The sequence below is a fragment of the Mesorhizobium sp. M0243 genome (assembly GCF_040321775.1).
Taxonomy (GTDB): Bacteria; Pseudomonadota; Alphaproteobacteria; order Rhizobiales; family Rhizobiaceae; genus Mesorhizobium.
The window spans coordinates 1-48,574 of record NZ_JAMYSF010000038.1; the positions used below are offsets into that span (position 1 = coordinate 1).

General features: G+C 63.1%; 48 protein-coding genes. 30 read left to right on the forward strand and 18 right to left on the reverse strand.

Features of this window, described 5'->3' with window-relative positions:
* The first annotated feature begins 179 nt into the window (after positions 1–179).
* The 8 genes from NKJ11_RS30640 to NKJ11_RS30675 all read left to right on the forward strand — a co-directional run bounded on the left by NKJ11_RS30640 (position 180) and on the right by NKJ11_RS30675 (position 8,022).
* Positions 180–683 (forward strand): RrF2 family transcriptional regulator, encoded by a 504-nt coding sequence (locus NKJ11_RS30640; RefSeq protein WP_023813203.1) that lies wholly within the window; start codon positions 180–182, stop codon positions 681–683.
* A 43-nt stretch (positions 684–726) separates the two neighbouring features.
* Positions 727–1,185 (forward strand): carboxymuconolactone decarboxylase family protein, encoded by a 459-nt coding sequence (locus NKJ11_RS30645; protein WP_352794955.1) that lies wholly within the window; start codon positions 727–729, stop codon positions 1,183–1,185.
* A 62-nt stretch (positions 1,186–1,247) separates the two neighbouring features.
* Positions 1,248–1,625, forward strand: a complete 378-nt coding sequence (locus tag NKJ11_RS30650) for a DoxX family protein (RefSeq protein WP_352794956.1) — start codon at positions 1,248–1,250, stop codon at positions 1,623–1,625.
* 114 nt (positions 1,626–1,739) lie between these two features.
* Positions 1,740–2,801, forward strand: a complete 1,062-nt coding sequence (locus NKJ11_RS30655; RefSeq protein ID WP_352794957.1) for a glycosyltransferase family 4 protein — start codon at positions 1,740–1,742, stop codon at positions 2,799–2,801.
* 50 nt (positions 2,802–2,851) lie between these two features.
* Entirely contained in the window at positions 2,852–5,014 is a 2,163-nt protein-coding gene (locus NKJ11_RS30660) for an amylo-alpha-1,6-glucosidase (protein WP_352794958.1), read from the forward strand.
* Between the two features lie 141 nt (positions 5,015–5,155).
* Complete coding sequence (locus NKJ11_RS30665; protein ID WP_352794959.1) at positions 5,156–6,934, forward strand: alpha,alpha-trehalose-phosphate synthase (UDP-forming); 1,779 nt, start codon at positions 5,156–5,158, stop codon at positions 6,932–6,934.
* Between the two features lie 17 nt (positions 6,935–6,951).
* Entirely contained in the window at positions 6,952–7,713 is a 762-nt protein-coding gene (gene otsB, locus NKJ11_RS30670) for a trehalose-phosphatase (RefSeq protein ID WP_502900187.1), read from the forward strand.
* 60 nt (positions 7,714–7,773) lie between these two features.
* Entirely contained in the window at positions 7,774–8,022 is a 249-nt protein-coding gene (locus NKJ11_RS30675; protein ID WP_352722505.1) for a hypothetical protein, read from the forward strand.
* 10 nt (positions 8,023–8,032) lie between these two features.
* Here the strand turns inward: NKJ11_RS30675 and NKJ11_RS30680 are convergent, their stop codons facing one another.
* A complete protein-coding gene (locus tag NKJ11_RS30680; protein ID WP_352794960.1) occupies positions 8,033–8,755 on the reverse strand; it encodes an SDR family oxidoreductase in 723 nt (240 codons plus the stop codon).
* Positions 8,755–9,597, reverse strand: coding sequence for an SDR family NAD(P)-dependent oxidoreductase (locus tag NKJ11_RS30685; protein ID WP_352794961.1), 843 nt, complete (start codon positions 9,595–9,597; stop codon positions 8,755–8,757). The genes NKJ11_RS30680 and NKJ11_RS30685 overlap by 1 nt, the downstream gene beginning before the upstream one ends.
* A 103-nt stretch (positions 9,598–9,700) precedes the next feature.
* Here NKJ11_RS30685 and NKJ11_RS30690 point away from each other — a divergent pair, with 103 nt between their 5' ends.
* The gene (locus NKJ11_RS30690) at positions 9,701–10,588 is read left to right on the forward strand and encodes a helix-turn-helix transcriptional regulator (RefSeq protein WP_352794962.1); all 888 of its coding nucleotides are present in this window, start codon (positions 9,701–9,703) and stop codon (positions 10,586–10,588) included.
* Positions 10,589–10,592: 4 nt separating this feature from the next.
* On the opposite strand, the gene NKJ11_RS30695 is transcribed toward NKJ11_RS30690, so the two are convergent.
* On the reverse strand, positions 10,593–11,222 hold the full coding sequence (locus tag NKJ11_RS30695; RefSeq protein WP_502905825.1) for a TetR family transcriptional regulator C-terminal domain-containing protein: 630 nt from the start codon (positions 11,220–11,222) through the stop codon (positions 10,593–10,595).
* Between the two features lie 232 nt (positions 11,223–11,454).
* Between NKJ11_RS30695 and aptA the strand changes: the two genes are divergently transcribed.
* Entirely contained in the window at positions 11,455–12,783 is a 1,329-nt protein-coding gene (gene aptA / locus NKJ11_RS30700) for an omega-aminotransferase AptA (protein WP_352794964.1), read from the forward strand.
* A 110-nt stretch (positions 12,784–12,893) separates the two neighbouring features.
* Here aptA and NKJ11_RS30705 read toward each other — a convergent pair whose 3' ends face one another.
* A complete protein-coding gene (locus tag NKJ11_RS30705; RefSeq protein WP_013530908.1) occupies positions 12,894–13,532 on the reverse strand; it encodes a TetR/AcrR family transcriptional regulator in 639 nt (212 codons plus the stop codon).
* 121 nt (positions 13,533–13,653) lie between these two features.
* On the opposite strand from NKJ11_RS30705, the gene NKJ11_RS30710 reads away from it, so the two are divergent.
* The 3 genes from NKJ11_RS30710 to NKJ11_RS30720 all read left to right on the forward strand — a co-directional run bounded on the left by NKJ11_RS30710 (position 13,654) and on the right by NKJ11_RS30720 (position 16,791).
* Positions 13,654–14,904, forward strand: coding sequence for a Zn-dependent hydrolase (locus tag NKJ11_RS30710; protein ID WP_352794965.1), 1,251 nt, complete (start codon positions 13,654–13,656; stop codon positions 14,902–14,904).
* A 61-nt stretch (positions 14,905–14,965) separates the two neighbouring features.
* Positions 14,966–16,417, forward strand: coding sequence for a dihydropyrimidinase (hydA, locus tag NKJ11_RS30715; protein WP_023813189.1), 1,452 nt, complete (start codon positions 14,966–14,968; stop codon positions 16,415–16,417).
* 2 nt (positions 16,418–16,419) lie between these two features.
* Positions 16,420–16,791, forward strand: coding sequence for a hypothetical protein (locus NKJ11_RS30720; protein ID WP_023813188.1), 372 nt, complete (start codon positions 16,420–16,422; stop codon positions 16,789–16,791).
* Between the two features lie 35 nt (positions 16,792–16,826).
* Here NKJ11_RS30720 and NKJ11_RS30725 read toward each other — a convergent pair whose 3' ends face one another.
* Positions 16,827–17,231: a cupin domain-containing protein gene (locus NKJ11_RS30725; RefSeq protein ID WP_127296050.1), complete on the reverse strand. Its 405-nt coding sequence runs from the start codon at positions 17,229–17,231 to the stop codon at positions 16,827–16,829.
* 127 nt (positions 17,232–17,358) lie between these two features.
* On the opposite strand from NKJ11_RS30725, the gene NKJ11_RS30730 reads away from it, so the two are divergent.
* The 4 genes from NKJ11_RS30730 to NKJ11_RS30745 all read left to right on the forward strand — a co-directional run bounded on the left by NKJ11_RS30730 (position 17,359) and on the right by NKJ11_RS30745 (position 21,559).
* Positions 17,359–18,150, forward strand: a complete 792-nt coding sequence (locus tag NKJ11_RS30730; RefSeq protein ID WP_127272369.1) for an ABC transporter ATP-binding protein — start codon at positions 17,359–17,361, stop codon at positions 18,148–18,150.
* A 367-nt stretch (positions 18,151–18,517) separates the two neighbouring features.
* Complete coding sequence (locus NKJ11_RS30735; protein ID WP_023813184.1) at positions 18,518–19,396, forward strand: ABC transporter permease; 879 nt, start codon at positions 18,518–18,520, stop codon at positions 19,394–19,396.
* Complete coding sequence (locus NKJ11_RS30740) at positions 19,393–20,547, forward strand: ABC transporter permease (RefSeq protein ID WP_352794966.1); 1,155 nt, start codon at positions 19,393–19,395, stop codon at positions 20,545–20,547. The genes NKJ11_RS30735 and NKJ11_RS30740 overlap by 4 nt, the downstream gene beginning before the upstream one ends.
* A gap of 40 nt (positions 20,548–20,587) precedes the next feature.
* Positions 20,588–21,559: an ABC transporter substrate-binding protein gene (locus NKJ11_RS30745; RefSeq protein ID WP_352794967.1), complete on the forward strand. Its 972-nt coding sequence runs from the start codon at positions 20,588–20,590 to the stop codon at positions 21,557–21,559.
* Positions 21,560–21,609: 50 nt separating this feature from the next.
* Here the strand turns inward: NKJ11_RS30745 and NKJ11_RS30750 are convergent, their stop codons facing one another.
* Positions 21,610–22,068 carry an Lrp/AsnC family transcriptional regulator gene (locus NKJ11_RS30750; protein WP_352794968.1) on the reverse strand — a complete coding sequence of 153 codons (459 nt, stop codon included), beginning with the start codon at positions 22,066–22,068 and terminating at the stop codon, positions 21,610–21,612.
* A gap of 124 nt (positions 22,069–22,192) precedes the next feature.
* Here NKJ11_RS30750 and NKJ11_RS30755 point away from each other — a divergent pair, with 124 nt between their 5' ends.
* A complete protein-coding gene (locus NKJ11_RS30755) occupies positions 22,193–23,476 on the forward strand; it encodes a cystathionine gamma-synthase family protein (protein WP_128303459.1) in 1,284 nt (427 codons plus the stop codon).
* A gap of 147 nt (positions 23,477–23,623) precedes the next feature.
* A complete protein-coding gene (locus tag NKJ11_RS30760; protein ID WP_352758743.1) occupies positions 23,624–24,067 on the forward strand; it encodes a CHRD domain-containing protein in 444 nt (147 codons plus the stop codon).
* Positions 24,068–24,119: 52 nt separating this feature from the next.
* Here NKJ11_RS30760 and NKJ11_RS30765 read toward each other — a convergent pair whose 3' ends face one another.
* From NKJ11_RS30765 to NKJ11_RS30775, 3 genes are all read right to left on the reverse strand, one after another.
* Positions 24,120–25,769 (reverse strand): thiamine pyrophosphate-binding protein, encoded by a 1,650-nt coding sequence (locus NKJ11_RS30765; protein ID WP_352794969.1) that lies wholly within the window; start codon positions 25,767–25,769, stop codon positions 24,120–24,122.
* Entirely contained in the window at positions 25,766–26,941 is a 1,176-nt protein-coding gene (locus NKJ11_RS30770) for a CaiB/BaiF CoA transferase family protein (protein ID WP_352794970.1), read from the reverse strand. Before NKJ11_RS30770 ends, NKJ11_RS30765 begins: the two co-directional genes overlap by 4 nt.
* 99 nt (positions 26,942–27,040) lie before the next feature.
* Positions 27,041–27,973, reverse strand: coding sequence for an alpha/beta fold hydrolase (locus tag NKJ11_RS30775; protein ID WP_352794971.1), 933 nt, complete (start codon positions 27,971–27,973; stop codon positions 27,041–27,043).
* Between the two features lie 182 nt (positions 27,974–28,155).
* On the opposite strand from NKJ11_RS30775, the gene NKJ11_RS30780 reads away from it, so the two are divergent.
* Both NKJ11_RS30780 and NKJ11_RS30785 read left to right on the forward strand, forming a co-directional pair.
* Positions 28,156–29,163 (forward strand): ribonuclease T2 family protein, encoded by a 1,008-nt coding sequence (locus NKJ11_RS30780; RefSeq protein WP_023813176.1) that lies wholly within the window; start codon positions 28,156–28,158, stop codon positions 29,161–29,163.
* A gap of 80 nt (positions 29,164–29,243) precedes the next feature.
* On the forward strand, positions 29,244–29,855 hold the full coding sequence (locus NKJ11_RS30785) for a hypothetical protein (protein ID WP_352794972.1): 612 nt from the start codon (positions 29,244–29,246) through the stop codon (positions 29,853–29,855).
* Between the two features lie 4 nt (positions 29,856–29,859).
* Here NKJ11_RS30785 and NKJ11_RS30790 read toward each other — a convergent pair whose 3' ends face one another.
* Positions 29,860–31,146, reverse strand: a complete 1,287-nt coding sequence (locus NKJ11_RS30790) for a GGDEF domain-containing protein (RefSeq protein WP_352794977.1) — start codon at positions 31,144–31,146, stop codon at positions 29,860–29,862.
* Positions 31,147–31,420: 274 nt separating this feature from the next.
* Between NKJ11_RS30790 and ettA the strand changes: the two genes are divergently transcribed.
* The 3 genes from ettA (at position 31,421) to NKJ11_RS30805 (ending at position 35,191) form a co-directional block, all read left to right on the forward strand.
* Positions 31,421–33,070, forward strand: coding sequence for an energy-dependent translational throttle protein EttA (gene ettA, locus NKJ11_RS30795; RefSeq protein ID WP_013530923.1), 1,650 nt, complete (start codon positions 31,421–31,423; stop codon positions 33,068–33,070).
* Positions 33,071–33,116: 46 nt separating this feature from the next.
* Complete coding sequence (tam, locus tag NKJ11_RS30800) at positions 33,117–33,884, forward strand: trans-aconitate 2-methyltransferase (RefSeq protein WP_352794973.1); 768 nt, start codon at positions 33,117–33,119, stop codon at positions 33,882–33,884.
* 185 nt (positions 33,885–34,069) lie between these two features.
* Positions 34,070–35,191 (forward strand): beta-ketoacyl-ACP synthase III, encoded by a 1,122-nt coding sequence (locus NKJ11_RS30805; RefSeq protein WP_023813172.1) that lies wholly within the window; start codon positions 34,070–34,072, stop codon positions 35,189–35,191.
* Positions 35,192–35,204: 13 nt separating this feature from the next.
* Here the strand turns inward: NKJ11_RS30805 and NKJ11_RS30810 are convergent, their stop codons facing one another.
* A complete protein-coding gene (locus NKJ11_RS30810) occupies positions 35,205–35,384 on the reverse strand; it encodes a hypothetical protein (protein WP_245486120.1) in 180 nt (59 codons plus the stop codon).
* A 261-nt stretch (positions 35,385–35,645) separates the two neighbouring features.
* Between NKJ11_RS30810 and NKJ11_RS30815 the strand changes: the two genes are divergently transcribed.
* Positions 35,646–36,263, forward strand: a complete 618-nt coding sequence (locus NKJ11_RS30815) for an MOSC domain-containing protein (RefSeq protein WP_128303468.1) — start codon at positions 35,646–35,648, stop codon at positions 36,261–36,263.
* A 46-nt stretch (positions 36,264–36,309) separates the two neighbouring features.
* Here NKJ11_RS30815 and NKJ11_RS30820 read toward each other — a convergent pair whose 3' ends face one another.
* Entirely contained in the window at positions 36,310–37,149 is an 840-nt protein-coding gene (locus NKJ11_RS30820) for an SDR family oxidoreductase (protein WP_352794974.1), read from the reverse strand.
* Positions 37,150–37,281: 132 nt separating this feature from the next.
* Positions 37,282–38,244, reverse strand: a complete 963-nt coding sequence (locus NKJ11_RS30825; protein ID WP_352794975.1) for a D-amino acid aminotransferase — start codon at positions 38,242–38,244, stop codon at positions 37,282–37,284.
* A 150-nt stretch (positions 38,245–38,394) separates the two neighbouring features.
* On the opposite strand from NKJ11_RS30825, the gene NKJ11_RS30830 reads away from it, so the two are divergent.
* Positions 38,395–38,898, forward strand: coding sequence for a hypothetical protein (locus NKJ11_RS30830; RefSeq protein WP_352630886.1), 504 nt, complete (start codon positions 38,395–38,397; stop codon positions 38,896–38,898).
* Positions 38,899–38,904: 6 nt separating this feature from the next.
* Here NKJ11_RS30830 and NKJ11_RS30835 read toward each other — a convergent pair whose 3' ends face one another.
* Positions 38,905–39,219: a DUF2293 domain-containing protein gene (locus tag NKJ11_RS30835; protein ID WP_127260329.1), complete on the reverse strand. Its 315-nt coding sequence runs from the start codon at positions 39,217–39,219 to the stop codon at positions 38,905–38,907.
* A complete protein-coding gene (tsaA, locus tag NKJ11_RS30840) occupies positions 39,216–39,755 on the reverse strand; it encodes a tRNA (N6-threonylcarbamoyladenosine(37)-N6)-methyltransferase TrmO (RefSeq protein ID WP_352630885.1) in 540 nt (179 codons plus the stop codon). The genes NKJ11_RS30835 and tsaA overlap by 4 nt, the downstream gene beginning before the upstream one ends.
* A gap of 122 nt (positions 39,756–39,877) precedes the next feature.
* Here tsaA and NKJ11_RS30845 point away from each other — a divergent pair, with 122 nt between their 5' ends.
* Positions 39,878–40,900: an ArsR/SmtB family transcription factor gene (locus tag NKJ11_RS30845; RefSeq protein ID WP_128303474.1), complete on the forward strand. Its 1,023-nt coding sequence runs from the start codon at positions 39,878–39,880 to the stop codon at positions 40,898–40,900.
* A complete protein-coding gene (gene metF, locus NKJ11_RS30850; protein ID WP_352442219.1) occupies positions 40,897–41,814 on the forward strand; it encodes a methylenetetrahydrofolate reductase [NAD(P)H] in 918 nt (305 codons plus the stop codon). The genes NKJ11_RS30845 and metF overlap by 4 nt, the downstream gene beginning before the upstream one ends.
* Positions 41,815–42,285: 471 nt before the next feature.
* Here the strand turns inward: metF and NKJ11_RS30855 are convergent, their stop codons facing one another.
* Positions 42,286–43,203 (reverse strand): DMT family transporter, encoded by a 918-nt coding sequence (locus NKJ11_RS30855; RefSeq protein WP_352551765.1) that lies wholly within the window; start codon positions 43,201–43,203, stop codon positions 42,286–42,288.
* A gap of 209 nt (positions 43,204–43,412) precedes the next feature.
* Here NKJ11_RS30855 and NKJ11_RS30860 point away from each other — a divergent pair, with 209 nt between their 5' ends.
* Complete coding sequence (locus tag NKJ11_RS30860) at positions 43,413–44,633, forward strand: alanine racemase (protein ID WP_013530936.1); 1,221 nt, start codon at positions 43,413–43,415, stop codon at positions 44,631–44,633.
* A 130-nt stretch (positions 44,634–44,763) separates the two neighbouring features.
* Here the strand turns inward: NKJ11_RS30860 and NKJ11_RS30865 are convergent, their stop codons facing one another.
* On the reverse strand, positions 44,764–45,945 hold the full coding sequence (locus NKJ11_RS30865; protein ID WP_128303477.1) for a lytic murein transglycosylase: 1,182 nt from the start codon (positions 45,943–45,945) through the stop codon (positions 44,764–44,766).
* 123 nt (positions 45,946–46,068) lie between these two features.
* Positions 46,069–46,869: a glycoside hydrolase family 25 protein gene (locus NKJ11_RS30870; protein WP_352794976.1), complete on the reverse strand. Its 801-nt coding sequence runs from the start codon at positions 46,867–46,869 to the stop codon at positions 46,069–46,071.
* A gap of 229 nt (positions 46,870–47,098) precedes the next feature.
* Here NKJ11_RS30870 and NKJ11_RS30875 point away from each other — a divergent pair, with 229 nt between their 5' ends.
* A complete protein-coding gene (locus NKJ11_RS30875; RefSeq protein WP_352630882.1) occupies positions 47,099–48,478 on the forward strand; it encodes a serine hydrolase domain-containing protein in 1,380 nt (459 codons plus the stop codon).
* Positions 48,479–48,574 lie beyond the last annotated feature (96 nt).

Genomic DNA, 48,574 nt, shown 5'->3' on the forward strand with positions numbered 1-48,574 from the left:
AAAACACGGGGGCGATCATGCCCCCGTGTCGTCAAAAAGCTACCAGCCAAATATCCTGTCAGAACACTGAAGGTGCCTAAGTGAACTGCATTAGCGCTTTCGAGCGCCGTTTTTAATTTTCCTATTGCAGATAATAATTATCCACGATAGTATATATCCATGATAAAGGAGCCGATCCAATGAAGCTGGGCGAGGGCGTTGAGGCAGCTATCCATTGCGCTGCCACGCTGGCCAGTGTGGAGGGGAACAGCACCATGCCTGGCGCCGCTCTGGCCGAGTCCTTTGGCCTGTCGCCTAGCTATCTGCTGAAGCATCTCAACATGCTGAGCGCGGCGCGCATCCTGGAATCGGTGCCCGGGCCTGCCGGTGGCTATCGGCTGGCGCGGCCGGCCGAGCGCATCACGCTGCTCGACATCGTGCTGGCCATCGAAGGGCGCGAGCCGGCTTTCCGTTGCGGCGAGATCCGCCAGCGCGGTCCGGTGAAGCTCGATGCTTCGGCCTATGTCAAACCCTGCGGCATCAACGCCGCGATGCTGAAGGCCGAGCGTGCCTATCGCGCCGCGCTCGCCGAGACCAAGCTGTCCGATATCGTGGCCACCTATGCGGCAGAAGGCGATCCCAGGTCGCTTGCTGCGAGCTGCGCCTTCGTCGAGCGCCACCAGCGGCCGCAGAAATCCAGTTAACCCCGTAGACCCAAACCCAAAGCAGATTTGAAAGGACAGGAAGATGAAACAGAGGCTGCAATTTTTCGCCAAGGCGCCGGAGATCATGAAGGCTGTGTCGGCGCTCAACAAGGCGGTGGACGAATGCGGGCTCGAGGTGAGCCTGCTGCACCTGGTCAAGCTCAGGGCATCGCAGATCAATGGCTGCTCGTTCTGCGTCGAGATGCATAGCCGCGAGGCGAGGCGCGACGGCGAGACCGAGCAGCGGCTCTATCTGGTTTCAGCCTGGAAGGAATCGCCGCTGTTTTCCCTGCGCGAACGCGCTGCCCTGGCCTGGACCGAAGCCGTCACCTTGATCGCCAGCAATGGCGTGCCGGACGAACTCTATGCAAAGACGCTCGAGCATTTCTCGGAAGAGGAACTGGTCAAGCTTTCCGTTGCGCTCGGCATGATCAACACCTGGAACCGGCTGTGCATCCCGTTCCAGGCCATTCACCCGGTGCCGGCGGCGAAGGCCGCCTGATTGTCCGGTTATGTTGGGAGCGCCGTCGAAAGGCGGCGCTCCACTTTCAAAGGGAGCGTTTGATGCCTGCCGATTTGCCTTCGACCTTGTTGTTTCTCGCTCGCCTGTTGCTCGGCGGCGCCTTCGTCTTCGCCGGCCTGCGCAACATCCAGAACGCGGCCTTCCTGACCCAGCTGATGGCCGCGCGCGGCGTGCCGCAGGCAAGATGGGCGCTGTGGCTCGGCATCGTGCTTCAGATCGCCGCCGGCGTGCTGGTCATCGCAGGATTGTGGACGGCACTCGCGGCCGCGGTGCTGCTGGTGTTCCTGATCGTCGCCACGCCGATGTTTCACAATTTTTGGGACCATCAGGGCCAGGATCGTGCGTCCCGCATCAACGGCTTCGTCGGCAATGTCGCGCTGAGCGGTGGCTTTCTGACCCTGATCGCGCAATCCGTTTGACGCACAGTTCCATGCCGACTGCGGCCTCTGGTGCCCACGGCTCGATCATAAAATCGGAACCAATCGAGGCGTTGACGCATTTCACACCTGCATGCCCAGCATCCAGGATGGAATATGAAAATCGCCCATGTCGCGCCGCTTTATGAATCGGTGCCGCCAAGGCTCTATGGCGGCACCGAGCGCATCGTCTCGTATCTGACCGAAGCGCTGGTTGATCTGGGCCATGAGGTGACGCTGTTCGCCAGCGGCGACAGCCAGACTTCCGCGACGCTGGTACCCAGCCGGGAACGCGCGCTGCGCCTCGATCCGCGTCCGCTTAAATCCGAGATCGCGGCGCATCTGTCGATGCTTTCGCAGGTGAGGGACCGGGCGTCGGAGTTCGACGTCATCCACTTCCACCTCAGCCATTTCCTGCACTTTTCCTTCTTCGAGGATCTCGTCGACCGCACGGTGACGACACCGCATGGCAGGCTGGATTATGTCGACCTGGCGCCGGCCTATGAACGGTTTCCGCGTTTTCCCCTGATTTCCATTTCGCACAGCCAGAAGGCTGGCCTTGCCAACGCCAACTGGTTGGCGACGATCCATCACGGATTGCCGACCACTCTCTACGAACCGACTTTTGAGACGACGGCGGAAGAACCCTACCTTGCCTTCCTCGGCCGGTTCTCACGCGACAAGCGCCCGGACCGCGCCATCGAGATCGCCTTGCGTTCGGGGCTCAAGCTCAAGCTCGCGGCAAAGATCGGCGACGACGACCGCGCCTATTTCCACGAGGTGGTCGAACCGTTGATCGATGGCGATCGCATCGTCTATGTCGGCGAGATCGAGGAGGACCAGAAGGCGGAATTTCTCGGCAAGGCGGCCGGCCTGCTGTTCCCGATCGACTGGCCGGAGCCGTTCGGCCTTGTCGCCATCGAGGCCATGGCCTGCGGCACGCCGGTCATCGGCTGGAATTGCGGCGCGCTGCCCGAAATCATCGATCAAGGCGTCACCGGTTTCATCGCTGACACGGTGGACGGCGCGGTCGCCGCGGTGCCCGACTTGCTGCAACTCGACAGGCGAAAGGTGAGGGCCGTTTTCGAAAAGCGGTTCTCCGCTCGAAGAATGGCTGGCGATTATCTGGCCGCCTATGCGGGCCTGATCGGCGTCCCGAGCGCGGCGAAGGCGTCTTGAGCAACGACGTGCTCGAGCCACGACAACGAAACAACAGGGATCTTTGACGAATGGCCCAACTCGATGAGCGCCAGCTCGATCCCGCGGTTGCGCTTGCATCGCTCGACGCCACCGCCCCTCGCGAGCCGCATCGGTTGTTTGCCCTCAAGCAGGGCGATTGCTTCGCGGTTGCCGACGCCTATGGCGACATACGCGGAGCCGGCGACGGTTTCTTTCGCGACGACACACGGGTTCTTTCCGAGTTCCGGCTGACCGTCGGCGGCAGGCAGACATCGCTGCTCGGCGCCTCGCTCAGCCAGGACAATGTGCTGTTCACCACCAATTTGACCAATCTGCCGATACAGAGCGCCGGTGGACGCGACATCCCGCAGGGAGCCATTCACATCGAACGCGTCAGGCTGCTTTGGCAGGACAGGCTGTTCGAACGCATCACCCTTTCCAATTACAGCCGGGAACACTCGACGATCAGCGTTTCCCTGCACTATTCCGCCGATTTCCGCGACATGTTCGAAGTGCGCGGCTCGACACGGCTGAAGCGCGGGCTGGCCCATGCCGCCGAAACAGACGCGACGTCCGTGCTGCTGCGCTATGACGGGCTCGACGGCCTGGCCCGCCTCTCTGCGATATCGTTCTCGCAGGCGCCGGACCAACTGACAGCCACCCGTGCCGATTTCCTGATCGCCGTGACCAAGCGCAGCAGGAAGGTGCTTTATGTCGAGGTCGGTCCCGAGGTGGCCGATAAGCCCGACCGCGACCGGTTTCGCGCCGCTGCTGCCCGCGCCCGCTTTGGCATGCGGGCCAAACGTCGCCATGGCGCGACGGTGCGCAGCTCGGGCCGCGTCTTCAACGACTGGGTCGAGCGCGCCCGCGCCGATGTCGCGCTGCTGACCACCGAACTGGCGACCGGCCCCTATCCCTATGCCGGCATCCCCTGGTTCTCGACGGCGTTCGGTCGTGACGGCGTCATCTCGGCACTGCAGATGCTGTGGCTCAATCCGGGCCTGGCGCGGGGCGTGTTGGCCTTTCTGGCCCAGCACCAGGCGACCGAGACATCGCCGTTCAGCGATTCGCAGCCGGGCAAGATCATGCACGAGACCCGCAAGGGCGAAATGGTGGCGCTGCGGGAGCTCCCCTTCGGCCGCTACTACGGTGGCGTCGATACGACACCGCTCTACATCTATCTTGCTTGCGCCTACGCCGATCGTACCGGTGACATGGCGTTCATCGACGGCCTGTGGCCGTCACTGTGCGCCGCGGCCGAATGGACGGAGGAGGCAGGCCGGGAGACCGGATTCGTGACTTACCAGCGAGCGGCCGAGTCCGGCCTCGCCAACCAGGGATGGAAGGACAGTTTCGATTCGGTCTTCCATGCCGATGGCCGCATTCCCAAGGGCCCGATCGCGCTGGTCGAAGTGCAAGGCTATGTCTTTGCCGCTTTCCGGGGGCTGGCCAAGCTTGCCCGCCGCCGTGGCGAAGACGACAAAGCCGATCACTGGGAGGACCGCGCCGAGGCGATGCGGGTGGCGGTGGAACGCGATTTCTGGCTTGACGATCTCGGCTTCTACGCCCTCGCGATCGACGGTGCCGGCGAGCCCTGCAAGGTGCGGACCTCGAATGCTGGGCATCTGCTCTTTGTCGGGTTGCCTGAGCCGGCGCGGGCGCAGATGGTCGCCGACCAGCTGCTTTCCGCCTCCTTCCATTCCGGCTGGGGGCTGAGGACGCTTGCCGACGATGCGGTGTTCTTCAACCCGATGTCGTACCACAATGGCTCGATCTGGCCGCACGACACCGCCATCTGCGGTGCCGGCCTGGCACGCTATGGCGAGCGTGAAAGCGTGGTTCGCCTGATGAGCGGCACATTCGAATCCGCGGTCCATTTCAACATGCGGCTGCCCGAACTGTTCTGCGGTTTTACACGCGCGCCGGGCGAAGCACCCATCGCCTATCCTGTCGCCTGCCTGCCGCAAGCGTGGTCGGCGGGCTCGGCCTTCATGCTGATGCAGGCCTGCCTTGGCTTGGAGATCGACGGCTGGGATGGTGAGATTCGCGTTAGCCGTCCCAGGCTGCCGATCGGCATCGACACGCTGACACTGCGGCACCTGGGCGTCGGCGACCGGGTGGTCGATCTCACCTTCCAGCGCGTCGGCGACCGGGTCGTCGCTTTCCTTGCCGACCGCCATGAAGGGCTGGTGCCGCTCATCGTAAGGACATGATCCGAACAAAATTGGCGGAACCGATCCGAGCTTTGTGCGTTGCAAAAATACGGGTCCGAACGCCGACCCCGTGGTCGGCGGACCTTTTCAAACGGGAAACACGAAAAAACGGTCGCCGACGGCCGGGTGAGTTGACATTCAATGACAAACTACGGTGCGGAACTGCTCTGGGTTCTGATCTTCGCGAGCCTCGGTTTTTCCGCTCTTGCCGTATTCCTCTCCCTATCGCGGCAGCGCCGCAGTCACCCTCCGGCGGTTGCCCATACAGCGGGCGAAGACGTGGCCGCGGAGGCGGCGCGCAAGGTGATACGTGAGTTCGAAAAGAACGGCCAATCGGCCGATGCGGCGCTGGTGACGTGGTCGCCCGAGACATTGCGCAAGATCCTCGCCGACGATCTGCCCGATGCGCAGGTCATCGTGGTGTCGAACCGCGAACCCTATATCCACAACATCAGGGATGATGGCGTCGAATTGTTGGTGCCGGCCAGCGGGCTGGTGTCCGCGCTCGAGCCGATCACCCGCGCCTGTGGCGGCACCTGGATCGCCTATGGCGGCGGAACGGCGGACCGCCTCACCGTCGACGACCACGACCGGGTACAGGTGCCTCCCGGCCATCCGTCCTATACGCTGCGCCGGGTCTGGCTGACGGAGGAAGAACATCAGGGTTATTATCTCGGTTTCGCCAATGAGGGGCTCTGGCCGCTTTGCCACATCGCCTTCACCCGACCGATTTTTCGCGCCTCCGACTGGGCTGCCTATGAAGCCGTTAACCGGAAGTTTGCCGATACGGTGGTTGCCGAAGCGCGTAACGAGCGGCCGATCGTGCTGGTCCAGGATTACCACTTCGCGCTGCTGCCGCGCATGATCCGCGAGCGCCTGCCGGAGGCGATCGTCATCACCTTCTGGCACATCCCATGGCCGAACTCGGAGGTGTACAGCATCTGCCCTTGGCGTGAACGCATCCTCGAGGGGCTGCTCGGCAGCTCTATCATCGGTTTCCACACCCAGTTCCACGCCAACAATTTCACCGAAAGCGTAGATCGCTTCCTGGAAAGCCGCATCGAGCGCGCCGATGCGGCGATCTCCTACGGTGGTCAGACGACGCTGGTGCACGCCTATCCCATCTCGATAGAATGGCCGGCGGACCTGTTGGCAAAATTGCCTCATGTCGATGACTGCCGCGCCCGCCTGCGCAATAGGTTCGGACTGAAAGCGGATGTGAAGCTGGCGGTGGGGGTCGAACGTCTCGATTACACGAAGGGCATTCTGGATCGGTTTCAGGCGCTGGACGAATTGTTCAAGCGATACCCTGAATGGATCGGAAAACTGGTTTTCCTGCAGGTCGCGGCCCCCAGCCGTGGCACGCTGCCGGCTTACAAGCTGCTCCACGACGAATGCCACCGCTATGCCGAGGAGCTCAACCAACGCTATGGCAGCGAGGGTTACAGGCCGGTGGTCATGGTGGCCGAGCATCACTCACAGGAACAGGTCTACGAGATCTATCGCGCCGCCGACATATGCATGGTCACCAGCCTGCATGACGGCATGAACCTGGTCGCCAAGGAGTTCGTCGCGGCGCGCGACGACGAACAGGGCGTCTTGATGCTCAGCACCTTCGCCGGCGCCTCGCGCGAATTGCTGGAGGCGCTGATCGTCAACCCTTACGACGCCGCCATGATGAGCGAAGCGCTGCTGCAGGCGCTGATCATGACTTCAGACGAACAGCGCGAGCGCATGCGGCCCATGCGCGAGACGATCCGCAACAACAATGTCTATCGCTGGGCCGGCAGCATGCTTCTGGATGCAGCGCGCTTGCGCAAGCGCGGTGACCTCGACCGGGTAACCGGTGTCGGTGAGCGGCCGCCTAGCGTCGACAATGTCGTGTCCATGTTCGAGCGCAAACGGGTAGTCATGTCATGAACGAGGTCCTGCAAAAGATGATCAGCGAAAGCCCGCAAAAGCCGCAGGCCGTCATGCCGAAACCGCAGACTGTGCTGACCGGCGAATGGGCGTTGTTCCTCGACATCGACGGCACCCTGCTGGAACATGCCGAGCACCCGGACGCCGTCTCGGTCAGCGACGAGCTCCGCTCCTTGCTGCAAGGCCTGGACCGCAAGCTGAACGGGGCGTTGGCGTTCATCACGGGCCGGTCCGTTGCGGCTGTCGACCATCTGTTTCAGCCTTTGAAACTGCGCGCGGCCGGGCTCTATGGACTGGAGCACCGGCTTCTGCCGGGCGACGACGTCGAAGTCGCGGAGGAGCCGGCGGATATCGCGGCCCTTGCCGACGAGATCGAGGCCGAGCTCGGTCGTGGGGCCTATATCGAGCGTAAGGGAAGGGTGCTGGCCATCCACACGCGCGCCGCCCCCCATCTGCTTCCCCGCGCGACGCAGCTTGTCGAGCAGGCGCTGGCCACGCTGCCAAAGGGCTACCGGGTGGTTGCCGGCAACGCCGGCGTGGAATTGCTGCCGCTGGAGGCCGCCAAGGGCGCCGCGATCCGGCGTTTCATGGAGATCGCGCCATTCACGGGCCGTCGCCCGGTCTTCCTGGGCGACGACACGTCGGACGAAAACGGCTTCGAAACCGTCAATGATGCGGGCGGCATATCGATACGGGTCAAGCCACCGGCGCACACCACCGCGCAGTACGGGCTGGTCGGCGTCGCCGAGACGCTGGCCTGGCTGAGAGGTCAACTTTAGGTCCAGCCGGCGCAACCGCGATCGCGCGTCCTGGAAAGGACAAGGAAAGGAACGGTTTCGATGGGACGCTTTGCACAATTGGTTCGAGAGATCACCCCGAACTGGCTGCACTCTCGCTCCTCCCGCGATGAGATTGCCGACGTTTCACCGTCCGACGCGGATTTCAGCTGGCAAGAGGCAATCGACAACAAGATGTATGGGGCGGATACATCTGACTATTCCCATGTGCCGGAAAAGCCTGTTTCGGCAAAACCGGCAGACGACAGGCCTGCGGACGAGGACGACCGCGTTCCAAAGAAGGCCAATTAACGGTCCTGTCCTATGCCGCAAATCGCAGGCCGCCGTCGCAGGTCAATATCTGACCGGTCATGAAGCCGTTGGAGACGAGGAAGGCTATTGCCGCGGCGACGTCTTCGGCGCGGCCGATGCGGCCGACCGGGGTCCTGCCTGCGTAATCGGCAAACAGCGCCTGCCTCTGCTCCTCGGCCAGAAAATCCCACCAGGGCGTGTCGATGACGCCGGGCGCCACGACATTGACGCGCAGCGGCTTCAGTTCCACCGCCAGAATCGGCACCACGGTCAACAGCATGCCGTTGATGGCAGCGATACCGGCGACGCCCGGCGCCGCGAGCTGCGCCGACACCGCCGAGATGAAGGTGACCGAGCCGGCCTTGTTGAGTGTCGGCAAGGCGGCCTGCAGGCAAGACAGCTGCGGGCGGACCTTTTCCTCCACGCCACTGCCGATGTCGCTCAGGTCAAGCGTCGGGAAGGGGCCGAGGCCCTTGCCGCCGCTGGCCGCCAGCACCAGATGGTCGAAAGGCCCGAGGCTCTCGAAGAACTGGCGGACCTCGTCCGGCTTCGCGGCGTCGAAAGCAGCCTTCCCGGCAGCGCCGCCAAGGCTTTTCCAAGCGCTCTTCAGTTTCTCCTCGTTGCGCCCGGTGATGGTCACCTTCATGTCCGGGCCGAGCAACTTGCGTGCCGTCGCCAGGCCGATGCCGGACGAGCCGCCGATGACGACGGTGTGTTCGATTGTCTTGGTCATCAATGCTGTTCCTTCGATGTGAGGGAGGCCGGGTCGATGAGATCGAGGCTCAAGCTTCGCAGCCGTTGCCTTGCCTTGGCGTCATAAGCCTGGGCGTCGGCACGGGATTCCCGCAGGCCGTCGAAATAGAGGCCGCTTTTTCCGTCGAGCGCGGGTGAGGCGGCGAGGTTGAGGATGGCCTCGGCACCGGTCTCGACCGAACTCCACGGCGTCACACCAGCCTGCCGGACCATGGTGGTATTCATGTAACTCGCTGGGTGCAGCGCGTTGACGGTGACGCCGGTACCTTTCAACTGTTCGGCCAAATCGACGGTGAACAGGATCTGCGCCAGCTTGCTCTGGCAATAGGCGCGCACGCCGTCATAGGAGCGGGTCAGCATGACATCGCTGAAATCGACCGCCTGCTGTCCGGCCGAGGCGACATTGACGATGCGGGCCGGCGCACTCGCCTTCAGCAACGGCAGAAGCTCCGATGTCAGCAGAAAACCGGCGAGGTAGTTGACCGCGAAGCGCAGTTCGTAGCCGTCGGCGCTGACCTGCCTTTTGGCACCCTGGCCCGCCGTGCCGATTCCGGCATTGTTGACGAGGATGTCGAGCCGGCCCGTCCGGGCGCGCACCGCCTCGGCAAGCCGGCGCACTTCGGCCAGCGAAGAGAGGTCGGCGACCAGAAGCTCCGCCATGCCGCCGGCCGCTTCGATCTCGGTGACAACAGCCTTGCCGCGCCTCGCATCGCGGCCATGCACCATCACACGGGCGCCCGCGGCGCCGAGCCGTTGCGCGACGACGCGGCCGACGCCATCGGTCGAACCGGTGATGAGGATCGTCTTGTCTTTGAGTTCCATGTTCAGAGCCTCCGTTCTGTTGCTCTGAACGGAAGATGGGACAGTTGGCGCGAGCCAAACAGTTCAAACTTTATCCTGGTATCAATACTGCTATACTGGGCGCATGGAGTCCCAACCCCACGCGGCCCCAAACCACTCCGCTGAAGACAGCCGCCGGCGCGAACTCGGCGCCTTCCTGCGCTCGCGCCGCGAAAGGCTGACGCCCTCGGCCACCGGCATCGCCACCGGTCTCAGGCGGCGCACGCCGGGACTACGGCGCGAGGAGGTGGCGATGATCGCCGGCGTCGGCACCACCTGGTACACATGGCTGGAGCAGGGGCGGGAGGTCAGGCCCTCGGTCGAGGTGCTGACGGCACTCGCCGAAGCACTGCGCCTCGACGCCGCCGAAAAACAGCATCTGTTCATCCTTGCCGACCGCCAGCAGCCGGAGCGCCGTGCCGTGGCGCCGGAAAGGGTCGACGGCCCCTTGCTGCACATGCTGCAGAGCCTGGTGCTGCAGCCGGCCTATGTGGTCGGGCGGCGCTGGGATGTGCTGGCCTGGAACCCGGCGGCGGTGGCGGTGTTCGGCGACTATGGCCTGCTGGAAGGGGATGCCCGCAACATCGTCCACATGGTGTTCACCAGCCCGCACCACCGGCGCCTGCTGGTCGACTGGGAGCAACTGGCGCGCACCGTGCTGGCCTCGTTCCGGGCCGCGAGCGCCCGCTATGTCGGCGATCCGGATTTCGAGCGGCTGATCGAGTTGATGACGCGTTCGAGCCCCGAATTTCGTGCCTGGTGGCCGCAGCGCGACGTCGCGCACCGATTGTCGGGGGTGAAGCATGTCCGGCACCCGAGCGCGGGCGCCATGACCTTCGAGCATATGAGCCTGTCGATCGGCGACGGCTCGGACATGAAGCTGATCGTCTACACGCCGCTCGCCGAGCAGAATTCGATCGCCAAGCTGCAGACATTGCTGGATGAACTGCCGGCCCAGCGGCGCAGCGCCTGAGGCGTCAGCCCTTCGGCTTCAGCCCATCGAGGAACAACTGCTCAAGAAACCTTGCGGCGTCCTCGAAGCGGCCGTCGCCGCCGCGGTTCGGCCCGAGCACGGCGCGGACCTGGACGTCGAAATCGGCATAATGCTGCGTCGTCGCCCAGATCGAGAAGATCAGGTGCCACGGATCGGTCTTGGCGATCTTGCCGGCGCGCATCCAGCCCTTGATGACGGTCGCCTTCTCGTCGACCAGCGTCTTCAACTCTCCGGCCAGCAGCGGCATGATGCGCGGCGCGCCTTGCAGGATCTCGTTGGCGAACAGCCGGCTCTCGCGCGGAAAGTCGCGCGCCATCTCCAGCTTGCGCCTGATGTAGCTGCGCAGTTCGGTAAGGGGATCCCCAATGTCGTCGAGTTCGCGCAGCGGCGCCAGCCAGGTGTCGAGCAGGCGCTGCATCAGCGTCTCGTGGATGTCTTCCTTGCGGCGGAAATAGTAGAGCAGGTTGGGCTTCGACATGCCGGCGGCTTCGGCGATCTGGTCGATGGTCGAGCCGCGAAAGCCGTTGGTGGAGAAAACCTCGAGCGCCGCCTCCAGGATCAGTTCGCGCTTTTCCTGCTGGATGCGGGTGCGGCGAGGGGCGTCCGTGCTGATGGTCACCGTTGCAAGCCCTCGTGTTGAGGGTCATCTGGACCAATTCTCTGGACCAGTTTTTCCCTAGCCTGTGGAACGCACTTCAGGTGCCGCATTTCCGCTAGTAATCCTTGACCGCCGAGAGGGCGGTGCTAACGTTTGTCCAATCGGTCAAAAATTTGCGTAGCATGAAAACGCGGCAAAGACCAAGCGTTGGGCGCAGCGAAACAGTTTACAAGGGGAAGTCCTGGTCATGTCCAACCGGCTGAAAGTCACGCCGAACGATCTCAGCGCATTCTGGATGCCGTTCACGGCAAACCGGCAGTTCAAGCAGGCGCCGCGCATGATGGTGTCCGCCAAGGACATGCACTACACGACCAGCGACGGCCGCAAGGTGCTCGACGGCACCGCCGGCCTGTGGTGCGTCAATGCCGGCCATTGCCGGCCGAAGATCACCGAAGCGATCCAACAGCAGGCCGCCGAGCTCGACTATGCGCCCGCCTTCCAGATGGGCCATCCGATCGTGTTCGAACTGGCCAACCGCCTGGTCGACCTCGCGCCCAAGGGCATGGATCATGTCTTCTTCACCAATTCCGGTTCGGAATCGGTCGAGACAGCGCTCAAGATGGCGATCGCCTATCACCGTGTTAAAGGCGAGGGCTCGCGCACCCGGCTGATCGGCCGCGAGCGCGGCTATCACGGCGTCAATTTCGGCGGCATCTCGGTCGGCGGCATCGTCACCAACCGCAAGATGTTCGGCACGCTGCTCGGCGGCGTCGACCATATGCCGCACACGCATCTGCCGGAAAAGAACGCCTTCACCAAGGGCGTGCCGGAGTATGGCGCGGAACTCGCCAACGAGCTGGAGCGTATCGTAGCCCTGCATGACGCTTCCACCATCGCCGCCGTCATCGTGGAGCCGGTCGCCGGCTCCACCGGCGTCATCCTGCCGCCGAAGGGTTATCTTCAGAGGCTACGCGAGATCTGCACCAAGCATGGCATCCTGTTGATCTTCGATGAGGTCATCACCGGTTTCGGCCGTCTCGGCACGCCGTTCGCCGCCGACTATTTCGGTGTCACGCCCGACATCATGACCACCGCCAAGGGCGTCTCCAACGGCGTCATCCCGATGGGCGCTGTGTTCGTGAAGAAGGAGATCCACGACGCCTTCATGACCGGCCCCGAGCACATGATCGAGTTCTTCCACGGCTACACCTATTCGGGCAACCCGATTGCCTGCGCGGCTGCACTCGGCACGCTCGACACCTACAAGGAAGAGGGCCTGCTGACCCGTGGCGAGGAGCTGGCGCCGTACTGGGAAGACGCGCTGCATTCGCTGAAAGGCGAGCCGAACGTCATCGATATCAGGAACATCGGCCTGATCGGTGCGATCGAGCTGGCGCCGATCGCCGGCCAGCCGACCAAACGGGCCTTCTCGGCCTTCGTCAAGGCGTTCGAGCGCGGCGCGCTGATCCGCACCACCGGCGACATCATCGCGCTGTCGCCGCCGCTGATCATCACCAAGGGCCAGATCAACGAATTGATCGACCATGTGCGCGATGTGCTGAGGTCTATCGATTGACGGGCCGACGCGGATATCCCTGCCTCTCGAGGGAGGTCGCCGCGAAGCGGTCGGTGGGGTCGGCGCGGCAGCGCGCCGACCTGATCTTTTGCTGCAACGAACGGTTACAGTCAGGCGGGCAACGCGCCGATCCCGGTCAGGATCACCCGCTTGATATTTTCCTTGGCTTCCCGCCATTGCCGGTCGGACAGCGGCTTGCCGCCATTGAGCGTCTCGATCTGGTGACCGAAATCGGCGTAGTGCTGGGTCGTAGCCCAAAGCATATAGAGCAGATGGCGCGGATCCACCGGGTCCATCTTGGCTTCCTCGATCCAGCGCCTGATGATCTCGACGCGGCCGTCCGTCCATTCGCGTAGCGTCGATTCCATATAGTCCTGAAGCACCGGCGCACCGTGCATCACTTCAGAGGCCCAGACCTTCGAGCCGTCAGGATGGCGGCGTGATATTTCCATCTTGGCGTCGATATAGGCACTGATGCCGTCTATGGGTCCGCGCGCCGCGTCGAAGCAATTGGCCGCCTGTAGCCAGATTTCAAAGATGTTTTGAACGACCGACCGGTAAAGCTCTTCCTTGGTGGCGAAATAGTAGTGGAGATTTGCCTTCGGCAGTCCCGCCAGATCCGCGATCAACTGCATCGTGGCGCCCCCGAACCCTGCCTCCGCAAACACCTTCTCGGCAGCGACGAGAATGGTTTTTTCATTCTCTCGTCGGATCTCCTGTCGCCGCATGGGGCGGGTGGGTTCTGCCATGTCTACCCCAAGATTCTAGTTGACCGCTTGGTCAGGTTGTGTAGTTTAAAAGCTGACCATACGGTCAAGCTGTAAATCACTCAAGGGGCGACAAGAACCCTGGTGTAGATGGGAACTCAAGATGGCCGCACCCGGCGAGAATCTGCGAATCAATTCAGACCGTTTGTGGGATTCCATCATGGAGATGGCGAAGATTGGCCCCGGCATTGCCGGCGGCAACAATCGTCAGACCGTGACCGACGAAGACGGCGAAGGGCGGCATCTGTTCAAGCGCTGGTGCGATGCGGCCGGGCTCGAAATGGGCGTCGATGAGATGGGCACGATGTTTGCCCGCCGCGAAGGCACCGATCCCAGCCTGCCGCCGGTCTATGTCGGCAGCCATCTCGATACGCAGCCGACCGGCGGCAAGTATGACGGCGTGCTCGGCGTGCTGGGTGGGCTTGAAGTGGTGCGCTCTCTCAACGACCTCGGCATCAAGACCAAACATCCGATCGTCGTCACCAACTGGACGAACGAGGAGGGCTCGCGCTTCGCGCCGGCGATGATGGCGTCCGGCGTGTTCGCCGGCGTGCTCGACCAGGCCGATGTGTACGGGCATGTCGACAAACAGGGCAAGAAATTCGGCGAGGAACTCGAGCGCATCGGCTGGAAGGGCAGCGAGAAGGTCGGCGACCGTAAGATCCACGCCTTCTTCGAACTGCATATCGAACAGGGTCCGATCCTCGAGGACGAAGATATCGACATTGGTGTCGTCACCCATGGCCAGGGCCTTAAATGGCTGCAGGTGACGCTGACCGGCAAGGAAGCCCACACCGGCTCGACGCCGATGCCCAAGCGCCGCAATGCCGGGCTCGGCATGGCGCGGGTGATCGAACTGGTGCACGAGATCGCCATGGACTACCAGCCCGATGCCGTCGGCGCGGTCGGCCACATGGAGGTCTATCCCAATTCGCGCAACATCATCGCCGGGCGCACCGTCTTCACCGTCGATATCCGCTCGCCGGAAAAGGAAGTGCTGGACGCGATGGACGGCCGCATCCGCGAAGGCATCGACACGATCTGCGATGCACTCGACATTCGCTACGAGATCGAACAGGTCGGTGCTTTCGATCCGGTGACCTTTGATGCCGGCTGCGTCAAGGCGATCCGTGATGCCGCCGAACGCCTCGGCTATTCCCACCGCAACATCGTCTCCGGCGCCGGCCACGACGCCTGCTGGATCAACCGCGTCGCGCCCACCGCCATGGTGATGTGCCCTTGCGTCGATGGCCTCAGCCACAACGAGGCAGAGGAGATCAGCAAGGAATGGGCTTCGGCGGGTGCCGACGTTTTGTTCCACGCGGTGGTGGAGACGGCTGTCATCGTGGAGTGAGCTTAGAATCTACCTTCAAACGACGCTCGTAAGAAGCGCGGCAAGAACAAGGGAACAACCAATGACCAAAGTCATCCGAAACGGCACCATCGTCACTGCCGACCGCACCTGGAAGGCCGATGTGCTGATGCAGCACGGCAAGATCGTGGCCATCGGTTCGGGCCTGCATGGCGACCACGAGTTCGATGCCACCGGCTGCTATATCATGCCGGGCGGCATCGACCCGCACACCCATCTCGAAATGCCGTTCATGGGCACCTATTCGGCCGATGATTTCGAATCCGGCACGCGCGCGGCGCTCTCCGGCGGCACGACGATGGTGGTCGATTTCTGCCTGCCGGCGCCGCAGCAGTCGCTGCTCGAAGCCTTGCAGATGTGGGACAACAAGACCTCGAAGGCGTCCTGCGACTATTCCTTCCACATGGCGATCACCTGGTGGGGCAAGCAGGTGTTCGACGAGATGGCCACTGTCGTCGACAAGGGCATCACCTCGTTCAAGCATTTCATGGCCTACAAGGGCGCGCTGATGGTCGACGACGACGAGATGTATGCGTCGTTCCAGCGCTGCGCCGATCTCGGCGCGCTGCCGCTGGTGCATGCCGAGAATGGCGACGTCGTTGCCGCCCTGTCGCAGAAGCTGCTGGCTGCCGGTAACAACGGCCCCGAGGGCCACGCCTATTCACGGCCACCCGAAGTGGAAGGCGAGGCGACCAACCGCGCCATCATGATCGCCGACATGGCCGGCGTGCCGCTCTATGTCGTGCATGTCTCCTGCGAGCAGAGCCACGAGGCGATCCGCCGGGCGAGGCAGAAGGGCATGCGGGTGTTCGGCGAACCGCTGATCCAGCACCTGACGCTGGACGAGAGCGAGTATTTCGACAAAGACTGGGATCATGCGGCGCGCCGCGTGATGAGCCCGCCCTTCCGCAACAAATTGCACCAGGATTCGCTGTGGGCGGGCCTGCAGGCGGGCTCGCTGCAGGTGGTGGCGACCGACCATTGCGCTTTCACCACCAAGCAGAAGCGCAACGGCGTCGGAGATTTCACCAAGATCCCGAACGGCACCGGCGGGCTCGAAGACCGCATGCCGGTGCTGTGGACCACAGGCGTCAACACTGGCCGGCTGACGATGAACGAGTTCGTCGCGGTGACCTCGACTAACATCGCCAAGATCCTCAACATGTATCCGAAAAAGGGCGCCATCGTCGAAGGCGCGGATGCCGACATCGTCGTCTGGGATCCCAAGCGAAAGAAGAAGATCACTTCTAAGCAGCAGCAGTCCGTCATCGACTACAACGTGTTCGAAGGGTTCGAGGTGACCGGTCTGCCGCGGTTCGTGTTCTCGCGTGGCGAACTGTCGATCCAGGAGGCCGAGATCAAGGCCAAGCCCGGGCATGGAGAATTCGTCGGCCGCGAGCCGAATGCGGCGGTCAACCGGGCGCTGTCGACGTGGAAGGAAATCTCCGCGCCGCGCAAGGTGGAACGCACCGGCATCCCGGCGACCGGGGTTTGAGCTTGGCGCGTTCGGCCGCGCTCATTTCGTTGGTCCTGATGGCAACTGCCTCAGGTCCGGCAGCAGCGGACGGCCTACTGGCCGGCTCCTGGGGCAATGATGTCGGCTGCGCCGGCGTCAAAGCCGGTTATCAGGAGAGCGATGCCTATATCGTGCTGACCGCCGAAGGCGTCGAGACCTATGGCAGCGGCTGCCGGTTCACACAGCAATTGACATCGGTGCTGGGCGCGCAATCGCTTGGCGCGACCTGTTCGGCGGAAGGCGAGGCGGGAACGACAATCGAAACCGTCATGGTCACCAACAAGGGGGAGGATGGTTTCTTCGTCACCATCCCCGGCCTTGAGGAAATGGGGCCGCTGCAATTATGTTCGTGACGGTGCCGATGGCGACCATTCCGTCGATGCTGGCCTCACGCGACCAGCGCATCCAGTTCCGGCAGCAGGACGACGCTTTCCTGTTCGTTGGGATCGGTGCGCGCAATGACGGCCGAAGACGGGGCGCTGCTCAGATTGGCCGGCAGATGCGGCACGCCGGCGGGAATATAGAAAAGGTCGCCGGCCTTGGTGACGATATGATGCTCGAGCCGGTCGCCGTACCAGGTGTGGACTTCGCCGGAGAGCACATAGATCGCCGTCTCGTGGCTCTCATGCATATGCGCCTTGGCGCGCGCGCCGGGCGGGATGGTGAGCATGTGCATGCAGATGCCGGAGGCGCCGACGGTTTCGGCGGTAATGCCGGCGAAATAGGTCAATCCCTGCTTGCCTTCATAAGTGCTTTCAGGGCGGATAAGATGACAAGTGGGTTTGGGCGACATCGGGGAAACTCCGGGCGTCGATCGAGTGGGACAAGACCAATGGGACAGGGCGAGTGGAAAACAACGTCGCGATAAAAGCAATCGGATTCCAGCCGCCGCAGGGACGGAAACAGGCAGGCGGCAGCCGATGACGGGGACTTCGCCAGCCGTCGTCGCGGCAAGCAAACTCGGACTGACCTTCCAGACCAATGACGGGCCGGTGCAGGCGCTGTCCAATGTCGATCTCACCATCGGCAAAGGGGAGTTCGTCTCCTTCATCGGGCCTTCGGGCTGCGGCAAGACCACGCTGCTGCGCGTCATCGCCGATTTGGAGAAGCCGACCTCGGGGACGATTTCGGTCAACGGCATGACAGCAGAACAGGCGCGCGAGAAACGCGCCTATGGCTATGTTTTCCAGGCCGCCGCCCTGTTTCCGTGGCGGACGATCGAGCGCAATGTCGGGCTGCCGCTGGAGATCATGGGTCTGTCCAAGGCGGAGCAAGGCGAGCGTATCAAGCGCACGCTCGAGCTCGTCAACCTCTCTGGTTTCGAGAAGAAATATCCCTGGCAGCTCTCGGGCGGCATGCAGCAGCGCGCCTCGATCGCCCGTGCGCTGGCCTTCGACGCCGACCTGCTGCTGATGGACGAGCCGTTCGGCGCGCTGGACGAGATCGTGCGCGATCATCTCAACGAGCAATTGCTGGAATTGTGGGGACGCACCAACAAGACCATCTGCTTCGTCACGCATTCCATTCCGGAAGCCGTCTATCTGTCGACGCGCATCGTCGTCATGTCACCGCGCCCGGGCCGCGTCAGCGACATCATCGAATCGACGCTGCCGAGAGAGCGGCCGCTCGACATCCGCGAGACGCCGGAGTTTCTGGCGATCGCAGCGCGCGTGCGCGACGGGCTGCGGGCAGGGCATAGCTATGATGATTGAGCGCCCTGGCAAGCGAGCGGCCACCCACGCCTTCGTCATCCTAGGGCGCCGCGAAGCGGAGTGCGAAGAGGGAGCGCCCCACCAGACCTTCGTCATCCTAGGGCGGAGCAGGCGCGAAGCGGCCTGCGCAGACCCTAGGATCCATGCCGCGACGTGCGCCGAAGGGCAAAAACGGTTCATAATATCGGCCAAGCAGGGCGAGGCACAGGGAGCCTTGTTCCGCACCGTTGCGGAGCACAGAGGTAACGGCATGGATCCTAGGGTCTGCGCCGCGTCGCTTCGCTCCTTGCTTCGCCCTAGGATGACGAAGGCGTGGTGGGCCGCCCGCGTTACGCAGAGCGCACGCCTCGCGGGCGAGGGCCGCTAGGTGGACACCTTCCGCGACAAACTCATCCCCGTCACCTCGATCCTCGCTGGGGTGGTCGTGCTCTGGTATGTCTTCGCTGTCATCCTCAACACACCGTTCCAGCGCGATCTCGACCGCCGTGCCAATGAGACCTCCACGTTCAGCGAACTCATCGGCAAGACGTTGTCGCAGCCGAAGCCGACATTGCCGGCGCCGCATCAGGTGGCGGTGAATTTCTTCGAGAACACCTTCCTGCGGCCTATCACCTCGAACCGCAGCCTCGTCTACAATGCCTGGGTGACGCTGTCGTCGACGCTGCTCGGCTTTGCCTTCGGCACGGCGCTCGGCATCATCATTGCGGTCGGCATTGTCCATGTGGCGACGCTCGACCGTAGCCTGATGCCGTGGATCATCGCCTCGCAGACCATTCCCATCCTGGCAGTGGCGCCGATGATCATCGTCGTGCTGGGGGCGATCGGCATCAGCGGCCTGATCCCGAAGGCGATGATCTCGACCTATCTGTCGTTCTTCCCGGTGACTGTCGGCATGGTGAAGGGGCTGCGCTCGCCCGAGATCATGCATCTCGACCTGATGCACACCTACAATGCCAGTCGTGCGCAGACCTTCTGGAAGTTGCGCGTGCCGGCCTCGGTGCCGTTCCTGTTCACATCGATGAAGGTGGCGGTCGCGGCAAGCCTGGTCGGCGCCATCGTCGGCGAACTGCCGACCGGCGCTGTCGCCGGCATCGGCGCCAAGTTGCTCGCCGGCGCCTACTACAGCCAGTCCATCGACATCTGGTCGGCGCTGGTTGCTGGGTCTGTGGTGGCGGCACTTCTGGTCATGGTGGTCGGCATTGCCGGGCGCCTCGTCGACCGCGCCATGGGCGGGAGGCCGGCATGAACCGGCTGAAACCCTCCTGGCAAGCGGTGCTGGCGATCACGCTGTGCTTGATCGCTGTGGCGCTCGGCCCGATCGCCGCGCCGAAAGTCGATGCACTGGCGCAGCCTTCAGGGACGTTGATATACCCCTATGTGGCGACGAACTGGCTGATCTTCGGCGTGCTGCTTCTTGTTGCCTTGATCACGATGGCCAGAATACCGTCCATCGTCGAAGCCGTTGTGCTTTTCATCGGCGCGCATCTGGTCGCCTGGCTGCTGATTGGCGGCATCGCCGGCTTCGAAGGTCTGGCGCGGGCGCCGTATTTCCTGCTGCTCGCGGCCGCATGGCTGCTTGGCTGGCGCTGCGTGGCGGTGCTGTCGTCGTTGCGTCCTTTCGCCAAATGGGCGCGGACCGCGTTGGGCCTGATCATCCCGGCCATCTTCGGCGCCTGGATACTGATCATCTGGGAAGCGGTGACGCGCGGGGCCGGCATACCCTTCATCCTGCTGCCGCCGCCAAGCGCGATCGGCGCACGCATTGCCGGTTCGCTGCCGGTGCTCGGCGCCGATGTCCGCCAGACCATCTTCAAGGCGGTGATCTTCGGCTATGTGGTGGGCAGCGGCGCCGGCTTCATCACCGCGGTCCTCGCCGATCGCGTGCCGTTCCTGCGGCGCGGCCTCTTGCCGATCGGCAACATGGTCTCGGCACTGCCGATCATCGGCGTCGCCCCGATCATGGTGATGTGGTTCGGGTTCGACTGGCAGTCCAAGGCGGCGGTGGTCATCATCATGACCTTCTTCCCGATGCTGGTGAACACGGTCGCCGGCTTGGCCGCCTCCGGTCACATGGAGCGCGACCTGATGCGCACCTATGCGTCGGGCTACTGGCCGACGCTGCTGAAGCTCAGGCTGCCGGCAGCCGCGCCCTTCATCTTCAACGCGCTGAAGATCAACTCGACGCTGGCGCTGATCGGGGCCATCGTCGCCGAGTTCTTCGGCACGCCTGTCGTCGGCATGGGCTTCCGCATCTCGACCGAGGTCGGGCGGATGAACATCGACATGGTCTGGGCCGAAATCGCAGTTGCAGCACTTGCGGGTTCGGTCTTTTATGGCGTGGTCGCTCTTGTCGAAAGAGCCGTCACGTTTTGGCATCCCTCTGTCCGTGGTGGATAGGGGCGGTGGGTTTAGGGCACTAACTTCAGAGGGTAAAAAAATGAAAAGACTGATTATTCCCGTTCTGGCCGGCGCGATGTCGCTCGCCGCGTTCCAGGCAATGGCCGCCGACAAGGTGACGTTGCAACTGAAATGGGTCACGCAGGCCCAGTTTGCCGGCTACTATGTCGCCAAGGCCAAGGGTTTCTATGAGGCCGAAGGTCTCGACGTCGACATCAAGCCGGGCGGTCCCGATATCGCGCCCGAGCAGGTGATCGCCGGCGGCGGCGCCGATGTCATCGTCGACTGGATGGGCGGTGCGCTGGCTGCCCGCGAAAAGGGTGTGCCGCTGGTCAACATCGCCCAGCCGTTCAAGAAGGCCGGCATGGAACTGGTCTGCCCGAAGGACGGCCCGATCAAGACCGAAGCCGACTTCAAGGGCCACACGCTCGGCGTCTGGTTCTTCGGCAACGAGTATCCGTTCTACGCCTGGATGAACAAGCTCGGCCTCAAGACCGACGGCGGCCCGGACGGCGTCACCGTCTTGAAGCAGAGCTTCGACGTGCAGCCGCTGATCCAGAAGCAGGCGGATTGTATCTCGGTCATGACCTACAACGAGTACTGGCAGTTGATCGACGCCGGCTACAAGCCCGAACAGCTGACCGTGTTCAACTACTCGGCCATGGGCAACGACCTGCTCGAGGACGGGCTCTATGCGTCCGAAGACAAGCTCAAGGACCCGGCCTTCGAAGACAAGATGGTGCGTTTCGTGCGCGCCTCGATGAAGGGCTGGAAACACGCCATCGACAACAATGACGAGGCCGCGGGCATCGTCATGGACGGCGGCGGCCAGGACGAGAACCACCAGAAGCGCATGATGAGCGAAGTCGCCAAGCTGATCGACAATGCCGACGGCAAGCTCGACCCGGCGACCTACGAGCGCACCGCCAAGGCGCTGCTCGACCAGAAGATCATTACCAAGGAGCCGACCGGCGCCTACACCACCGCCATCACCGACAAGGCCGTGAAGTAAGCCTAGTCGGCAACACATCTATCCAGAAAGCGGCGCCTCCGGCAGAAATGTCAGAGGCGCCGTTCTTTTATGGTGTTCATGACGAAGCTGGTTTCGATCGAGGCGACGCATTTCAGCCGCGCGATCTTTTCCTTGATGAAGCGCTCGTACTGTTCGAGGCTTCCCGTCACCACCTTCAGCACATAGTCGCGCGAGCCGGTGACGAGGTGGCATTCCAGCACCTCTTCCCAGCCGCGGATCGCGTCCTCGAACATCACGATCTCGTCTTCGTTCTGACGGCTGAGCCGGATGGTGGCGATGGCGACCATGCTCCAGCCAAAGGCTGAGGGATCGACCAGCGTGGTGTAGCCCCTGATAATTCCGGTCTCCTCCAACCGCCGCACCCGCCTCAGGCAGGGCGATGGCGACAGACCGATCCGCTCGGCAAGCTCGTTGTTGGTGATGCGGGCGTCTGCCTGCAGTTCGCGCAGGATCTTGCGGTCGAAATCATCGGCTATCTTCTGCTGCATTTTTGCGCCCATTCAGCAATTCGTTGCGGGAGTGCAGTCATATCAGCTTGAAAATAGCAAGGACTGGCGGATGAGGATCGCATAAATTGCCGTGCGATATCACTCGAAAAAGGCAGGAAAGATCATGACCGCGCCACGCCCGTCGAAAACCCATATCGGCAACCACAAGCTCCACCCGGAGACGCTGATGCTGAGCTATGGCTTCGATCCGCAGCTTTCGGAGGGCGCGGTCAAGCCGCCGGTGTTCCTGACCTCGACCTTCGTGTTCAAGTCGGCGGAAGAAGGTCGCGACTTCTTCGATTACACCTCCGGCCGCAAGGAGCCGCCGAGCGGCACGGCGTCCGGCCTGGTCTATTCGCGCTTTAACCATCCCAACAGCGAGATCGTCGAGGACCGTCTGGCAATCTATGAAGGGACGGATGCCTGCATCCTGTTTTCATCAGGCATGTCGGCGATCGCCACGACACTGCTCGCCTATATCAGGCCGGGCGACGTCATCCTTCATTCGCAGCCGCTTTACGGCGGCACCGAGACGCTTTTGACGCGCACGCTCTCCAGTTTCGGCATCGGTGCTGTCGGTTTCGCGGACGGCGTCGACGAGACGGCGGTGCGCACGGCCTCCGACGCCGCCGTCGCGAAGGGCCGCGTGTCGGTCATCCTGATCGAGACGCCGTCAAATCCGACCAACAGCCTGGTCGACATCGCGCTGATGCGGAAGATCGCCGACGAGATCGGCGCGAGCCAGGGGTCGACGCCGATCGTCGTCTGCGACAACACGCTGCTCGGCCCGGTGTTCCAGCGGCCGATCGAACATGGCGCCGACGTGTCCGTCTATTCGCTGACCAAATATGTCGGCGGCCATTCCGACCTGATCGCGGGCGCCGCCATGGGCGGCAAGGCGGTCACCAAGCCGATCAAGGCGCTGCGCGGCGCGATCGGCACGCAGCTCGACCCGCATTCCTGCTGGATGCTCGGCCGCTCGCTGGAGACGCTGTCGATCCGCATGGAGCGGGCCAACGACAATGCGCGGCTGGTCGCCGAATTCCTGCGCGACCATGCCAAGGTCGAGAAGGTGCATTACCTGCCGTTCCTGGGCGAGGAAACGCCGGCTGGCCGCACCTACAGGGCGCAATGCACTGGTGCCGGCTCGACCTTCTCCTTCGATATCAAGGGCAGAGAGAAGGCGGCTTTCGCCTTTCTCAACAATTTGCAGATCTTCAAGCTGGCGGTGAGCCTGGGCGGAACGGAATCCTTGGCCAGCCACCCCGCGGCCATGACGCATTCGGGCATACCCTTCGAGGTGCGCGAGCGCATCGGCGTGCTGGAGACCACGGTCAGGCTGTCGATCGGCGTGGAGCACCCGGACGATCTGATCGCCGACCTGACGCAGGCGCTGGCGGCGGTCTGACGCTCCCCGTATCCGGGGTATCGCGCGGTCCATTAGTTTGCACGTAAGTGTTACTCGCGCGCAGCCATTCGCTCTTATAAGCGTTGTGCCGATACATCCGCGCGCCGGGGAGCCGTGGCTGGATGTCATCAGCAAACGGAGATCCTCATGCGTATCCAATCCTTGGCGCCGATGCTTTCGGCACTGGCCATCTCGGCGTCCTTCCTTACGGCAGCGCCGGCCCTGGCCGAGACGGTGAAGCTGAAAGCGACGCTCGACGGCGCCCAGCAGAACCCGCCGGTGACCACAAAAGGCAAGGGCACCGCAGCTCTTACCTTCGACACGGCCACGAAGAAACTCAGCTGGAACGTCAAATATTCCGGCCTCAGCGGGCCGGCGACCGCGGGACACATTCACGGCCCGGCTGCGATGGGCGAAAACGCCGGGGTGGCGATCCCGTTCAAGGGCAAGCTCAAGAGCCCGATCAAGGGATCGGCTGTGCTGACCGACGCGCAGGCCGCCGACCTGATGGCCGGCAAGGACTATGTCAACGTACACACTGCGGCCAACAAGGACGGCGAAATCCGCGGACAGATCGAGGCCGCGAAATAGCGCAAGCCGCATGACGAAAAGGGGCGGGCGACCGCCTCTTTTTTTGTTTGGATTACGCCTTGTCGCGTATCTGCGTCATCGTCTTGGTCGGCGTGATCGCTTCGGGGTCGAGGCGGATTTCCACGATCGCCGGCTTGCCGCTGGCGCGGGCACGTTCGAAGGCCGGGGCGAAATCGGCGGTCTTGTCGACCGTTTCGCCATGGCCGCCATAGGCGCGGGCGAGAGCCGCGAAGTCGGGGTTCTTAAGATCGGTGGCGACGACGCGGCCGGGATATTCGCGCTCCTGATGCATGCGGATGGTGCCGTAGATGCCGTTGTTGACGACGACCACAATGATAGGCAGGTCATACTGCACGGCGGTGGCGAATTCCTGCCCGTTCATCAGGAAGCAGCCGTCGCCGGCAAAAGCGACCACGGTGCGCTCCGGAAACAGCTCTTTGGCAGCGACGGCCGCAGGCGTGCCATAGCCCATCGAGCCCGATGTCGGCGCACCTTGAGTGGCGAAGCGGCGGAAGCGGTGGAAGCGATGCACCCAGGTCGCGTAATTGCCGGCGCCATTGGTGAGAATGGCGTCGTCGGGCAGCATCTTTTCGAGGTAGTTCATGATCGGGCCCATCTGGACCGAGCCGGGGCCGCCTTCAGGTGGCGTCGACCAGTCGAGATAGGCGGCATGCAGCTTTGGTGTCTCGGCTGCCCAGGTCGGCTCCGAGGCCGGCTTGCGCTTGGCGAAAGCGTCGATGAAGGCGGACGGCGAGGCGTTGATCGCCAGTGTCGGCCTGTAGACGCGGCCGAGCTCGCCAGCGTCGGCATGGACATGGACCAGCGTCTGGTCGGGGTAGGGGCTTTTCAGCAGCGTGTAGTCGGACGACGGCATTTCGCCCATGCGGCCGCCGACCAGCAGCACGAGATCGGCCTGCTTGATCGCTGTCGCCAGCTTCGGATTGATGCCGATGCCGACATCGCCGGCATAGTTCGGGTGCAGATGATCGAACAGCATCTGGCGGCGGAAGGAGCAGCCCACCGGCAGCGACCACGCCTCGGCGATCGTGCGCATTTGCGCCACCGCCTCGGCGTCCCAGCGCGTGCCGCCGAGGATGACGAACGGCCGCTTGGACTTGGCCAGCAGCTTTTCCAGCGCATCGAGCTCCGCTTCGCCCGGCCGTGTCTCAACCGGCGTGTGCGGCAAGGCGATAGGTGCTTCGACGATGCTGGTCAGCATGTCTTCGGGCAGCGAGATCACCACCGGGCCGGGCCGGCCCGATGTCGCCACCGCGAAGGCGCGGGTGACGAATTCGGGGATGCGCGAGGCGTCGTCGATCTCGACCACCCATTTGGCGATATCGCCGAAGAACCTCTTATAATCGACCTCTTGGAACGCTTCACGCTCCTTGGCGTGGCTGGCGACCTGGCCGATGAACAGGATGACGGGTATAGAATCCTGCATGGCGATGTGGATGCCGGCCGAGGCGTTGGTGGCGCCGGGGCCGCGGGTGACGAAGCAGATGCCGGGCTTCCCGGTCAGGCGGCCGTGGCAATCGGCCATCATCGCGGCACCGCCTTCCTGGCGGCAGACGATGGTGCGGATCGCAGAATCGTGCAGCGCGTCGAGCACCGCCAGATAGGATTCACCCGGCACACAATAGATGCGGTCGGTGCCGTTGGCTTCGAGCGCGTCGACGATGAGTTGTCCGCCGGTCTTCATTGTCCAGACTTCTCCAGTTCGGCAAGGATTTCTTGCGTGTGCTCGCCCAGGCGCGGCGAGGGGCGCTCATAGACCAGCGGCGTGCCCGACATCACCATCGGCGCACGCACCGAAGGCAGAAGATTGCCATGGCCGTCGTCGAGATCAAGCCGCATGCCGCGCGCGATCGTCTGCGGATCGGCAAACATCTGGCCGATCGTGTTGATCGGGCTCGCCGGCACGCTGGCCGCTTCCAGCTTGGCCAGCAGCGGATCGCGGTCAAAAACCTTCAGCGCCTCGATCATGCGCTCATGCAATTTCACCCGGTTGGCGACCCGGGCGGGGTTGGTGGCGAAGTCGGGATTGGCAGGCAGGTCGCCCAGTCCGACAGCGGCGCAGAATTTGGCGAACTGGCCGTCATTGCCGACCGCCAGGATGATGTGCCCATCCCGGACCGGCACCACCTCGTAGGGGGCGATGTTCATATGCGCATTGCCCATCTGCACCGGCGATTTGCCGGAGACGAGATAGTTCAAATTCTGGTTGCCGAGCGCCGAGATCTGGGTGTCGAAGAGCGCCATGTCGACGTGCTGGCCTTCGCCGGTTTGTTCGGCATGGCGCAATGCTGCCTGGATGGCGATGACCGAATAGAGGCCGGTGAAGATGTCGGAGATGGCGACGCCCGCTTTTTGCGGCTCGCGGCCGACCTCGCCGGTGATCGACATCATGCCGGCCATGGCCTGGATGATGAAGTCGTAGCCGGCGCGCGGCGCATAGGGTCCGTCCTGGCCGAAGCCGGTGATCGAGCAATAGACGAGGCGCGGGTTGATCTTGCGCAGGCTGTCATAGTCGAGGCCGTATTTCTTCAGACCGCCGAGCTTGAAGTTCTCGATCAGCACGTCCGAGGTGGCGACCAGCCGGCGCACGGTCTCGGCCCCTTCCGGTGTCGAGATATCGATGGCGATGGAGCGCTTGCCGCGATTGCAGGAATGGTAATAGGCGGCCGACAGGTTCTCGCCGTCCTTGCCCATGACGAAGGGTGGCCCCCATTTGCGGGTGTCGTCGCCGCCATCGGGGCTTTCGACCTTGATGACATCGGCGCCGAGATCGGCAAGCAACTGCCCGGCCCATGGCCCGGCAAGGATGCGGGCGAGTTCGACGACGCGGACGCCTTTCAGCGGGGGCTCAGCCATGGATCACCGTGGTTGCCGCAATCACCGTGACTGCTGCGAAAGCAGAGCCTCTATCAAGCCCTGCAACGGCTGTCACGGCTCTTGCAATGGGCCAATCCGTCACGCTTTGAGGACTTTGTCGGCCCAGGCGGCGAAATCATCCATGATGATGTCGCGATTCACCTCGTTCAGGCTTTCGTGGCGGGTGTCGGCGTAAACCTTTGAAACCAGATTCGAAAAGCCCATCGCGCGCATGCGGCTGGCAAGATGCGTGATCCCTTTGCCATAATCCGAGGCGGGATCTCTTTCGCCGCCGACGATGCTGATGGGCAGGTCGCGCCGGATGCCGGCAAAGCCGGCATCCTTGCCGCCGTTCAGCGCCATCGAGACCACATCGCGCCACATCGATACCGAGGCATCCCAGCCGCAGAGCGGATCGGCGATGTATTTCGCCACTTCCGCCTCGTCGCGCGACAGCCAGTCGAATAATGTGCGGTGATTGGGCACCGCCTTGCCCCAGGCCTGGAAGGTGAGCTTTGGCAGAAGGCGCGACGGCACGTCGGAGCCGAGCCGCATCCGTTCCCAGGCAAGGATGCCCAGCGCCGCCTGCCCGAGCAGGCCTTCGGAGAAATTGCCGTTCCAGATCGCGGCGGCATGAATGCGCGGCGAATGGCGCAACAGGTAGTTCAGCGCGACCGACGCACCCATCGAATGGCCAAACAGGATGACCGGTCTGTTTGGCTGTTCGCTGGCGATGAGATCATGGATGGCGCCGACGTCGGCTATCACCTTGGCCGGGCCGTCGCTGGCGGCGAACCTGCCGAGCGGCGCGTCGGGCGCCTTGGTCGCGCCATGGCCGCGATGATCGTGGACATAGACATCGAAGCCGCGGGAGCCAAGAAAATCGGCAAAGCGGGCATAGCGCGCTGCGTGCTCGGCCAGGCCATGATTGATCTGGACGACGGCGCGTGCCCGGCCATCGGCCTGCCTGACGAAAAGATTGAGCTCGGCACCGGTTGGGGAGCGAACCACGCGCTGCTGGCTGAATGACATGCCGCTCGGTCCCGCCCTTGCATTATCGTCGTTGGCTTTGTTTGCGCCGGCCCACATTATGCGTCAATCCAGCAAACCCGCTTTTCGCGACGATGTTTCTTGCGTTTGGCCAGCAAAATATCGCAATTCTGACATGGAGACAGCTTCAGTCTGTCGCCCACTTGTCCAGCCGAGGATTTTCCATGCGCATTGGTGTCGTTTTCGGATTGGCCATGCTGGCCGCGTCGCTGGCCGGTGCCGCGCGTGCCGACGTCAAGATGAGCGGCTCCTTTGTGGCCGACGCTGCCTGTCCGGCAACGCAAGCCATCAAGAACGGCAAGAACCCCGGCAATGTCTCGACCGATGCCGGGCAGAGCTATCAGCTGCTTGCCGGCAACAAGGATACGCCGACGCATTATCTCATCCTGGTGCCGGGCGCCGATCCGGAGCGCCGCTGGGTGAAGGTCAGCTGCGGCCACGTTTCCGGCAGCAGCGCGGCGACCGTGCCGGCCGCACCTGACGGGCAAGGCAAGCCGGCGGCATCGGGGAAACCCGAATACGTCTTCGCGCTGAGCTGGCAGCCGGCGTTTTGCGAGACAAAGTCGAACAAGACCGAATGCAGGGCGCAGAGTGCTGGTGATTTCGACGCCACGCATTTCACCTTGCACGGTCTCTGGCCGCAGCCGAACGGCAATTTCTATTGCCAGGCGACGGCGAGCGACAAGGCCAACGACAATCCGGCCCACTGGAAAGACCTGCCGCCGGTCAATCTTGACGCCAACACCCGCACGGAACTCGATCAGGTGATGCCCGGCACGGCCTCCCACCTCGATCGGCATGAATGGATCAAGCACGGCACCTGCTACGGCAAGAGCCAGCAGGACTATTTCTCCGATGCGCTCAACCTGATGCGCGCGGTGAACAGCTCGCCGGTGCGCGAACTCTTTGCCAAGAACATCGGCGGCAAGCTGACGGCGGACCAGATCCGCGGCGCTTTCGACACTGCCTTCGGGGCGGGAGCAGGGGATCGCGTGCGCGTTTCCTGCGTCATCGATCCGTCGAGCGGCAGGCGGCTGATCGGCGAACTGACGCTCGGCCTCGCGGGTCCGATCGGGCCCAACAGCTCGCTTAAGGATCTGCTGCTGGCTTCGGTGCCGACCAACAAGGCCGGCTGCCCGACAGGCAATGTCGACGCGATCGGCTTCCAGTAACTCTCAACAGAGATACCGGACTGTCGCGCTGCCGCGCCCTGGTGCTATGCTGCGAGCGCATCATTCTGGCGGGGGCGGCAATGGATGGCATGACGAGCAGCGCGCTGGCGCGGCTGGCTTTCTGGGCCAAGGGCATGGTCTCGATAAACGATGCCCGCATGGAATGGCCGGGCTTTTCGTATACCGACGCCGAGTGGGCACGCATGCGGACGCTCTCCGAACCGATCGGCGTCGGCACCTACCAGCTGTTCACGATCGTCAATGCGGCGATCTTCATCACGATCGCGGCGATCGGCATTTTCGGTGTCTTCCTGCCGCTGGCGACGCTGCTGTTTCCCATAGCGGCGGAAACCAGCGCGCTGAAGTTTTCGCTCCTGCTGGCCGCTTGCGCTTTCCTGATCATCGGGCTCGGTCTGCCGATCTCGATGCACCTTTCGGCCATGCTGGTGGGCGGCAAGACGGTGCGGGCGGTGCTGGTTCCAGCACTCGGCGACGAGGCGTTGGCGTCAAAAGTGTCCTGGCAGATCAACCGCATCATGCTGGTCATGTGCGGCCTGCTGGTGCCAGGCATCCTGCTGTTCATTGCCTACGATATGCAGGCCGGGCCGATCATCACGGTGCTGAAATGGCTGGCGATCGCGCTGATGGCGGTTTCGACCGTGACGGGCTTTCGACGGCAGAGGAATTCGTAACGAACTAGATCTGTGCGGATTTGGTCCGCGCAGCGGCCGTGTCGGCTTCTTGGCCGCCCGGCTCGCCGACGACGCGATCGCGGCCGGTCGACTTCGCCTTGTAGAGACGCTGGTCGGCAAGCGCGAACAGGTCGGCAAGGCAGCGCGTGGTTTCGCTGACGCTGGAAACGCCGGCGCTGACGGTGAATTCGAATCGACTGGTAGCCGCTGAAGCCTTGATCGCATGGCGAATGCTTTCGCCAAACAGCCTGGTAACCGAGTGCGGACGAGAACTGAGGATGGCGAATTCCTCACCGCCGATGCGGAACACCTGGTCCTCGGGATTGGCGACCTCGCGCAGCAGCGCGGCAACGGCTTTCAACACCTTGTCGCCTTCGGCATGGCCGAAACGGTCATTGATCGATTTGAAATGGTCGACATCGATGATCAGCAGGCTGAGCGGCCTGGCGGTGCGCAGGCTGGTCTGGACGGCGGCTTCCCCGTCGGCGTCGAAGCGCCCGCGGTGCAGCAGGCCGGTCAGGCCGTCCCGTCCGACATGTTCGACCAGCGCTTCGTAGCGTTCGCGATAGGTCAGCGTATCGAAGATATCGGTCAATCCGCGCGGCGCGGTGACTTGGCGCTCCTCGAACCATTTGAGATAGGCGACGAGCATGGTGCTGAACGTCACCGCCGCCGCCATCTTGGCGAACCAGCCGCCGAAAAAGACGGCTATCGGCGCGCCGGCAACGAAATGCAGGGCGGTGAAAAACCCGGCCTGGTCCAAGGTCAGCACGCAAGCGACCGAAATCAGGATGCGCGCGAACGGCGCCTTGCGCAGATAACGCCCGAGCTTTTCATAAAGCAGGATGATCAGGATGGCATCGACGAACAGCAGCGTCGTGCCCCACACCATCAGCCAGCCCATCTGGTCGATGAAGCCGATGTCTGGAAGCCTGCCGTCGGGAAGTGCCGCGATGACGTGCAGGCGCAGCAGCAGCACCAGCCCGATCATCAGCGCATTGCCGAGCAGCAGGCCGTAGATCGGCTGACGCACAGTGGCGGCATCCTCCTTCATGTAGAGCAGCAAAAGCATCACCAGCTTGCCGGAAAACAGCACCGCCGAGCCAGGCGAGACCATGCCGAACGGCAAGGCGACATAAAAAACGCTGGCGAGGTAGGTCTCGAGGAAGTGCATGACACCGAGCGCGCAGATGAACACGCCGAGGCCGATGCGCCTCCGGAAGCGGAAAAGCGTCACCATGACGCTGAAATAGACGACCGCTTCGGCAAGGAGCAGGAAACTGTTCAGCAATGCCGTCGACCCGATCTCTTTCTCGAAATCGCGAATAGCGAGCGATTCCACTCCGATCCTGTTTTGACGCCGAAGAGTTAACCGGAGATTTCAGCACGCTTCGTGCTGGTGGAAAACTTCGGCGGTTGGCGGACACTTCCGCGTGTGACCGGGCAGATATGGCAAAAGCGATTGCCGTTCGCCGCCGCATCGCCTACATAGCGGCCAACCTCCACTCAATTCGACAGATCCAGTCAGTTTTCTGGGCCAGTCAGTTTTTTCAGGGAAAGCGCGCGTGGCACGCCAGTTCATCTATCACATGGCCGGCCTCAACAAGGCCTATGGCACCAAGAAGGTGCTCGAGAATGTCCATCTCTCCTTCTATCCCGACGCCAAGATCGGCATCCTCGGCCCCAACGGTTCGGGCAAGTCGACGATCCTCAAGATCATGGCCGGGCTCGACAAGGAGTGGAACGGCGAAGCCTGGCTGGCCGAAGGCGCAACCGTCGGCTACCTGGCCCAGGAGCCGGCGCTCGATCCGGACAAGACCGTGTTCGAAAACATCATGGAAGGCGTTGCCGCCAAGACCGCGATCATCGAACGCTATAACGAATTGATGATGAACTACTCCGACGAGACGGCCGACGAGTCGGCCAAGCTTCAGGACGAGATGGACCGGCTCAACCTGTGGGATCTCGAACAGCAGGTCGAGATGGCGATGGAAGCGCTGGGCTGCCCGCCCAAGGATTCGGAAGTCACCAAGCTTTCGGGCGGCGAGCGGCGCCGCGTCGCGCTCTGCCAGCTCTTGCTGCGCCAGCCCGACCTTTTGCTGCTCGACGAACCGACCAACCATCTCGACGCCGAAACCACGGCGTGGCTGGAAAAGCATTTGCGTGCCTATCCGGGCGCCGTGATGATCATCACCCACGATCGCTACTTCCTCGACAACGTCACCGGCTGGATTCTCGAACTCGATCGCGGCCGCGGCATTCCCTATGAGGGCAACTACACCAAATACCTCGAAGCCAAGGCCAAGCGGCTCAAGCAGGAAGGCCGCGAGGACGATGCCCGCCAGCGCGCCATCGGCCGCGAGCGCGAATGGATCCAGTCGAGCCCGAAGGCCCGCCAGACGAAGTCCAAGGCGCGTATCCAGGCGTTCCAGGATCTTTTGGATGCAGCCGACAAGCGGCGTCCGAGCGATACGCAGATCGTCATCCCGCATGGCGAGCGGCTCGGCAATGTGGTGATCGAGGCGGAAGGCCTGTCGAAGGGCTTTGGCGACACGCTTTTGATCGACGGCCTGGAATTCAAGCTGCCGCCCGGCGGCATCGTCGGCGTCATCGGCCCGAACGGCGCCGGCAAGACGACGCTGTTTCGCATGATCACCGGCCAGGAAAAGCCGGATGCGGGCTCAGTGCGCGTCGGCGAAACGGTGAAGCTCGGCTATGTCGACCAGAGCCGCGATGCGCTCGATCCGTCAAAGACGGTATGGGAAGAGATTTCCGGCGGCGCAGAAGTGGTCAAGCTCGGCAAATTCGAGGCCAACACGCGTGCCTATTGCGCGTCGTTCAACTTCCGTGGCGGCGACCAGCAGCAGAAGGTCGGCAATCTGTCCGGCGGCCAGCGCAACCGCGTGCATCTGGCCAAGATGCTGAAGACCGGCGGCAATGTGCTGCTGCTCGACGAACCGACCAACGATCTCGACACCGAAACGCTGGCGGCACTCGAAGACGCGCTGGAAAACTTCGGCGGCTGCGCCGTCATCATCTCGCACGATCGCATGTTCCTCGATCGCCTGGCGACGCACATCCTCGCCTTCGAGGGCGACAGCCATGTCGAGTGGTTCGAAGGCAATTTCGAGGATTACGAGCAGGACAAGATCCGCCGCCTCGGGCCGGATGCCGTCAACCCGCACCGCATGACCTACAAGAGGCTGACGCGGTAAGGGGTTTTCCGGGCGGCGAATTCTCAAGAAGACGTGAGGAGTTCACATGGCTGATTGGTCCGCCGCCCAATATCTGAAATTCGAGGACGAGCGCACGCGGCCCGCGCGAGACCTGGTGGCACAGGTGCCGGTGGACTTCCCGCGCCCGGTCGTCGACATCGGCTGCGGGCCGGGCAACTCGACCGAGCTGCTCGTCGAGCGCTGGCCGGATGCGCAGGTGAGCGGCTTCGACACTTCGCCCGACATGATCGAGAAGGCGAGGGCGCGTCTGCCCGAGGTCACCTTTGATCTGGCCGATGCCTCCAAATGGCAGCCGGCGGAGCCGGTCGACGTGATCTTCGCCAATGCGGTGTTCCAGTGGCTGCCCGAGCATCCCGCTGTGTTCCAGCGGCTGATGGGTTTTCTTGCGCCAGGCGGCGCGCTGGCCATCCAGATGCCCGACAATATGGGCGAGGACTCGCACCGCCTGATGCGTGAAACCGCCGCCGAAATGCCGTTTGCCGAAAAGCTCAAGGGCGCGGCACGCGGGCCGTTGCCGCCGGTGTCGTTCTATTATGATCTTCTGTCGCCGCTCAGCGATCGGCTGGATATCTGGCACACCATCTACAACCACCCGCTTGCCGATGCGCAGGCGATCGTCGAATGGGTGAAGTCGACGGGCCTGAAACCGTTCCTCGATCCGCTGGGTGCCGATGAGCGGACGCTGTTCCTCGAATGTTACACGGCCAAGATCGCCAAGGCCTATCCGAAGACGGCTGATGGCAAGGTGCTCTTGCGCTTTCCGCGCATTTTCATTGTCGCAAAACGAGCTTGATTATCCGTGTTGCGCGGTGTCTTAGGGCCGCTTGGCTTTGCCTGTGGCCATGTCAAGGATCGGCTTAAGTCGGCCCAGATCTTTGGTTTAAGCCGGCGTAAACCGCCTCGGTGAGAAAACTGTTGCGCCGGAGCATTCCGGCGCCCACATGAAGCCGCAGCGCCTGCGGATGGGACGGACTGGACATGCATCGCGTCATCATCAGCGGCATCGGCGTTGAAATCCCCGAACCCACAATCACCAATGAAGAACTGGTCGCCAGCTTCAATGCCTGGGTCGACACGGAAAATGCGCGCCGCCAGGATACTGGCGAGCCGCCGCTGCCGAAATCGGACAGCGACTTCATCGTCCACGCCTCGGGCGTGCGCACCCGCCATGTCATCGAGCGCGAGGGCATTCTCGATCCGACCCGGATGGCGCCGCGCATTCCGGCGCGGCCCGACGACGCGCTGTCGCTGGAGGCGGAGTTCGGCATCGCCTCGGCGAAGAAGGCGCTCGACCACGCCGGGCTGCAGCCGTCGGATATCGACCTGGTGATCTGCTCGGCCTCGCATCACCAGCGGCCCTATCCGGCAATCGCCATCGAAATGCAGGAGGCGTTGGGCACCAAGGGCGCCGGCTTCGACATGGGGCTTGGCTGTTCCTCGGCCGCGGCCGCCTTGCACGTCGCCGTCAACCTGGTGCGGTCGGGCGCGCACAAACGCATCCTGGTGACGACGCCGGAGATCATCACCGGGCATCTCAATTTCCGCGACCGGCAGACGCATTTCATCTTCGGCGACGCTTCGGTGTCGATGGTGGTCGAAGGCCTGGCCAAGGGCGACAAGCGGCCGGGGCGCTTCGAGGTGCTCGACACGCGCGTCTGGACGCAGATGTCGAACAACATCCGCACCAATCTGGGCTATCACACCCGCACCGCCCAGGAAGATCCTTACATGATCAACCTGGAAGGCAATCTGATCAAGCAGGTCGGCAACAAGGTGTTCAAGGAAGTCACCGTCGCCGGGCAAAAATTCATCGTCGAATTCCTCGCCGAGCACGGGCTGACGCCGCAGGCGATCAGGCGCTTCTGGCTGCATCAGGCCAATGCGCGCATGAATGCGATGATCCTGAAACTGTCGTTCGGCCACGAAGTCGACCACGACCGCGCGCCGATGGTGCTGGAGCGGCTGGGCAACACGGCGGGCGCCGGCGCCATCGTCGCGCTGTCGGAGAACCACGCCGACATGAAGCCCGGCGATTTCGGCCTGATCTGCGCCTTTGGCGCGGGGTATTCGATAGGCGGCGCGCTTCTCAGGATGCTGTAGAGAGCTATTCGTGTCAGACCGGTGCGAACGGCACCAGCATCGGCACCCGTCTGATATAGTCGTCATAGGCGCTGCCCAACTCGTCGTGCAGGAAACTCTCTTCCAGTCTTGCCTTCGTCACGATGCCGATGATGAGCGATGCGAGACCTCGATACCGGGCCTCCGCCCTTGAATCCGGCGCGCTGCTGGGCATGGGCGGACCATATGGCGGCGGACCAGATCACCATCCAACCAAAGCAACGTGATTGCCGTCACGGGTCGCATGATCGGCCTCCGTGAATTGTCTGGACGTCACCATGAACGGCACGTCGGTAATGCGCCATCACATCGATGACAGGTAAGAAATGCGTGATCGCCATCATATCGATGGTGTTGATCGGACAATCAGTACTTTCGACTGGACGCCTCGAAGTCCGCCCGGCTACTTCGCTGGATGACGAAAGGAAAGAACGCCATGTTGGATCTCTTCCCCGAGGCAGAAAAGCCGGTTGAAATCATCCCCGCGCGAAAGCTTGCCGCCAGGGCGGCAGCGCTTTACGTGGCGCCGGCGGATCATTTTCAGACCCGCCCGGTGGACGAATTGCGGCTGGGTTTCGACGGCATTTCAGGCGACTTCCATGCCGGACCGACACGGCGCTCGGGCGGGCGCGAGCCCTGGTATCCGCGCGGCACGGAAATACGCAACGAACGGCAATTGTCCATCGTGGCGGCGGACGAGCTGGCGGTTGTCGCCGAACGCATGGGCCTGGCCGAGATCAGGCCGGAGTGGATCGGCGCCAATCTTGTGATCGAAGGGGTGCCGAACCTCTCGATGCTGCCGGCCGGCACGCTGCTGTTCTTCAAGGGCGGCGTCACCATCAAGGTCGACGCACAGAACGGCCCGTGCCGCATCGCCGGCCGGTCGATCGCCGAAAACGCCGGATTGGCCGACGTCGAAGCCGGCGCGCTACTGTTCCCAAAAATGGCGAAGCGGCTGCGCGGCGTCGTCGCCTGGGTCGAGAAGCCGGGAACGGTCAAGACCGGCGAAGAGATTTCGGTGCGCGTGCCGGAACAGTGGATCTATAAAGCCTGAGGCGAGCTACGCCGCCCATGGAGCGGCGTAGCAAGAGTGCTGGACTTCAGCCCTTGCGGTTCTTCTTGGCGCCTTGCGCCATGATGGAGACGTCGTCCCACTTCTCCCAGCTGGCGATGCGGTTGGCGTATTCCTGTTTGATCATCGGCAGGCCGCCGTCGCCGAAGAACACCCTGAGCGGCGGCTCGGCGGCATCGACAATGGCCAGCATGGCCGGCCCGGTGGCCTCTGGATCGCCGGCGACTGAATTGGCGCGGCGCTCCGTCATCTTGGCACGGGCCGGTGCATAGGCCTCGATCGGTTGGGACACCTTGGCCGACGGGCCGGCCCAGTCGGTGGAGAAACCGCCGGGTTCGACCAGCGTCACATGGATGCCGAATTCCGCGACCTCGATGCTCAGCGACTGGCTGAAGGCCTCCAGCGCCCATTTCGAGGCGTGGTAGAGGCCGAGCGAGGCAAAGGCATTGACGCCGCCGATCGACGAGATCTGGATGATGTGGCCGAAATGCTGTGCCCGCATGATCGGCAGTGCGGCCTGAGTGACCCACAGCGCGCCGAAGACATTGGTTTCGATCTGGTCGCGGGCTTCCTGTTCGCTGACCTCCTCGATGGCGCCGAAATGGCCGTGGCCGGCATTGTTGATGACGACGTCGAGCCGGCCAAAACGCTTGTGCGCTTCGGCGACAGCGGCATCGACGGCTTTCTTGTCTGTGACGTCGAGCTTTATCGCGGCAATCCTGTCGCCGTATTTCTGGACGAGATCGGCGAGCGTGCCGGCGTCGCGGGCAGTCGCCGCGACGCTGTCGCCACGCGCGAGTGCCGCCTCGGCCCAGACGCGGCCAAAGCCCTTCGACGATCCGGTGATGAACCAAACCTTGTTTGTCATGATCTTGGAGTCCTTGCCCCTGCGGGCGTGATTTTTGGGTGAAAGCGGAGGCTTCTCCGCTTTCGGGCATATACGGTCGATCCTCTGATTTTCCAGAGCCGACGGGAATGTTTTGAAAAGACGCCTGAATTATCAGGGATAATTCACCTGGGACGACCAGGCCGCGTCATCGTGCTTTTGCCAGTAGCGCGCCATCAGCCGGCTGGTGATCGCGCCGACCTTGCCGTCGGCGATCCGAACACCGTCGATCTCCGTCACCGGCATGATGCCGCCTGCGGTCGAGGTGATGAAAACCTCGTCTGCCTCGTGCAATGCGGCAACGCTGACATCGGTGGCGGTGGCTGCAAGACCTTCTTCGGCGCACAGATCAAAGACAGTGCGGCGGGTGATGCCGGGCAGCACACCGATGGAAGGCGTCGACAGTTTGCCATCCTTGACGCAGAAGACGTTGAAGCCCGGGCCTTCGGCGACATTGCCGTTGAAGTCCAGAAGCAACGCAGTCTCGGCGCCGCGATCATAGGCATCGTAGAGGCCGCGCACCAGATCGAGCCAGTGGTAGTTCTTGATCGCCGGGTCGATCGAGGCCGGTGGAATGCGCACCTTGTCGCTGATGGCGACACGCAGGCCGCGCTGTAATTGCTCGGCATTGGCGACCGAGCCGAACGGCACGGCGAACGCCATGAAGCGGTTGAGTGCCTGGCGCGGGTCGCGGCTGAAAGTCGGGGAGGCGCCGCGCGTGCACAGCATCTCGACATAGGCGGCGCGATGACCCGACAGCGCCACGCAATTGTGCAGGATTTCGGCCACGCCTTTGCGGTCGAAGGGAATGGTCATGCGCAGTTTTTCCAGCCCGCCGAAGAAGCGGTCGAGATGCAAATCGAGGCGGAAGAAGCGGCCATTCCAGACATGCACGGTGTCGTAGGTTGCGTCGGAATGCAGAAAGCCCCAGTCCAGAACCGAGATCTTGGCCTGCGACATCGGCAAATATTGGCCGTCGAGGAAAGCGACGCCCTCGGGGTAGGAGTGCGGGTCGGCATGGCGGTCGCCAACTATGGGCAGTTGCTTCTCGTCCTGTGTTGCCATCGTCCGGCTCATCGAGGCCTCCTGTCAAGCAGGCGAGAGGCTAGCGGCGCTGGGCAGAAGGCATAGAGCCACCCGCCCGGCGCTGTTCGGCCTCCATGACGATCTGGCCGATACATTCGATCGCGATTGCCCTATCGTTCCGGGTCTGAACGGGAGGGGAAAATGGGCAGGTTTGGGGCCGTCACAGCGGCAATGATGATGTTCGCCGCCGCGGGCCAAGCCAGCGCCCAGTGCGCACGCGAAGGCGAGGAATTGTGCCAGAGCGGCCAGACCTATCGCTGCGAGAAAACCGGCAGCGAATTGACGTCGATCTTCCAGAACGTGCCTTGCGCGGTGAATGTGCCGACGCTGAGCGGCACCTGGCTCGGCAGCGGCCACCAGAGCCCGGCCGGCGATGCCGGCGCCGACTGGCCGATCGCCATGACGATCAATGATGGGGGTGCGTCCATCGACTATCCCTCGCTCGGCTGCGGCGGATCCCTGTCGCAGACGTCCAGGGACGACATTTCGGCGGAATACCACGAGAGCATCACCTACGGTCAGGACAAGTGCATCGACGGCGGCAACATCACGGTCAGGTTTTTCAAGGGAAATCTGTCCTGGACTTGGGTCGGCCAGGCCGACGGCCAGCCTTATAATGCGGTCGCAGTGCTAAAGCGGAAGTAGCCGTGGTCATTCCTCCTCGTCGTCGGCGTCGAGCAGGCGGGTTGCGCGCCAGCGGGTGAGCACGATGTTGGTCTGCTCGATGACGAAGAAACGCGCCGAGTCGCGGTCATAGCCTTCGCTGAGCAGTTTTTCGTAATCGGTGTGCATGTGGCGGATATGGGCAATGGTCGCCAGCCATACGGCGATGCCCGGCGGCAGGGTCTTCATGTGAACCGCGCCGGCGTCGGTGCGGATCTTCTCCATATCGGCATAGGGCGCCAGCGGCAGAAGTGCGGTCAGCGCCTTGGCGATGGCGCGGCGGCGGCCGGTCGGCGCTGTCATCGCCGGATCCCATTGGGCTCGTCGCGCCCTTCGATGGTCGCCTCTGATATGGCGTCGGTCGAGGCGAAATAGGGTTTTAGGTCGATGACCGGCGTGCCGTCGAGCACGTCGATGGCGTCGAGATCGATGCGGCCGGTTTCGATGTTGACGGCAATCAGCCTGGCGATGTGCAGCCCCATGGGGTTCGGGCGGGCAGGGGAGCGCAGCGCAAATACACCTTTCGCTTCAACGGCATGGCGCGGTTTCTGCACAATCAGAGTCCGCGGCGCATGATGCAGCCAGGATAGGATGATGACGTGGCTGGCGCGCTCCAGCCCCTGCAGGCCCCTTCGGTAGGGCGCGTCGATGGTCAGCACCGCCTTCTGTCCGGTCTCGCGCGCGACGCGCATGTTCTTCGGGCAGGTTTCGCGCGTCGTCCACGGCGAGGCAATGCGGCCGATGAAGACGATGCCGCCATCAGGCGGCATCAGGGCCGGATCGTTTTCCAGCCTCTGCTCCCCTTCGCGCGCCTCGAACATCTCACGCGTTTCAGTCATGGCCCGCGTCTCTTAAAACGCCACACGAGCGGCATTTTCTGGTCCGGAAGCGACATAGCGCTTGCAAGGTTTCGAAAACCGACATAAACATATGTTTATATCTTTTCAAAGAGAATACGCTGATGCATGTCTCGCTCGACACCATGGTTGATACATTGAAGGCGGCGGCCGAATCCAGCCGATTGCGCATACTGGCACTTCTGTCGCGCGGCGACCTCACGGTTTCCGATCTTACCGAAATTCTCGGCCAGTCGCAGCCGCGCGTTTCGCGTCACCTGAAGCTCTTGCTGGAGGCCGGGCTGATCGGCCGCTACCAGGAAGGGTCCTGGGCCTTCTTCCGTCTGTCGGATGCGGATTCAGCGCGTGACTTCGTCATGGGACTGGTTTCCGGCATTCGCGGCGCCGATCCGCAGGTCGAGCGCGATCTTGAGCGTCTGGCCTCGGTCAAGCGCAAGCGGCAGGACCGCGCGGTCGCGTATTTTTCGGTGAATGCGGCAAGCTGGGACCATATCCGCTCGCTGCATGTGCCGGACCGCGCCGTCGAAGCCGCAATGTTGAAGCTGGTGGGCAAGCGGCCGTTCCAGTCGATGCTGGATCTCGGCACCGGCACCGGGCGGCTGCTTGAAATCTTCTCGCCGCTTTATCGGCGCGGTGTCGGCATCGACATGTCGCGCGAGATGCTGACCGTGGCGCGCGCCAATCTCGACAAGGCCGGGGTTTCGAACGCACAGGTTCGGCAGGGCGACATCTTCGCACCGCCGGTCGAGCGCGATGCCTTCGATCTCGTCACCATCCATCAGGTGCTGCACTATCTCGACGATCCCGCCCGCGCCATCCACGAGGCGGCGCGGCTTTTGCGTCCGGCCGGACGCCTGGTCATCGTCGATTTCGCGCCGCATGCGCTGGAATTCCTGCGCGAGGAGCACGCGCATATGCGGCTCGGTTTTTCCGACCGGCAGATCGCCGACTGGTTTTCGGAAGCCGGCCTCGATCTTGAAGACAGTCAGGAATTCGAGCCGCGCGGCGGCAACGAGGCCAGGCTCACCGTAAAACTCTGGCTTGGCCGCGACCGGCGCCTCTTGATCGCCGATCCTTCCAACGACACAAGGCAGGCCAAAGCGAACTCGATAGGGGAAATCGCATGAACCAGTTCCGCTTTTCCCGCCGCCCCGACATTGGCGACAAGGTCAGGGTTTCCTTCGAATTCTTCCCGCCGAAGACGGACGAGATGGAAGCGAGGCTGTGGGAGACGGTAACAAAGTTGGAGCCGCTGAAGCCGAAATTCGTCTCGGTGACCTACGGCGCCGGCGGCTCGACGCGGGAGCGTACCGCGCGCACTGTAAAGCGCATCCTGACGGAAACCGGTATTCCTGCAGCGGCGCATCTGACCTGCGTCGGTGCAACACGCGACGAGGTCGACGCGGTCATCCAGGATTACAGGTCGATCGGCATCAACCGGTTCGTGGCGCTGCGCGGCGACCCGGCCTCCGGCGTCGGCGAACCGTATCGGCCGCATCCCGGTGGCTACGAGAACGGCGCGGAGCTGGTCGCCGGGCTCAAGGCAATCGCGGACTTCGACATCTCCGTCGCGGCTTATCCGGAAAAGCATCCGCAAAGTCCCGATTTCGCCACCGACATCGAGATGCTGAAGCGCAAGGTCGACAATGGCGCGACGCGCGCCATCACCCAGTTCTTCTTCGACAATGATCTCTACGAGCGCTATGTCGAGCGCGTCCGCCGCGCCGGCATCTACATCCCGATCGTGCCGGGAATCCAGCCGGTTCACAGTTTCAGGCAGGTCGCGAACTTTTCCGCCAGGGCGGGCGCGCATGTGCCCGGCTGGCTGGCGGAGCGTTTCGAAGGCCTTGACCGGGACCCGCAGACGCATGCGCTGGTGGCGTCGGCGGTGGCAGCCGAACAGGTGATGGATCTGGTCGAGCGCGGTGTCGGCGATTTCCACTTCTACACCATGAACCGCGCCGATCTGGTCTTTGCCATCTGCCATATGATCGGCATCCGCTCGCACGAGGCGGCGGCGGCCGGATCAGCCGCGGCTTGAGGTCGGGTTCAAACAAAAGGCCGGGAAAAACCCGGCCTTTTGAATTGGTTGGACTATTTGGGTGCTGGTCTTCCCCGCTTTGGCGGTCAGGGAAGGAAGCCCATAATAAGGGCTCCGATAAAGGCGAACGCAGCACAGATCATCAATGCGTTGATAGGCCTCGTAAGTCCCATGACATAGCCTCCTCTTAAAGAGCTATGTCATGGAGTCTAGGTTCATTTGTGCCACAGGCAAGCGGAAAATGTGCTGCATTGCGACGTGATTGTGAAATCCGCGACATGTCTTTTGCCGTTAGGCTTTGAAACTCCTAGGCAAAAACCGGCTTCAGACCTGTGAACAAAATGTGGCCCGCTCGTGTCGCTGCTGTGTCATGGCAGCGCTACCCCCGCGAAAGCCGAATTCGGCTTTCGCGATGCGGGGGCAATTAGGCGGTTAGAGCATTCTTTGCGCGTCCAGTGGACGCGCGGCTCTCTAACGTCGGCCGAACAACCGCCCGTCGATGGTGACGAGGCCGAGCGCGATCAGCACCACGCCGCCGATTTCGAACAGCTCCAGCCGCTCGCCAAGGAACAGGAAGCCGAGCAGCATGGCGCTGGCCGGCACGACAAGCGTGACCAGCGAGGCGTTGGTCGCGCCGGCCGAGGCGACGAGGTTGAAATAGAGGATGTAGGCGAAGGCGGTGGACAGAAGCGCCAGCGCCAGCACCGCCGCCCAGACCGGGGGCGAGGCCGAGAACAGGCCGGATGGACCGTAGGTGAAGAGCACGATCGGGATCATGATGATGGTCGACGCCGTCAACTGTCCGGTGGCGATGACCGGTGAGGGCACGCCCTTGAAGCGGCGGGCGACCATCAGCGCAATACCATAGGACAGCGAAGCACCGATCAGCGCGAACTTGGCCCAGACCGGGCCGCCGAGCCCGGTAAGCAGGCCGGGGCCGATCATGACGGCCGTACCGGCGATGCCGAGCGCAATGCCGGCGAGCTTGTTCCAGGAGAGCTTTTCGTCGGATGTCAGCGCGTTCGCGAGGATCAGCGTCCAGAACGGCGTCGTCGCGTTGAGCACCGAGGCGACGCCGGCGCCAAGCTCCGTCTGGCCGACGAAGATCAGCGAGAAGGGCACGACATTGTTGGTGAGCGCCAGCAGGAAGAACAGGCCTGCATGCGGAAGCGCGAGGCGGAAGGACGGACCGCGCAGACCGAGATAGATCTGCAGCGCAATGGCGGCGATGGCGACGCGAAACAGCACCAGCACCAGCGGGGGGAGTTCCGCCACCGCGATGCGCGCAAAGAAGAACGAGCCGCCCCAGATCGCGCCGAGCAGCAGGAGTTGCCCCCAATCCTTGAGCACCATCGGCCCGCGTGGTGCGGATGTCGCGGCCATTGCCATGTGAGTCGCCCTCCCAGACTGCCTGAATGCCAGTCACTCAGGCAGAAGCCATATCGGCGCCAGTGACAAGGGCCACCCGAAACCTGATCGCTGGCAAACGTTGCTGGCAAAGACCTAGCGCCGCTGCGTCAGCCGCACGAGACACAGAATTGTTTTCATTAGCCGCTAGCTTGGATTAATTGTGCGCAGGCTAGGTCAAGGATTCGTCGATGCAGCGATTCGAAAATGCCCGCGAGGCGGCACTGGCGCTTCGTCCGGACGATCCGGTCTATTGCTTCCGCCCGCAAGTGCTGATGGCGGATGCCAGGCAGTTCATGGGCATGTTCCCCGGCAAGACCGCCTATGCGGTCAAGACCAATGGCGAGCAGATCGTGCTGAAGACCCTGGTCGAAGCCGGTGTCAAGGCTTTCGACGTCGCTTCGCCGGGCGAGTTCGCCGCCGTGCGCGCGGTCTCTCCGGATGCCGAGATGCTCTACATGCATCCGGTCAAGGCGCAGTCGGACATCAAGCTGGCGCTGGAGAAATACGCCATCCGCGTCATTTCGCTGGATCACGAGGACGAGATCACCAAGCTGACGCGAGTGGTGCGGGCGCTCGACATCGATCCGGGCTCGATCAGCGTGTTCGTGCGGGTGCAGACCAAGGGGCATGCCGCCTACGAATTGTCGAAGAAGTTCGGCGCCGGGCCGGCCTATGCGGTCGAACTGGCCGAGCGGCTCAACCGCACCGGCTACAAGGTTGGTCTGTGTTTCCATGTCGGCAGTCAGATCGAGGATCCCGACACCTATGAGCGGGCGCTGGCTTCCGCCGATTGGGTGCGCAACCGGCTGACCTTCGATATTGCAGGGCTCGACGTCGGCGGCGGTTTCCCCGCCGAATACGGCCACGATCCCAACCGCAAGCAGATCGAGATGCCGTCGCTCGGCCAGATCATGTCGCGGCTTTCGGGCGATCTGAAAGAGTATCAGTTCGACCAGATGCCGCTGGTGGCCGAGCCGGGTAGGGTGATCGTGGCGCGCTGCCTGTCGCTGATCGTGCGGGTGCTGCTGCGCAAGGGCAAGCGGCTTTACATCAATGACGGCATCTGGGCGTCGCTGTCGGATTCATGGACCGGCAAAATCACGCTGCCGGCCCGCTTCATTCCCGATCCTGCGATCCGCTCGCGCAATGGCGAGGAGAAGAACATCGTGCCGTTCAAGGTCTGCGGCGCGACCTGCGATTCCGTCGACATCCTGTCGCGGCCATTCTGGCTGCCGGAAACGGTCGATACCGGCGACTGGATCGAGATCGGCCATATCGGCGCCTATTCGCTGTCGCTGAGGACCCGATTCAACGGGTTTTACCCCGACACCTTCGTCGAGGTGACGACGCCGTTCGACGAGGGCGACGCGCCGCAGGGGTTTGCGAGTCTGGAGACGATGGCGGATTAGGGAATAGGGAATAGGGAATAGGGAATAGGGGTGGCAGGCACGGCTTTCGGAGTAATTTTCTACTGCCTACTGCCTACTGCCTACTGCCTACTGCCTACTGCCTACTGCCTACTGCCTACTGCCTACTGCCCTAAAATTTCCCCAATAGCTCCGGCGTCGGCCAGCCATCCACCGGCAGGCCTAGCCGCATCTGCTCCTTGCGGATCGCCTCGCGGGTGTTGGTACCCAAAATGCCGTCGACAGTGCCGACATCGTAGCCCCTGGCTTCCAGCTTGGTCTGCAACGCCTTCATCTGCTCGTTGTTGAGGCCGGTTTCGGGATTGCGCGGGTCGAGCGGCGGCGCGCCTGCGAGTCGTGCGGCAAGGTTGGCTGCCGTCAGCGCATAGGTGAAGGACTGGTTCCATTCGAGATAGACGTCGAAATTGTCGTAGGTGAGGAAGGCAGGCCCCTTGCGGCCCATCGGCAGCGCCAGGCCTGCTTTCAGGCCGTTGTCGACCAGCGGCGCGCCGCTAGGGTAGGTGACGCCCCATTGCGCCCACTGCGACAGCGGCAGCTTGTTGGTGCGGCCGGTCTGGTCCCACGGCATGTCTTCGGGCGCGCGGACTTCCTGGATCCAGGGCTGGTCGCGTTTCCAGCCGCGCGACAGCACTTTGTTGGCGGTGGTCATGATCACATCGGGCACGCTGCCGCGCAGGTCGATCTTGCCGTCGCCGTCGCCGTCGACGCCGCGTGCCAGATAGTCGGAGGGCAGGATCTGCGTCTGGCCGATCTCGCCGGCCCAGGCGCCCCTGACATCGGCCGGCAGCACGCCGCGATCGATCAGCTCCAGAAGCGGCACCAGCTGCTGCCGGAAGAGCTGCGGCCGGCGGCAATCATGGGAAAGCGTCACCAGGGCGCTCAGCGTGTGGAAGTCGCCCTGCACGGCGCCGAAATCGGTCTCCAGCGCCCAGAAAGCGGCGATGATCGGCGCCTGGACGCCGAACTGCTGGTCGGCGCGGGCGAAGACGTCGGCGTATTTCTTCAGGTTTGCCGCACCTTGCTTCAGGCGATAGGCCGAGATCATGCGGTTGGAAAACTCGACAAAGGTTTGGGTGAAGACGCCCTGGGCGCGGTCGCGTGCCAACACCTTGTCGTCGAAGGTTGCCGCTCCAAGGGCGTCGAGACCCGCTGTACCTACGCCAGCCGCCTTGGCTTCCGCAGCGACGCCCTGCTTCCAGGATTCGAAGTCGCCGCCGCATTCCTGCGCCATCGCCGGCAAGGCCGTGGCGCACAGGGTCAGCGCAGCCGCGAGGACTTTGGAACGCAGTCGCATCAGCTTCCTCTCGAAACGAATAGCGGGCAGTTGTTGTGCTCCCCGGAAGCCCAACGCCCTGAATTACTGGCGGTTGCACTTTTCACCGCTGGCTGTGTCGAAAAGCAGGCGGCAGGCCCGGTGTCAACGGGTGTTCTGCCGCAGCCACTTGTTCCAGTCGGCTTCACTGCCGTTGAAGACGTTGATGTCGGACTTGCCGCTTACGCCCGGAACGATGCCGGTTCCCGTGTATTGCCAGAAGGTGAAGGGGTGGCTGCCGTATTTCTCACGCGGATGGCCGGCGACGGAGCGCAGCCAATAGGGATAGCCGCGAAAGCTCGACAGCTCGTTATCGTCGAAGAAGTCGATCGAGGTGTAGATGATCGGCTTCTTGCCGTAGTGCCGTTCGACGATTTCAAGGAAGGTGGTCATCTCCGCGCGCACCGTGGCAGCGTCGGGACGCAGCCTGCAGGTCGGCGATTGCGGGTTCCATTCCATGTCGAGGACCGGCGGCAGCGCCGAGCGGTCGACGGGGACGTTGCGGATGAACCAGCGCGCCTGCACGGCAGCCGGGGTGCAGAAATAGTAGAAGTGATAGGCGGCTCGCGGAACGCTGGCAGCTTTCGTGCGGGTCCAATGCTCGTTGAAATACTCATCGAAGCGATCGCCGCCCTCGGTCGCCTTGATGAAGGCGAAGGAGATGCCGCTGGCCTTGGCCGCCGGCCAGTCGACCGAGGTCTGGTATTTGGAGACGTCGGTGCCGTGAACGGCATAGTTCCATGGCGCTCCGCTTTCCCATTCATGCGGCTTGGAATCGGCAAAGCGCGGCGCGCGCACGGCAACCGTCGGGCTGCTCGACGCGGACGGCGACAGCGGCGAGAGATCGTCCACGGTCGAGCAGGCGCCAAGCAGCGTCAGCATGATGAGGCCCGCAAGACGGCGCATCGCAATTCCCGAGCCGGATTCAGCCGGTCGCTGATGGGTCTATACACTGATGGCCGGTTTTGTGATCGGGCCCCCTCCGAGCGATCGCCCCACAGCATCGCTCAGCATATCCTGTGATCGCCCATCATGGTTGATAATCCGTTGATGGCGCTCGACAAGCATTGTGATTTGCGGAAGCAATGGCGGCAAATCGATGACATAAGGGTCGCGCAGGGCCCGGAGGAAATAAATGCGGATCGTGGTCAAGATCGTCAAATGGCTGCTTGGCCTGATCGTTCTGGCGATCGCCGCCCTTTTTGCCTGGCTTTATATCGCGCCGCCGGAGTTGATCAGGGTCGGCTCGGGCTACTCGGCCAAGATCGTCTGTTCGAACGTCTTCATTGCCGGCCGCGATCCCAATGAGGTGCTTGCCGTCGACGTGCAGGCGCCCGGGCATCCCCTGCTGCGGCTAATGCGGGTTTCGGTGGACAAGAACAGGGGAACGGTGTCGGCGGGCCTGTTCGGCTTCCTCGGCAAGAGCATCGCCGTCGCCCGTGACGGGCTGGGCTGCGCTTCGGTTCCGGACGGCGATGTAGGCAAGGCGCGGCGGACCGCGATCCAAGCGGAGCCGTCGGCGGCCACCATGGGCGACCTGTGGCCGCAAGGCGAGCGCGTCGAGGCATCACAGGATCCGGTGATTGCCAAGCTGCTGGACGATGCGGCGCTGGCCGGCACCGGCATGCGCGCGGTGGTGGTGGTCAAGAATGGCCGCGTCGTCGGCGAGCGCTACGGCGATGGCTTTTCCGCCAAGACGCCGCTGCTCGGCTGGTCGATGACCAAGACGGTGAACGCCGCCATCGTCGGCACGCTGGTCAAGGACGGCAAGATGGCTTTCGACGACAAAAACCTGTTTGCGCCGTGGAAGGCGGACGGCCGCACTGCCATCCGCCTCGCCGACATGATGGCGATGTCGAGCGGGCTGGAGTTCAACGAGGATTATGGCGACGTCGCCGACGTCACGCGCATGCTCTATCTCGAACCTGACATGGCGGGCTTCGCCGAATCCAAGCCGCTGGCTGCAGAGGTCAGCAAACAGTTTTCCTATTCGAGCGGCACGGCGGTGATGCTGTCGCGCCTCTGGCAGGACGCGATCGGCGACAAGGCCAAGGCGCTGACGTGGCCGCGCACGGCGCTGTTCGAGCCGCTCGGCATGCACAGTGCGGTGCTCGAGACCGACGAGCAAGGCACCTTCGTCGGCTCATCCTATCTCTACGCGACTGCCCATGACTGGGCGCGCTTCGGCCAGTTCCTGCTGCAAAGCGGGGTGTGGAACGGCAACCAGATCCTGCCGGCCGGCTTCGTCGACTGGATGCGGGAGCCGGCAGCTGCCTCGAAAGTCTACGGCAAGGGCCAGTTGTGGATCGAGGCCCCTGGCGATGAGGAAAACCCCGGCGCCGGCGTCGCCGCAGGCCTGCCCAAGGACACCTACTGGATGGAAGGTCATGACGGGCAGACGGTAGCCATCATTCCCTCGGAGCAACTGGTGGTCGTGCGGCTGGGGCTAACGCCGGCCAAGCTCGGCTACCGGCCGCAGACGATGGTGGCGGCGTTAATCAAGGCGTTACATTAGACTAGAGCGTTTCATATTTTGACGGAAGCGTAGCCTGCGTTTTCGAAGTAGTTCTTGCATTCGGCTGCCTCGATGGTTTCGACGAGGTGGCCGATG

Coding starts and splice junctions, on each gene's coding strand:
- NKJ11_RS30755 (WP_128303459.1), top strand. CDS start 22,193: ATGACCGCGCCACGCCCGTCGAAAACCCATATCGGCAACCACAAGCTC.
- NKJ11_RS30650 (WP_352794956.1), top strand. CDS start 1,248: ATGCCTGCCGATTTGCCTTCGACCTTGTTGTTTCTCGCTCGCCTGTTG.
- NKJ11_RS30860 (WP_013530936.1), top strand. CDS start 43,413: ATGCAGCGATTCGAAAATGCCCGCGAGGCGGCACTGGCGCTTCGTCCG.
- NKJ11_RS30805 (WP_023813172.1), top strand. CDS start 34,070: ATGCATCGCGTCATCATCAGCGGCATCGGCGTTGAAATCCCCGAACCC.
- NKJ11_RS30780 (WP_023813176.1), top strand. CDS start 28,156: ATGCGCATTGGTGTCGTTTTCGGATTGGCCATGCTGGCCGCGTCGCTG.
- NKJ11_RS30745 (WP_352794967.1), top strand. CDS start 20,588: ATGAAAAGACTGATTATTCCCGTTCTGGCCGGCGCGATGTCGCTCGCC.
- tsaA (WP_352630885.1), bottom strand. CDS start 39,755: ATGACTGAAACGCGTGAGATGTTCGAGGCGCGCGAAGGGGAGCAGAGG.
- NKJ11_RS30770 (WP_352794970.1), bottom strand. CDS start 26,941: ATGGCTGAGCCCCCGCTGAAAGGCGTCCGCGTCGTCGAACTCGCCCGC.
- NKJ11_RS30705 (WP_013530908.1), bottom strand. CDS start 13,532: ATGGCAGAACCCACCCGCCCCATGCGGCGACAGGAGATCCGACGAGAG.
- NKJ11_RS30685 (WP_352794961.1), bottom strand. CDS start 9,597: ATGGAACTCAAAGACAAGACGATCCTCATCACCGGTTCGACCGATGGC.
- NKJ11_RS30645 (WP_352794955.1), top strand. CDS start 727: ATGAAACAGAGGCTGCAATTTTTCGCCAAGGCGCCGGAGATCATGAAG.
- NKJ11_RS30775 (WP_352794971.1), bottom strand. CDS start 27,973: ATGTCATTCAGCCAGCAGCGCGTGGTTCGCTCCCCAACCGGTGCCGAG.
- NKJ11_RS30830 (WP_352630886.1), top strand. CDS start 38,395: ATGGGCAGGTTTGGGGCCGTCACAGCGGCAATGATGATGTTCGCCGCC.
- NKJ11_RS30765 (WP_352794969.1), bottom strand. CDS start 25,769: ATGAAGACCGGCGGACAACTCATCGTCGACGCGCTCGAAGCCAACGGC.
- NKJ11_RS30675 (WP_352722505.1), top strand. CDS start 7,774: ATGGGACGCTTTGCACAATTGGTTCGAGAGATCACCCCGAACTGGCTG.
- NKJ11_RS30835 (WP_127260329.1), bottom strand. CDS start 39,219: ATGACAGCGCCGACCGGCCGCCGCCGCGCCATCGCCAAGGCGCTGACC.
- metF (WP_352442219.1), top strand. CDS start 40,897: ATGAACCAGTTCCGCTTTTCCCGCCGCCCCGACATTGGCGACAAGGTC.
- NKJ11_RS30785 (WP_352794972.1), top strand. CDS start 29,244: ATGGATGGCATGACGAGCAGCGCGCTGGCGCGGCTGGCTTTCTGGGCC.
- NKJ11_RS30870 (WP_352794976.1), bottom strand. CDS start 46,869: ATGCGCCGTCTTGCGGGCCTCATCATGCTGACGCTGCTTGGCGCCTGC.
- aptA (WP_352794964.1), top strand. CDS start 11,455: ATGTCCAACCGGCTGAAAGTCACGCCGAACGATCTCAGCGCATTCTGG.
- NKJ11_RS30750 (WP_352794968.1), bottom strand. CDS start 22,068: ATGCAGCAGAAGATAGCCGATGATTTCGACCGCAAGATCCTGCGCGAA.
- NKJ11_RS30680 (WP_352794960.1), bottom strand. CDS start 8,755: ATGACCAAGACAATCGAACACACCGTCGTCATCGGCGGCTCGTCCGGC.
- hydA (WP_023813189.1), top strand. CDS start 14,966: ATGACCAAAGTCATCCGAAACGGCACCATCGTCACTGCCGACCGCACC.
- NKJ11_RS30855 (WP_352551765.1), bottom strand. CDS start 43,203: ATGGCAATGGCCGCGACATCCGCACCACGCGGGCCGATGGTGCTCAAG.
- NKJ11_RS30640 (WP_023813203.1), top strand. CDS start 180: ATGAAGCTGGGCGAGGGCGTTGAGGCAGCTATCCATTGCGCTGCCACG.
- NKJ11_RS30760 (WP_352758743.1), top strand. CDS start 23,624: ATGCGTATCCAATCCTTGGCGCCGATGCTTTCGGCACTGGCCATCTCG.
- NKJ11_RS30820 (WP_352794974.1), bottom strand. CDS start 37,149: ATGACAAACAAGGTTTGGTTCATCACCGGATCGTCGAAGGGCTTTGGC.
- otsB (WP_502900187.1), top strand. CDS start 6,952: ATGATCAGCGAAAGCCCGCAAAAGCCGCAGGCCGTCATGCCGAAACCG.
- tam (WP_352794973.1), top strand. CDS start 33,117: ATGGCTGATTGGTCCGCCGCCCAATATCTGAAATTCGAGGACGAGCGC.
- NKJ11_RS30660 (WP_352794958.1), top strand. CDS start 2,852: ATGGCCCAACTCGATGAGCGCCAGCTCGATCCCGCGGTTGCGCTTGCA.
- NKJ11_RS30690 (WP_352794962.1), top strand. CDS start 9,701: ATGGAGTCCCAACCCCACGCGGCCCCAAACCACTCCGCTGAAGACAGC.
- NKJ11_RS30665 (WP_352794959.1), top strand. CDS start 5,156: ATGACAAACTACGGTGCGGAACTGCTCTGGGTTCTGATCTTCGCGAGC.
- NKJ11_RS30740 (WP_352794966.1), top strand. CDS start 19,393: ATGAACCGGCTGAAACCCTCCTGGCAAGCGGTGCTGGCGATCACGCTG.
- NKJ11_RS30655 (WP_352794957.1), top strand. CDS start 1,740: ATGAAAATCGCCCATGTCGCGCCGCTTTATGAATCGGTGCCGCCAAGG.
- NKJ11_RS30825 (WP_352794975.1), bottom strand. CDS start 38,244: ATGAGCCGGACGATGGCAACACAGGACGAGAAGCAACTGCCCATAGTT.
- NKJ11_RS30815 (WP_128303468.1), top strand. CDS start 35,646: ATGTTGGATCTCTTCCCCGAGGCAGAAAAGCCGGTTGAAATCATCCCC.
- NKJ11_RS30730 (WP_127272369.1), top strand. CDS start 17,359: ATGACGGGGACTTCGCCAGCCGTCGTCGCGGCAAGCAAACTCGGACTG.
- NKJ11_RS30845 (WP_128303474.1), top strand. CDS start 39,878: ATGCATGTCTCGCTCGACACCATGGTTGATACATTGAAGGCGGCGGCC.
- NKJ11_RS30710 (WP_352794965.1), top strand. CDS start 13,654: ATGGCCGCACCCGGCGAGAATCTGCGAATCAATTCAGACCGTTTGTGG.
- NKJ11_RS30865 (WP_128303477.1), bottom strand. CDS start 45,945: ATGCGACTGCGTTCCAAAGTCCTCGCGGCTGCGCTGACCCTGTGCGCC.
- NKJ11_RS30725 (WP_127296050.1), bottom strand. CDS start 17,231: ATGTCGCCCAAACCCACTTGTCATCTTATCCGCCCTGAAAGCACTTAT.
- NKJ11_RS30875 (WP_352630882.1), top strand. CDS start 47,099: ATGCGGATCGTGGTCAAGATCGTCAAATGGCTGCTTGGCCTGATCGTT.
- NKJ11_RS30810 (WP_245486120.1), bottom strand. CDS start 35,384: ATGCCCAGCAGCGCGCCGGATTCAAGGGCGGAGGCCCGGTATCGAGGT.